This is a genomic window from Xanthomonas hortorum pv. cynarae (assembly GCF_002939985.1).
In the GTDB taxonomy this organism is placed as follows: domain Bacteria; phylum Pseudomonadota; class Gammaproteobacteria; order Xanthomonadales; family Xanthomonadaceae; genus Xanthomonas; species Xanthomonas hortorum_D.
The window spans coordinates 57,226-113,863 of record NZ_MDFM01000008.1 but is presented as its reverse complement, the minus strand read 5'-3'; the positions used below and the strand labels follow the sequence as shown (position 1 = coordinate 113,863).

General features: G+C 65.0%; 52 protein-coding genes (1 of these 52 cut by a window edge). 12 read left to right on the top strand and 40 right to left on the bottom strand.

Annotated elements, in window-relative coordinates; genetic code table 11:
• Positions 1 to 37: 37 nt before the first annotated feature.
• Together XcyCFBP4188_RS07685 and oleD are read right to left on the bottom strand one after the other, a co-directional pair.
• Entirely contained in the window at positions 38 to 196 is a 159-nt protein-coding gene (locus tag XcyCFBP4188_RS07685) for a DUF1328 domain-containing protein (RefSeq protein ID WP_003468167.1), read from the bottom strand.
• A gap of 64 nt (positions 197 to 260) precedes the next feature.
• Positions 261 to 1,271, bottom strand: a complete 1,011-nt coding sequence (gene oleD, locus XcyCFBP4188_RS07680) for a 2-alkyl-3-oxoalkanoate reductase (RefSeq protein WP_006449829.1) — start codon at positions 1,269 to 1,271, stop codon at positions 261 to 263.
• 459 nt (positions 1,272 to 1,730) lie between these two features.
• Here oleD and XcyCFBP4188_RS07675 point away from each other — a divergent pair, with 459 nt between their 5' ends.
• Complete coding sequence (locus tag XcyCFBP4188_RS07675; protein ID WP_174705833.1) at positions 1,731 to 2,711, top strand: serine hydrolase domain-containing protein; 981 nt, start codon at positions 1,731 to 1,733, stop codon at positions 2,709 to 2,711.
• Between the two features lie 730 nt (positions 2,712 to 3,441).
• Here the strand turns inward: XcyCFBP4188_RS07675 and XcyCFBP4188_RS07670 are convergent.
• Entirely contained in the window at positions 3,442 to 4,989 is a 1,548-nt protein-coding gene (locus XcyCFBP4188_RS07670) for a winged helix-turn-helix transcriptional regulator (RefSeq protein WP_006451107.1), read from the bottom strand.
• 8 nt (positions 4,990 to 4,997) lie between these two features.
• Positions 4,998 to 6,653, bottom strand: a complete 1,656-nt coding sequence (oleC, locus tag XcyCFBP4188_RS07665; protein ID WP_104591884.1) for an olefin beta-lactone synthetase — start codon at positions 6,651 to 6,653, stop codon at positions 4,998 to 5,000.
• 326 nt (positions 6,654 to 6,979) lie between these two features.
• Here oleC and XcyCFBP4188_RS07660 point away from each other — a divergent pair, with 326 nt between their 5' ends.
• Positions 6,980 to 7,363 (top strand): YkgJ family cysteine cluster protein, encoded by a 384-nt coding sequence (locus tag XcyCFBP4188_RS07660; protein ID WP_006451109.1) that lies wholly within the window; start codon positions 6,980 to 6,982, stop codon positions 7,361 to 7,363.
• A 144-nt stretch (positions 7,364 to 7,507) separates the two neighbouring features.
• Here the strand turns inward: XcyCFBP4188_RS07660 and XcyCFBP4188_RS07655 are convergent, their stop codons facing one another.
• From XcyCFBP4188_RS07655 to XcyCFBP4188_RS07640, 4 genes are all read right to left on the bottom strand, one after another.
• Positions 7,508 to 8,410 carry an alpha/beta fold hydrolase gene (locus XcyCFBP4188_RS07655; RefSeq protein ID WP_006451110.1) on the bottom strand — a complete coding sequence of 301 codons (903 nt, stop codon included), beginning with the start codon at positions 8,408 to 8,410 and terminating at the stop codon, positions 7,508 to 7,510.
• Positions 8,411 to 8,549: 139 nt separating this feature from the next.
• Complete coding sequence (gene fic, locus XcyCFBP4188_RS07650) at positions 8,550 to 9,689, bottom strand: protein adenylyltransferase Fic (protein ID WP_162096835.1); 1,140 nt, start codon at positions 9,687 to 9,689, stop codon at positions 8,550 to 8,552.
• 87 nt (positions 9,690 to 9,776) lie between these two features.
• Positions 9,777 to 10,793, bottom strand: coding sequence for a 3-oxoacyl-ACP synthase III (locus XcyCFBP4188_RS07645; RefSeq protein ID WP_006451112.1), 1,017 nt, complete (start codon positions 10,791 to 10,793; stop codon positions 9,777 to 9,779).
• A 101-nt stretch (positions 10,794 to 10,894) separates the two neighbouring features.
• Complete coding sequence (locus XcyCFBP4188_RS07640) at positions 10,895 to 11,215, bottom strand: DUF4156 domain-containing protein (protein WP_104591883.1); 321 nt, start codon at positions 11,213 to 11,215, stop codon at positions 10,895 to 10,897.
• Between the two features lie 397 nt (positions 11,216 to 11,612).
• Between XcyCFBP4188_RS07640 and XcyCFBP4188_RS07635 the strand changes: the two genes are divergently transcribed.
• Complete coding sequence (locus XcyCFBP4188_RS07635) at positions 11,613 to 12,074, top strand: XAC0231 family protein (protein ID WP_006451114.1); 462 nt, start codon at positions 11,613 to 11,615, stop codon at positions 12,072 to 12,074.
• A 26-nt stretch (positions 12,075 to 12,100) separates the two neighbouring features.
• Entirely contained in the window at positions 12,101 to 12,577 is a 477-nt protein-coding gene (locus XcyCFBP4188_RS07630; protein WP_006451115.1) for a tRNA (cytidine(34)-2'-O)-methyltransferase, read from the top strand.
• Positions 12,578 to 12,732: 155 nt separating this feature from the next.
• Here the strand turns inward: XcyCFBP4188_RS07630 and XcyCFBP4188_RS07625 are convergent, their stop codons facing one another.
• The 6 genes from XcyCFBP4188_RS07625 to poxB form a co-directional block, all read right to left on the bottom strand.
• Entirely contained in the window at positions 12,733 to 13,956 is a 1,224-nt protein-coding gene (locus tag XcyCFBP4188_RS07625) for an MFS transporter (protein WP_006451116.1), read from the bottom strand.
• Positions 13,957 to 14,060: 104 nt separating this feature from the next.
• On the bottom strand, positions 14,061 to 14,675 hold the full coding sequence (locus tag XcyCFBP4188_RS07620; protein WP_006451117.1) for a hypothetical protein: 615 nt from the start codon (positions 14,673 to 14,675) through the stop codon (positions 14,061 to 14,063).
• A 131-nt stretch (positions 14,676 to 14,806) separates the two neighbouring features.
• On the bottom strand, positions 14,807 to 15,607 hold the full coding sequence (locus XcyCFBP4188_RS07615; protein WP_104591882.1) for a hypothetical protein: 801 nt from the start codon (positions 15,605 to 15,607) through the stop codon (positions 14,807 to 14,809).
• A 361-nt stretch (positions 15,608 to 15,968) separates the two neighbouring features.
• Entirely contained in the window at positions 15,969 to 17,309 is a 1,341-nt protein-coding gene (locus XcyCFBP4188_RS07610; RefSeq protein WP_104591881.1) for a sigma-54-dependent transcriptional regulator, read from the bottom strand.
• A complete protein-coding gene (locus tag XcyCFBP4188_RS07605; protein ID WP_104591880.1) occupies positions 17,294 to 18,736 on the bottom strand; it encodes a sensor histidine kinase in 1,443 nt (480 codons plus the stop codon). Before XcyCFBP4188_RS07605 ends, XcyCFBP4188_RS07610 begins: the two co-directional genes overlap by 16 nt.
• A gap of 47 nt (positions 18,737 to 18,783) precedes the next feature.
• Positions 18,784 to 20,493, bottom strand: a complete 1,710-nt coding sequence (poxB, locus tag XcyCFBP4188_RS07600) for a ubiquinone-dependent pyruvate dehydrogenase (RefSeq protein ID WP_172839281.1) — start codon at positions 20,491 to 20,493, stop codon at positions 18,784 to 18,786.
• 364 nt (positions 20,494 to 20,857) lie between these two features.
• Between poxB and XcyCFBP4188_RS07595 the strand changes: the two genes are divergently transcribed.
• On the top strand, positions 20,858 to 21,454 hold the full coding sequence (locus XcyCFBP4188_RS07595) for an OmpO family porin (protein ID WP_006451122.1): 597 nt from the start codon (positions 20,858 to 20,860) through the stop codon (positions 21,452 to 21,454).
• A gap of 304 nt (positions 21,455 to 21,758) precedes the next feature.
• Here XcyCFBP4188_RS07595 and XcyCFBP4188_RS07590 read toward each other — a convergent pair whose 3' ends face one another.
• The 6 genes from XcyCFBP4188_RS07590 to XcyCFBP4188_RS07565 form a co-directional block, all read right to left on the bottom strand.
• The gene (locus tag XcyCFBP4188_RS07590) at positions 21,759 to 22,784 is read right to left on the bottom strand and encodes an NAD(P)H-dependent glycerol-3-phosphate dehydrogenase (protein WP_006451123.1); all 1,026 of its coding nucleotides are present in this window, start codon (positions 22,782 to 22,784) and stop codon (positions 21,759 to 21,761) included.
• A 15-nt stretch (positions 22,785 to 22,799) separates the two neighbouring features.
• On the bottom strand, positions 22,800 to 23,315 hold the full coding sequence (gene secB / locus XcyCFBP4188_RS07585) for a protein-export chaperone SecB (protein ID WP_006451124.1): 516 nt from the start codon (positions 23,313 to 23,315) through the stop codon (positions 22,800 to 22,802).
• Between the two features lie 111 nt (positions 23,316 to 23,426).
• Positions 23,427 to 23,864, bottom strand: a complete 438-nt coding sequence (locus tag XcyCFBP4188_RS07580) for a rhodanese-like domain-containing protein (RefSeq protein WP_104591879.1) — start codon at positions 23,862 to 23,864, stop codon at positions 23,427 to 23,429.
• A 76-nt stretch (positions 23,865 to 23,940) separates the two neighbouring features.
• Positions 23,941 to 24,363 (bottom strand): hypothetical protein, encoded by a 423-nt coding sequence (locus XcyCFBP4188_RS07575; RefSeq protein WP_043909298.1) that lies wholly within the window; start codon positions 24,361 to 24,363, stop codon positions 23,941 to 23,943.
• Between the two features lie 27 nt (positions 24,364 to 24,390).
• Positions 24,391 to 24,861: a YiiD C-terminal domain-containing protein gene (locus XcyCFBP4188_RS07570; protein WP_043889635.1), complete on the bottom strand. Its 471-nt coding sequence runs from the start codon at positions 24,859 to 24,861 to the stop codon at positions 24,391 to 24,393.
• A gap of 139 nt (positions 24,862 to 25,000) precedes the next feature.
• Complete coding sequence (locus tag XcyCFBP4188_RS07565) at positions 25,001 to 25,810, bottom strand: glycosyltransferase family 25 protein (RefSeq protein ID WP_104591878.1); 810 nt, start codon at positions 25,808 to 25,810, stop codon at positions 25,001 to 25,003.
• Between the two features lie 220 nt (positions 25,811 to 26,030).
• On the opposite strand from XcyCFBP4188_RS07565, the gene XcyCFBP4188_RS07555 reads away from it, so the two are divergent.
• The 3 genes from XcyCFBP4188_RS07555 to XcyCFBP4188_RS07545 all read left to right on the top strand — a co-directional run bounded on the left by XcyCFBP4188_RS07555 (position 26,031) and on the right by XcyCFBP4188_RS07545 (position 29,150).
• A complete protein-coding gene (locus tag XcyCFBP4188_RS07555; protein ID WP_006449199.1) occupies positions 26,031 to 26,807 on the top strand; it encodes a uroporphyrinogen-III synthase in 777 nt (258 codons plus the stop codon).
• A 103-nt stretch (positions 26,808 to 26,910) separates the two neighbouring features.
• Positions 26,911 to 27,888 carry a uroporphyrinogen-III C-methyltransferase gene (locus XcyCFBP4188_RS07550; RefSeq protein ID WP_043907573.1) on the top strand — a complete coding sequence of 326 codons (978 nt, stop codon included), beginning with the start codon at positions 26,911 to 26,913 and terminating at the stop codon, positions 27,886 to 27,888.
• Positions 27,885 to 29,150 carry a heme biosynthesis protein HemY gene (locus XcyCFBP4188_RS07545; protein ID WP_006449201.1) on the top strand — a complete coding sequence of 422 codons (1,266 nt, stop codon included), beginning with the start codon at positions 27,885 to 27,887 and terminating at the stop codon, positions 29,148 to 29,150. The genes XcyCFBP4188_RS07550 and XcyCFBP4188_RS07545 overlap by 4 nt, the downstream gene beginning before the upstream one ends.
• Positions 29,151 to 29,339: 189 nt before the next feature.
• Here XcyCFBP4188_RS07545 and XcyCFBP4188_RS07540 read toward each other — a convergent pair whose 3' ends face one another.
• Both XcyCFBP4188_RS07540 and XcyCFBP4188_RS07535 read right to left on the bottom strand, forming a co-directional pair.
• Positions 29,340 to 29,882, bottom strand: coding sequence for a hypothetical protein (locus tag XcyCFBP4188_RS07540; protein ID WP_006449202.1), 543 nt, complete (start codon positions 29,880 to 29,882; stop codon positions 29,340 to 29,342).
• Positions 29,883 to 29,995: 113 nt separating this feature from the next.
• A complete protein-coding gene (locus XcyCFBP4188_RS07535; protein WP_043888825.1) occupies positions 29,996 to 31,291 on the bottom strand; it encodes an acetyl-CoA C-acetyltransferase in 1,296 nt (431 codons plus the stop codon).
• Between the two features lie 88 nt (positions 31,292 to 31,379).
• Here XcyCFBP4188_RS07535 and XcyCFBP4188_RS07530 point away from each other — a divergent pair, with 88 nt between their 5' ends.
• The gene (locus tag XcyCFBP4188_RS07530; protein ID WP_043907576.1) at positions 31,380 to 32,264 is read left to right on the top strand and encodes a hypothetical protein; all 885 of its coding nucleotides are present in this window, start codon (positions 31,380 to 31,382) and stop codon (positions 32,262 to 32,264) included.
• A gap of 218 nt (positions 32,265 to 32,482) precedes the next feature.
• On the opposite strand, the gene XcyCFBP4188_RS07525 is transcribed toward XcyCFBP4188_RS07530, so the two are convergent.
• The 7 genes from XcyCFBP4188_RS07525 to glnA all read right to left on the bottom strand — a co-directional run bounded on the left by XcyCFBP4188_RS07525 (position 32,483) and on the right by glnA (position 40,440).
• Entirely contained in the window at positions 32,483 to 33,130 is a 648-nt protein-coding gene (locus tag XcyCFBP4188_RS07525) for a superoxide dismutase family protein (protein WP_006449205.1), read from the bottom strand.
• A gap of 49 nt (positions 33,131 to 33,179) precedes the next feature.
• Positions 33,180 to 33,782 (bottom strand): superoxide dismutase family protein, encoded by a 603-nt coding sequence (locus tag XcyCFBP4188_RS07520; RefSeq protein WP_043907577.1) that lies wholly within the window; start codon positions 33,780 to 33,782, stop codon positions 33,180 to 33,182.
• A gap of 413 nt (positions 33,783 to 34,195) precedes the next feature.
• Positions 34,196 to 35,626, bottom strand: coding sequence for a nitrogen regulation protein NR(I) (gene ntrC / locus XcyCFBP4188_RS07515; RefSeq protein ID WP_006449207.1), 1,431 nt, complete (start codon positions 35,624 to 35,626; stop codon positions 34,196 to 34,198).
• A complete protein-coding gene (locus XcyCFBP4188_RS07510) occupies positions 35,619 to 36,674 on the bottom strand; it encodes a two-component system sensor histidine kinase NtrB (protein ID WP_104591875.1) in 1,056 nt (351 codons plus the stop codon). The genes ntrC and XcyCFBP4188_RS07510 overlap by 8 nt, the downstream gene beginning before the upstream one ends.
• Positions 36,675 to 36,938: 264 nt before the next feature.
• Entirely contained in the window at positions 36,939 to 38,381 is a 1,443-nt protein-coding gene (locus XcyCFBP4188_RS07505) for an ammonium transporter (protein ID WP_006449209.1), read from the bottom strand.
• Positions 38,382 to 38,403: 22 nt separating this feature from the next.
• Positions 38,404 to 38,742, bottom strand: coding sequence for a P-II family nitrogen regulator (locus tag XcyCFBP4188_RS07500; RefSeq protein ID WP_002808480.1), 339 nt, complete (start codon positions 38,740 to 38,742; stop codon positions 38,404 to 38,406).
• A 288-nt stretch (positions 38,743 to 39,030) separates the two neighbouring features.
• Positions 39,031 to 40,440: a type I glutamate--ammonia ligase gene (gene glnA / locus XcyCFBP4188_RS07495; RefSeq protein ID WP_104591874.1), complete on the bottom strand. Its 1,410-nt coding sequence runs from the start codon at positions 40,438 to 40,440 to the stop codon at positions 39,031 to 39,033.
• A 220-nt stretch (positions 40,441 to 40,660) separates the two neighbouring features.
• Here glnA and XcyCFBP4188_RS07490 point away from each other — a divergent pair, with 220 nt between their 5' ends.
• Together XcyCFBP4188_RS07490 and XcyCFBP4188_RS07485 are read left to right on the top strand one after the other, a co-directional pair.
• Entirely contained in the window at positions 40,661 to 41,455 is a 795-nt protein-coding gene (locus tag XcyCFBP4188_RS07490) for an undecaprenyl-diphosphate phosphatase (RefSeq protein ID WP_006449211.1), read from the top strand.
• 137 nt (positions 41,456 to 41,592) lie between these two features.
• On the top strand, positions 41,593 to 42,402 hold the full coding sequence (locus XcyCFBP4188_RS07485) for an META domain-containing protein (protein WP_104591873.1): 810 nt from the start codon (positions 41,593 to 41,595) through the stop codon (positions 42,400 to 42,402).
• Between the two features lie 229 nt (positions 42,403 to 42,631).
• Here the strand turns inward: XcyCFBP4188_RS07485 and XcyCFBP4188_RS07480 are convergent, their stop codons facing one another.
• From XcyCFBP4188_RS07480 to XcyCFBP4188_RS07425, 11 genes are all read right to left on the bottom strand, one after another.
• Entirely contained in the window at positions 42,632 to 43,243 is a 612-nt protein-coding gene (locus XcyCFBP4188_RS07480; RefSeq protein WP_006449213.1) for a YbhB/YbcL family Raf kinase inhibitor-like protein, read from the bottom strand.
• Positions 43,244 to 43,417: 174 nt separating this feature from the next.
• Positions 43,418 to 45,493: a tetratricopeptide repeat protein gene (locus XcyCFBP4188_RS07475; protein WP_104591872.1), complete on the bottom strand. Its 2,076-nt coding sequence runs from the start codon at positions 45,491 to 45,493 to the stop codon at positions 43,418 to 43,420.
• Positions 45,494 to 46,107: 614 nt separating this feature from the next.
• Complete coding sequence (locus tag XcyCFBP4188_RS07470) at positions 46,108 to 47,094, bottom strand: YheT family hydrolase (protein WP_006449215.1); 987 nt, start codon at positions 47,092 to 47,094, stop codon at positions 46,108 to 46,110.
• Between the two features lie 62 nt (positions 47,095 to 47,156).
• On the bottom strand, positions 47,157 to 48,056 hold the full coding sequence (locus XcyCFBP4188_RS07465) for a lysophospholipid acyltransferase family protein (protein ID WP_172839254.1): 900 nt from the start codon (positions 48,054 to 48,056) through the stop codon (positions 47,157 to 47,159).
• Between the two features lie 21 nt (positions 48,057 to 48,077).
• The gene (locus XcyCFBP4188_RS07460) at positions 48,078 to 48,506 is read right to left on the bottom strand and encodes a hotdog fold thioesterase (RefSeq protein WP_006449217.1); all 429 of its coding nucleotides are present in this window, start codon (positions 48,504 to 48,506) and stop codon (positions 48,078 to 48,080) included.
• A 241-nt stretch (positions 48,507 to 48,747) separates the two neighbouring features.
• Positions 48,748 to 50,793 carry a phospholipase D family protein gene (locus XcyCFBP4188_RS07455; RefSeq protein ID WP_104591871.1) on the bottom strand — a complete coding sequence of 682 codons (2,046 nt, stop codon included), beginning with the start codon at positions 50,791 to 50,793 and terminating at the stop codon, positions 48,748 to 48,750.
• Positions 50,790 to 51,362 carry a YceI family protein gene (locus XcyCFBP4188_RS07450; protein ID WP_104591870.1) on the bottom strand — a complete coding sequence of 191 codons (573 nt, stop codon included), beginning with the start codon at positions 51,360 to 51,362 and terminating at the stop codon, positions 50,790 to 50,792. The genes XcyCFBP4188_RS07455 and XcyCFBP4188_RS07450 overlap by 4 nt, the downstream gene beginning before the upstream one ends.
• Positions 51,363 to 51,365: 3 nt before the next feature.
• On the bottom strand, positions 51,366 to 51,842 hold the full coding sequence (locus XcyCFBP4188_RS07445) for a SixA phosphatase family protein (RefSeq protein WP_006449220.1): 477 nt from the start codon (positions 51,840 to 51,842) through the stop codon (positions 51,366 to 51,368).
• A gap of 14 nt (positions 51,843 to 51,856) precedes the next feature.
• Positions 51,857 to 52,489: a ParA family protein gene (locus tag XcyCFBP4188_RS07440; protein ID WP_006449221.1), complete on the bottom strand. Its 633-nt coding sequence runs from the start codon at positions 52,487 to 52,489 to the stop codon at positions 51,857 to 51,859.
• A gap of 331 nt (positions 52,490 to 52,820) precedes the next feature.
• Positions 52,821 to 53,738: an AEC family transporter gene (locus XcyCFBP4188_RS07435; protein ID WP_006449222.1), complete on the bottom strand. Its 918-nt coding sequence runs from the start codon at positions 53,736 to 53,738 to the stop codon at positions 52,821 to 52,823.
• A gap of 618 nt (positions 53,739 to 54,356) precedes the next feature.
• Positions 54,357 to 54,995, bottom strand: coding sequence for a tetratricopeptide repeat protein (locus XcyCFBP4188_RS07425; protein WP_006453198.1), 639 nt, complete (start codon positions 54,993 to 54,995; stop codon positions 54,357 to 54,359).
• A 163-nt stretch (positions 54,996 to 55,158) separates the two neighbouring features.
• Between XcyCFBP4188_RS07425 and XcyCFBP4188_RS07420 the strand changes: the two genes are divergently transcribed.
• Positions 55,159 to 56,638, top strand: the 5' portion of a protein-coding gene (locus XcyCFBP4188_RS07420; RefSeq protein ID WP_104591869.1) for an indolepyruvate ferredoxin oxidoreductase family protein. 2,228 nt of this gene lie beyond the right edge of the window; 1,480 of the gene's 3,708 nt are visible here — the first part of the coding sequence; its start codon is at positions 55,159 to 55,161; its stop codon lies off the right edge, out of view.

The following is a 56,638-nucleotide window of genomic DNA, read 5'->3' as shown; positions in this document are numbered from 1 at the left end:
GGCAGCGCCGCTGCCGTGACGTATCGCAGCTAAGTGGTTAAACCTTGCCGCGACGGAACATCGAGATCACTGCCAGGATCAGGAACACCACAAACAGGATCCAGGCGATGTTGGTCGCCGCACCGGCGATACCACTGAAGCCCAGCACAGCGGCGATGATGGCGATGACGAAGAAAATGATGGCGTAATGCAGCATGGCAAGGATTCCAGAAGTTGTCGTGCCGAATCGGCGCAGACGTATCCTGAAGATATGGCGGTCTTTACCGGGTGATGGCGATGTCGTTGGAAGATGAGGATCGCAGCCGCTGCAGCCCTTCTTCGATGCTGATGCTAGGTATATAACCGAAGTCGCGACGCGCCGGTTCCATGCTGTACCAATGCGGCGTGCACAGCTGTTCCACCAGAAAACGCGTCAGCGGCACTTCGCCTGGCAGACGCAATAGTGGCCACAGGGTCTCGCACACCGCACCGATTCTGTAGGCGGTCTTGAACGACAGCGAACGCGTCACTGCCGGTGCATCCACCGCGGCCAGCAAGCGATTGAGCAACTCGCGCATCGGCAACGGCTCGCCATTGGAAATGAAGTACGCCTTGCCTGCGCAAGCAGCCCCGTGTGCGAGGTGCTCGAACGCATCGAAGTGCGCTTGTGCGGCGTTGTCGATGTAGGTGCTGTCCACCAGGTTGCTGCCGTCGCCGACCATGCGCAGCCGCCCGGCGCGCGCACGTGCTGCCAGGCGCGGCAGCAGATGATTGTCGCCCGGCCCCCAGATCAGACGCGGACGCAACGCCACCGTCGCCAGCTGCGCATCGTTGGCCGCCAGCACCGCACGCTCGGCGATCGCCTTGGTGGCCGCATACGCTGCACGCAGGTCTTCGCCATATGGCACTTCGTCGGCGCCCAGACCTTCCACCGGATTGGTGGCGCGATGGGTGACGCTGGGTGTGGAGGTGTAGATCAGGCGCGGCACGCCATTGGCACGACACGCGTCGATCACGTTCTGCGTACCGACCACATTGGCCTGGTGATAGCTGTCGTAGCTGCCCCACGCACCGGCCTTGGCAGCGTTGTGGAAGACCGCATCGATACCGGCGAAGGCGTGTCGCACCGCTTGCGGGTCGGCTAGGTCGCCACGGATCTGGCCCACGCCCAAGGTCTGCAGAATCGGGTAATCGCCGCGCTGGAAACTCACCACCTCATGCCCGCGCGCGCGCAGGCCGCGGCACAACGCCTGGCCGAGAAAGCCACCACCACCGGTCACCAGCACCTTCATTGCGCCACATCCATTGTTCCTGCAGGGCGCACACAATAGCCGGACCGGACTGTGATCGCGACGCCGCGCGCGCGGCAGGCCGCCTGCGGCTTACGCAAGCCATTGATCGCAAAGAGCTTCATAAATCTTCATTGAGACATCAGGCAGTTCATTCGCGCTGCTGGCGTCATGGCCGGACCCTGGATCGCTGGAGTCACCATGACCCGCCTGTCGCTGCTGTTGTCCGCCCTGCTCGTCATCTTCCCGCTGCATGCCGCACCGCCTATTGCTTCTCCAAGAGCCGCTTCTCCAAGAGCCGCCTCTGCAAAAGCCGCCACTCCAGGCATTGCTACACCAGGTCCATCGGCTGCCGCGTCACCGGCTGTGCCTGCAGCGACCACCACGCCACCCGCGCTGGATGACGGCTGGCCAGTCGCCAGCACTGCCGCTGGCGGCTGGAACCTGCCCGTGCTTGCACAGATGGAACAGGCACTGGCGGGCGATCTGGCGCCATCCACCACCAGCGTGCTGATCGTGCGCGATGGCGTGCTGGTCTACGAACACTACCTGGGCGATGCCGATCGCCAGACCTTGCACGACACCCGCTCGTTGACCAAGAGCGTCACCGGGCTGCTGGTCGGTGCGGCGATCGCGCGCAAGTTGATCCCCAACGCGCAAGCCAAGGTCTACGACTACTTCGGCGATCGCCAATGGCAGCATCCGGATCCACGCAAGCGCGACATCACCCTCGAAGACCTGCTCACGATGAGCTCCCAACTGGAATGCAACGACGACAACGCCTTCTCCACCGGCAACGAAGAGCGCATGTACGTGAGTGCGGACTGGACGCAATTCGCCCTGGATCTGCCGATCCGTGGCTACGCACCATGGATGCAGCGGCCCGCACAAAGCCCGCACGGCCGCGCGTTTTCGTATTGCACCGCAGGCTCCTTCCTGCTCGGTGCGGTGCTGGAGAAAGCCAGCGGACAGCGGCTGCAGGCGTTCTCCGCACAGGTGCTCGAAAAGCCGCTCGGGATCGAGCAGGCGCAGTGGAATGTGTCGTCCGAAGGGGTGGGCATGGGCGGTGGCGGCACCCGTTACCGCAGCCGCGACCTGGCCAAATTCGGCCAGTTGCTGCTTGCACAGGGGCGTTGGCAAGGCCGCCAGGTGATTGCCGCCAACTGGATAGGCGCGATGACCAGCGTGCATGCGCAGGCACGCGACGATGCCGATTATGGCTACCAACTCTGGCACTTCCTGTTTCCGGTGCACGGCGTGCAACGCGACACCTGGGCGATGTCCGGCAATGGCGGCAACTACGTCTTCGTCGTACCCGCAGAACGGTTGGTGGTAGTGCTCACGCGCAGCGCCTACAACACCCGGCAGATGCACCACCAATCACATCGGTTGCTGACCGACTATGTGCTCAAGGCGCTGCCTGAGGGCAACCAAGCGCGCTAACGAAACCTCTCCAAAACTGCATCGATAGCGCCAACCCGCTGGCTGCACTCGCCTTCGTTGACGAGTGGAGTGATGTCAGAAATGGCAATGACATTGCAGATCGAAAGGAGCCGATCAGACCGCACCGCATCTGAAGGCCGCGCTGCATGCAATGCTCGCAACACTGCTTGTAACCACGCACACCGCCCATCTCGACGGGTCCTTGCCCGGCCACCGTCGCGGGACCTTACGCGGCATGGATGCCGCGTAAGAGCTTACAAGGACGTACTTGCAGCGTGTCCCGCGATGGTGGCCGGGCAAGGGCCCTGCAACCAAGCCGCAGATCATGCGCTCTACACCCGACGCATCCGCACCGCTCGATCAGCTTTCAAGGCAACCGAGAGCTTGAGCTTCGGCGCAGTTGGATGCTCCCAGGCCAAGCGGGTCGAGGGCGCGATGCCCTCACCGCTTGCGGGACACGCCGTGAACCCATCCCTGGAGGCTCGGTGGCGGCATCCATGCCGCCACACGGTCCCGCAAGCGGTGAGGACATCGCACCTGTCTACGTGGTCGTGTGCTGATGAAAACTACAAACCCGGCCGCGCCCGGCTAGCAGTGTGTGTAGTAATTTTCCGAAGTGGCTTACCGCACGACTACGTAATGAGCAGCGAGCGCAGTTGCTCTCTGCGGCATGCAGCGCATGTACTGCGATTTGAGCGTGAAGCGCATCCAAACGAATCGATGCAGTGTCTTAGCCCCGCTCGGACACGGCATCTGCCGGCAACAGATTGCGGCGACGCAGTTGCGCACGCTGGGCAGCAAGATCGGCATCGATACGTGTCAGCAACGCTACAAACTCCGGCAGGGCGCGCAGCGGCTGCAGCAGCAGCGACTGACGCAGATAGCCGGCGTTGCGGTAGCCGGCGACTTCGGCATGCTGCAGGGCGCGCATCGCCGCGTCCGGCGCATCCGCACACAGCAGCAGCATTGCCGCATCGACTGCATCGAACGGGTCGCCGCCACGCTCCACGCTGACCAACAAATCCTGCGCGCGCGCATGCAGCGTCGCGGCTGCCGGTGGTGGCTGCGCCTGCAGTGTCCAGGCTACGGTCTGCGCGAAGCTGCCCTGCGGTCTAAGCTGCACCGCCCGCAGCGCCGCTGCACGCGCAAGCGTCTTGTCACCACGCAGCCACGCAATCTCGGCCTGTAGCAACGACAGCCCTGCGTACTCGGTACCGCGGCTCTGCGCCTCGTTCAACGCCGTCTGCGCCTCGGCCGCGCGGCCATGTTCGAACAGGAACGTAGGCCAGGCCAGATTGGAGAAAGGATCGTCCGGGTACAGCTGAAAATTCTTTCGGTAGCGCGCCTCGGCTGCACTCGCATAGCCGAGCAGACTCAGATTGCTGGCGATCTGGATCGGCAAAAATCGCACGCGCGTCGGGTCGCGCATCGCCAGGTTGGCCGACAGCGCCTGCACCAATTTTCCCTGGCGCTCGTACAGATACGCAGCCGAGCCGCGCACCGCATCGGCACTGGGATCCAGCTGCAGTGCCTGTTCGTAGGCTGCCAAGGCATCGCCATTGCGGCCCTGACAATCCAGCGCATAACCACGCGCGGCGTACGCTGCCGCAAGGCCCGGTTGCACGGCCACAACAGCATCGGCCAGTCGCAAGGCTTGCAGCGCAAACGCTGCATCACTGTCGTATTGGCACACGCGCGCACTGTAGGCGCGGCTGAGGCCGAGTTGCGCCTGTCGATCGTCCGGTGCTTCCTGCAGGCGTTGGCGATACAAGCCGATAGCGCGTTCGTTGTCGTCGCGCTGGCCGATGCCGGCGTAGTAATCGGCACGCTGCAACAATGCGGCTTGCGCTGGTGGCGCATCACGCGTTTGCAGCCACCAGGTCGCGCCAACGCAGAGCAGCAGCGCACCTGCCGCAACGATCCAGGCACCACGGCGCGGCACCGCACCCGCAGGCGGTGCTTCGTCCAACTGCACCGGCACGCACAGCTGATAGCCCTGCCCGCGCACCGAGCGCAGGTAACGCGGTTGCCGCGAGTCGTCGCCCAAGGCTTGCCGCAACAGGCGCACACGCTGGGTGACGGTTTCTTCGTTGACCAGCGCCGGTGCCCACACGTTCTGGATCAACTCGTCGAAATCGACTACCCGCTGCCCCTGCTGCAGCAAATAGTGCAGCAGGCGGAAACTCAGCCCGCCAACCTCGAGCGCGACACCGCCGCGCTCCACGCGCTGACGCGCCACATCGATGCGCAGGTCATCCAGACGATAACGCGCGCGCATCGTTGGGCTCAGTGCGACTGCTGCGCCGCCCAGACCGCCAGCTTTTCGCGACCGATCTTGGCGTTGTGGCGGATGTCCACCGGAAACCCGGAATGGCGCAGAAACCGCGCGATTCCTGCGGTGTGCGGGTGCGCAGCGCCCAACGCACGCAATGCGGTTTCCACTTGCGCAAACGCCGATGCCGAAACACCCGGCTGCAATTCCACGCACAGCACCGGTTGCTGCTGTCCGGCTGCGCCCACACCAACCAACGCGGTGCGCCGCACCTGCGGATGCACGTTGAACACCGGCTCCACCTGCTCGGTGTAGAGCGGCCCCGTTGCAGTTTCCACGCGATGGGTCTTGCGGCCGCAGAACCACAAGCGCCCTTCCGCATCGAAATACCCCACATCGCCCATGCGATGCACGATGCGCTCGCTGCCATCACTGCTGCGCTCACGGATCTTGGCGATCCGCGTGGCCGCGTCGCGGTTGAAGTAGGTATCGGTGGTGGTGGGACCGGCAACGGTGATCTCGCCGACCTCGCCCACCGCCAGCACGCGCGCGCCGCTCCACTCGGGAATGGCCGCATCGTCGATGGCGATGATGCGCACTTCATTGGGCGCGACCACCTGGCCCACGCAGGTGCCGGCACCGGCCTCGGTGGCTGCGCGGGTGGCATCCAGGGTGCGGCCTTCGATCGCTGCCACCGGCAAACATTCGGTGGCGCCGTACGGCGTCCAGAATTGCGCATCTGCCGGCAGCAGCGCGCGGATCTTGGCCACCACATCCGGCGGCACCGGCGCACCGGCCGAGGTGGCCAGGCGCACGTTGGGCAGTGGCTGGCCATAGTCCGCCAGCACACGCATCAATGCCGGCGAGCCGAACAACTGCGTCACACCGAAGCGGTTGATCGCATCGTGCAACTTGCGCGGATCGGCGGTGGCCGGGCGGGTCGGATCCATATCCGGAATCACCGAGGTCAGCCCCAATGCCGGATCGAACAAGGCAAACGGCGGGAACGTCGGCAGATCCACACCAACGGGCTGCATGTCGAAGGCGTTGCGCAGCAACTCGATCTGCCCGACGAAATGCCGGTGTCGATACACCACGCCCTTCGGCACGCCGGTGGAGCCGCTGGTGAACAGAATGGCGGCCACATCGTCCGGCGCAGTGTCGGCCAATTGACTGCCGGCGTTGGCGCCATCGCGCTCCACACGCGCCAGCGTCACCCCGCCCCAGCCGTAGCGGCCACCGACGGTGACGATCTGCTTGGCAGAGCGCGCCCAACGCAACAGACGACGCGCCAGCTGCGCCAGCGGAATCCCGATAAACGCCTGCGGCTGCGCTTCGTCCAGGCATTGCTTGAGCGCGCGCTTGTCGATACCCGGATCCACCAGCACCGGCACCGCACCGGCCTTGAACAACGCAAACATCAACAGGAAGAACTCCGGCGACGGCCGCACCATCACCACCGCGCGCGCGCCACGTCCGATGCCATGCAATGCCAATCCGGCGGCGATCGCATCGCTGCGCGCGTCCAGCTCGGCATAGCTCAAGGTCACATCGTAGGCAGCAAATCCGTTGGCGGCGCGACGGCCTGGGCAGCGGATGGCGATCTGCTCGGGGCGCTCGCGCGCGAGTTCCGGCAGGGTGGCGGCGATATTGCAGAGAAGAGTTGTCATTGGCGCATTATCACCCATGCGCAGACGGTGCCGCCCCGCTTGCGTCATTTCAAAACGTCACACGCCCGATGGAGCGCGCCGGCATCGCCTATCCCGAGTTGCCCTGATGACGCGCCATGCGGCCTTAGCGATGCAGCGATGCGGTGCAGGGTTCGCACTAAATTTCCTGCCCAATGTGCGACTCGCCCCCATCGTGTACATCCGCTTGCCCAACTTGCGCAGATGAACCGCTAACAGGCGCGCGTCCGTACCACTTGTATCGTGGCGTGGTTCGGTCAGAATGCCGCGCTCTCCACGTTGTTTCGCCGCGCAAGGCCCGGCATGCCATGGCACATCCCTGCCTCACCTGCGGCGCTTGCTGCGCCTACTTCCGCGTCAGTTTCCACTGGAGCGAAGCCGACCCCGCATTGGGCGGCAGGGTGCCGATCGAGCTGACCGAGTCATTGCGCACGCACGAGCGCGTCATGCGCGGCACCTCGCAATCGCACCCGCGCTGCATCGCACTGGACGCGGACATCGGTCGCTACAGCCGCTGCAGCATCCACGACCGCCGCCCCTCCTCCTGCGCCGCCGTGCCAGCCTCGCTGGAGTTTGGTGAGCGCAGCGCGCAATGCGACAAGTCGCGATTGGCGCACGGCCTGCATGCGCTCACCGAAACCGATTGGCTGGGTGTGGACGACGCACAGCGCAATCCGCTGCCGCCGCTGTAACAGCTGATCGCTGCGATTAAGTGCGGCGTCCACTCGCAGCGACCCACAGAACGACTGCGTGGCCGATTCTCTCCACTTGTCCATCCGCTTTTTTCGCGCAGCTTGCACCGCGCCTGCTGCGCCTACATGAGTAACCAGCGGCGCTTACAGTGGATTGCGCTCTAAAAACGCACGGATCGCCGGCACCAGCACTTCGTGCTTGTCTTCCAGCACGTAGTGATTGGCATCGTCGAACGCGGTGACTTCGGCATTCGGCAATGCCTTACGGAAGCCCGCCAGGAAGTGCTTGTCGAAGCAGATATCGCGCAGCCCCCACGCGATGAACGCCGGGCGGTCGGCAAACGAGGGCAATGCCTGCGCCGAGCGTTCCAGCAGCGACCACGCCTGGTCGGCGGACGACAGCGGAATGTCCTGCATGAAGCGAATGGTGGAGATGCGGTTGCGCCAGTTGTTGTACGGCGCTACATACGCGCGACGCACGGCGGCCGGCATCCGCCGCGATACGCCAAACCACGAAGCACCGGAGGAAAACGCATTGAACGTGCGGATAAACCACTCGCCCGGCCGCCAATGCCGGCCCATCGCAATCTGCCACGGCATCGGCTTTTCCGGCGGCAACGGGAATGCAGCGGTGTTGGTGATCACCAGCCGCCTGACCTGCGCGTGATGCGACAACGCCCAGCCGAATCCGATCATGCCGCCCCAATCGTGCACCGCCAGCGTGATCGGCCCGCTGATCCCCAGATGCCGCAGCAGCGTGTCCAGATCGTCCACGCGCGACTGCAGCGTATACGCGTAACGCGGCTGCGCGTCAGGCGCATCGTCCGGCTTGTCGGATAGCCCCATGCCGATATGGTCCGGCACGATGCAACGGTACCGATCCGACAGGCCGCTCACCAGGTTCCGCCACAGATAACTCCACGACGGATTGCCGTGCAGCATCACGACCACTTCGCCATCGCGCGGACCTTCGTCCAGATACGACATCGCAATGCCGGGACGCACCTCAAGGCGCTTGGGAGTGAAAGGATAGCCGGGGTAGGTCATGGCAAAGGTATCCAATTCGTTTCAAGAGAAGCTGCGTGATGCAGATGTTGACGTGGCACGTACAGACGAGGAGCACCACGGTGATCGCCGCATTGCGACATCTCCAACGCGTGGCAGATGTAGGAGTACACAGTCAGCGTCATTCCGCTTCCCGCAAATGCATCCGATAAGTCGGCAGTTGATGCCCATCACTGGATAGCAGGTGCAGAAACGCCGGATGCAGGAACAATTTTTCTTTACCCAGGCGCTGCTCTTGCAGCATGCCGATATCCACCAGTTCCTTGAGATGGCGTGCGGCGGTCTGCCGGGTGACGCCCATCACGTCCACCACATTCTGGATGCGGCAGTACGGCTGATTGAAGATCACTTCAACGAGTTCGCGGCTGTAGGCCTTGGGAGCGTGTTCTCGCACGTGGTCACGCGCCTGCGTTTCCAATTCGCGGATTGCCTGGATCTTTGCCGTCGTCCATGCAGCGGTCTCGGCAACAGCTGCGAGCATGTACTGAATCCATTCGGCCCAGCGACCATGCCGTGTGACATCCAGCAGCAAGCGGTAGTAGTCGCTGCGATGGCGGATGATGTAGCGCGACAGGTACAGCACGGGAACATCGAGCAACCCTTGCTCGATCAGTATCAGCAGATTCAAGACACGCCCGGTGCGCCCATTGCCATCGGTGAACGGGTGGATCGCTTCGAACTGGTAGTGCGCCACCGCCATCCGGATCAGCGGATCGATGTCGGTGTGCTCGTAAATAAAGCGCTCCCAGTTCGCCAGCTTGTCGCGCAGCAATGCCTCGCCAACCGGCGGGGTATAGATGATCTGATGGATCTGCTCATTGGCCAGCGCAGTCCCGGGCACGCGACGGATCTGCATCTGCACGGCCTTGATGCGGCTGCACACCACCACGGCGGTGTCGGTACATAGCGGTCGTCGCCGCAGCGACTGGAACCCTTCGTAGAGCGCGCTGCGGTAACGCAGGGCTTCTTTGGTTGCCGGGTTCTGGGCGCGTTCCTGGTCGTCTGCATAACGGAACAAGTCGTCCGTTGTGGTGACGATATTTTCGATCTCCGAACTGGCCTGTGCTTCCAGGATCGGGATCGTGTTGATGAGCACTGCCGGATTGGGCAACAGCGCGGTGGCCTGCTTCAGCTCGGCCAACGCGGTGCGTGCAACGATGCAGTCCTTGAGCAGGCTACGCGTTTCGATGTCTCCCGCCGGAGGAAGCGGCGGGAGCGCGTTGTACGGCTGCTCGGGGTTGAACACCAGCGTGTCGTCCATGCCTACACCGGTCATGTTGCAAGAGCGAACATGATGCAATGACGTGTACTAAAAATCCATTTTTTTTAACACGTCGCTAGATGCAGCTCACCAAACCACTTCCGCCATCGAGCAATTCAGCCCCGACCCGATGCCCATCAGCGCGATCCGGTCGCCCTTCTTCAGGCGGCCCAGCTCCTTGAGCTTGCTGAGCACGATCGGCACCGAGGCCGGGCCGATATTGCCGTGCTCGCCGAAGATGGTCATGACCTTGGCCGGGTCGATGCCGAACGACTTCACGAACGAGGCGGTATGCGGGCGGCTGACCTGGTGGATGACGAACTGGTCCAGCTCGTCCACCGCCCAGCCCATCGCCTGTTTGGCGGCCAGGAAGGTCTTCTGCGCCAGCTTGATGCCTTCGATCAGCAGCAGCCGGGTGTCGGTGACCATGCGGTCCAGGTTGCCCCGGCACAGCTTGTTCCACTCGGTGGCCGAGCGGGTCACGCCGCCCTTGTAGCGCGGCGCGTCGGGCACCAGCTCGGTGCGCGCCATCACCATGGCCGCAGCACCGCAGCCCAGGGTCAATGCGGCGAGTTCGTTGCGGAACTCTTCCTCGGTGACATCCGGCGAGCTCATGCGCTCCAGCGTCTTTTCATAGACCAGGTTGGCGGTCTCGCCGTCCACGACCAGCGCGTAGTCGATCTCGCCACGCTCCAGCATGCGGGCGGCGATGTCCATGCCGTTGATGAAGGCAAGGCAGGCGTTGGCCACGTCGAAGGTCACGCAGTGGTCGCCCACCCCAAGGTTGCCGGACACGATGGAGGCCGTGGACGGCTCCAGGTAGTCGCGGCTCACCGAGGTATTGACCAGCAGGCCGATCTTCTCGATGCCGATGCCGGCGTCGATCAGGGCCTTGCGTGCGGCCAGCGTGGCCGCGTCCGATGCCTGGACATCCTGGTCCCACAGGCGCCGTGCATGGATACCGGCAACGTCGCCCAACACGTCGGTCTTGATCCCGAGACGGTCGTAGGTCGGTTGCAGGCGCTCGTTGATTTCCTTGGAAGTCAGCGTGTGCGGCGCATCAATATGCGCAAGTCCCGCGATGGAGACATTCTGGAAGAGCATCGAAATAGCGCCATGGCGTCAGGCGAGGGGGCGTCAGTCTAGCTGCTGGCCGCTTTTACCGCATCTTTACAATTGAACCGGCCTCGCTCTAGCCCAACGGTTCAGCGCGGCGGGCAGCGGAACGCGTTGAAACGCTGGCTGCCATCGGCCGGCTGGCCCTGCGCCTGGACCGTATTGGCATTGGCACCCGGCGCCTCGTTGCGTGCCAGCGTCTCCAGCTCTTCCTGCACCCGCAACGGGTTGCGGTTATAGAAGCCGACCTTGCTCTTGACCGACACCACGACCTCGCCCTGCTGCTGACAGCCAGCTGGCACAGGGCCTGCGGGCAGGACCTGGACGCCCTTGCCGCTTTGTTTGATCGGCACCCAGGTGCAGGCCGCGGTGGTAGCGGCAACCAGAACAGACAGCATGAGCACGCGCATAAGTCTTAGACACCTGTGGGTAAAGCAGGATTGTGCCGCAGTTGTCTGCCGGCAATCAGCGCGTGCCGTGTGCCCGCCATCGAGTCATTCAGCGCGCCGAATATCACCTCCATCGCCCTGACGACCTCTCCGCTGCGCTGTCCGCAGGCGCCGCGCGCGTTCGGGTGTCCGGCCGCGGACACTGCCGCGAACAAAAAATCCCTTTTAAATCAATGCACTGATGCTGGCACGCCACTTGCTCTAGTTCATCGGCAAGCAGCCAGCCACATCACACATCCACCCAAATCTGACTTCCAGCTGAATAAATAAAAAAACACCAAGAAAGTTCTTGCGCATACCGATATGGTGTTCTACCTTACTACCACACCACTGATCACCCACACCAAGAGACATCGCCATGAAGACCCAGACCCTGCGCATCGCCCTCGCCGCCGCCCTGCTCGCCGGCACCGCCCTGGCCGGCTTTGCCCAGGCCGCCAGCCTGACCACGCTGGACACCGTGCAGGTTCGCCCGGCCGCCGACCAGATCGCCCAGCAGACACTGGAGCGCAGCAGCGACATCCGCACCCTGAGCGCCGTGCAGGTGCGTCCGTCGGCCGAGCAACTGGCCGCACTCGCTGCCGAACAGGCCGGCCCACGCATAGTCACCCTGGCGACCGTCCAGGTCCGCCCCTCGGCCGAACAGCGCGCCGACCTGGTGGTTCGCAGCACCGCCGCCAGTGCACAGACCGCTTCGGGCCAGGCCGCTGCCGCCATCGGCGCGCTGATGGGTCAGGTCATCGTCAACCTGCCGGTGCCGCAGCTGCAGCCGGCGCCGGTCGAGCTGGAAGCGCTGGTCAACGCCACCCTCGGCCTTTAAGCACGCGCGCAGCTACACTTGCGCGCATGTCAGCACCCGTCCTCGATGTCATCCTGTTTCAACCGGAAATTCCGCCCAACACGGGCAATGTGATTCGCTTGTGCGCCAACACCGGCGCGCGCCTGCACCTGATCGAGCCGCTCGGCTTCGACCTCAGCGACAAGCAGCTCAGACGCGCCGGCCTGGACTATCACGAGTACGCAACCCTGCAGGTGCATGCCGACCTGACCACCGCACTGGCCGCAATTGCGCCCAAGCGCGTGTTTGCACTGAGTACGCGTAGCAGCGTGCGTTACGACACACCGCAGTTCGCAGATGGCGATGCCTTTTTGTTTGGCCCGGAAACCCGCGGCCTGCCGGCCGATGTACTGGAATCCATCCCGCCACAGCACCGGCTGCGTGTGCCGATGCGACCGGACAACCGCAGCCTCAATCTGTCCAACACCGTCGCGGTCATGGTGTTCGAAGCCTGGCGGCAGTGGGACTTCAGCGGCGGTCGGTAAGTCGCAATGGTCGATACGACTGCACAACCGACGGGCGGCTGATCGCTGCCGGAAAGCGGCGTATCGCGCGCGCCGGTGATGGTTCTGCGCGCAATCCGCACCACTCGATCGTTGATTGCGATGTTGTGCCTGGGCGCCGCGCTCATGCCACCGCTTCACTGCACCGCTTGCACATCGATCGCTGCCCGCAACATGCCGCGACAGCCTGCCCACAGCGCCACCGCCAACAACGCGATCGCGCCCAGCGCCAGAAACGCGATGCGATAGCCGAAGGCGTGCGCCAGCCAGCCACCGAATGCCGGGCTCAGCGCCGCGCCCACACCTTGCACCGTCATCACCGCACCCTGACCGACATTGACGCGCCCGGTGCCCTGCAGCAAACGCGCCACCAGCGCCGGCACCACCACGGCCTGCAGGCCGGCACCGAGTCCATCGAGCATCTGCACCGGAAACACGCCCCAGCCCTGGATCAGCGATGCGGCGACCAGCGCGCGCAATGGCAACGCCATGAACGCCACCAGCAACACCCACCAATGTCCGTGCACGCGGATCCAGCGCATCGCCAACAACGCCACCACCACCATCGTGGCCTGCGCCACCACAATCGTGGTGGCCGTCAGCGCACTCGGGTCGCCCGCATGCGCGGCCACGATCGCCATGCCGTAGAGCGGCAACATCGCCGCATTGCCCAGATGGAACAGCCCCAGGGTGACGGCCAGCAACGCCAGCGGTCGGCAGGTCAACAAGACGCGCCAACCACTGAGAGTGTCCGTGCCGTCGGTGTTGCCCAGACCGCGCGCTGCGCGATGGTCGATGGCCGCCGACGGAATCAGCCACACCGCCACGATCGCCAGCACGCCGAAAGCTGCGGTGAGCACAAAGATCGCCGCAAACCCGTACCGCCATCCCAGCCAGCCGGCCAATAGTGCGGCCAGCATGTTGCCGGCATGGTTGGCGACCTGATTGCGCGCCAGTTGATGATCGAACCCACGCGCATGCACCAGCCCCAAGGTGATGCCGGTGAGCGCCGGGCCGATGCCGGCTGCCGCCAACGCCGAGACGATCTGTGCGGCGACCACACCGGAGGAGCTCGGCCGCAGCCAGATCAGTGCAGTGGCCAACAGAATCGCCAGACAGCCGACCACCACCACGGCGCGCTTGCGCCGGGTGGTATCGACCAGTGCACCGGCCGGCGTGGTGGCAAGCATGCCGGCAATACCGCCCACACTCATTACTGTACCGATCGCCGCCACCGACCAGCCCTTGGATTGCAAAAACACGCTGAGAAACGGCCCCAGCCCGTCCTGCACATCGGCCACGCTGAAATGCAGCGCTTCCAGCGCGCGGCTGCCACGTGGACGCGCTGTGCTCATGCGCATCGGCGTTCTCCGTTACACGATGGAAAGCGACTGCGCACGCTGGCGTGCATGGCCGACCCGATTGCGATCGCATCGCGCCAACGCGGCAGCCGCATCGCGGGCACCTAGTGCTTGGGCTTTGGTTTATGTGCACCCGGGCCATGCGGATGCTCGATCTGCTTCAGCGACGCGGCCTTGGCGCCCAACGCATGCGCGTGGATCAGCACGCCGTGCGGCGTCGCCTGGGTCTCGCCTTCTGCCACCAGCGCCTTGCCGACGATCAGCTGCTTGGAAAAGTCGGCGCCAGCATGCGGTGGAAACCGCACCGTGACCCCGTCATCCAGCAACACGCCATGCACTTGCCCATGCGGGCCGTGCAGCAACCGCGCAATGGTGCCGCTGTGCTGGGTACGTTGCGGCTTGGGTGGCTTGCCGGCAGGCGGTTTGGGCTTGGGTTTGACGTGCGGCCCATGCGGGCCTTCATCGAGAATGCGCTTGCCGCCTTCCGGATCGATCGCCAGTGCCACCAGCATGTCCACATCGCGCGGCTTGAGGCCACGCACGGTCAACGCGCTGCCGGGCTTGAGCGCCTTGAGCAAGGCGGCAGACAGATGCGGCGGCGTGTGCACTTCGGTGCCATCGGTCAGCAGCAGGCCATCGATATCGGCCTTGGGATTGAGCAGAAAGCGCGCCAGCGTGCCGCGGGTTTCGGGAAGGAAATCAGGATCGACCCAATGCATGAAAAACTCCAACGAAAGTAGGACCGGCCAACGCCGGCAAGCCGCGCCCGTCGCCACGCATGACACGTGGCAGGAAAGGCGCATAGAGAGGAACGGTGTGAGCGCCGCCGCGTGTGCGACGGCGCGGTGGATCAACGCGGCGCCGGAGCCGGCGGTGGCGGTGCGGCCGGCGGGACAGGCGGCGCCGGTGGTGCGGGCGGCACCGGACCATCCGGGCGCGGAGGACTGAACAAGGCGCGCTGCGAGGCACGATCGCGACCCAACTGCGTGGCTTCGATGGCGCGGCCGGTGGCCGCGGCAACACCGAAGCCGCTTACGCTCAGCGGCGCACCGGTGCGCAACAAATCGCCGAACTGCAGCGCCAGATGCGGCGGCATCCGCACCAGCGTGCCATCGCTCAGCAATGCGCCATTGGTCTCGCCACCGGGGCCATAGACCAACCGCTCGATGCGTCCCTCGGCCTGCAACGGCGTCAATGCGGCGGGCGCCGGAGGCGCGGGCGGCATGGCGGCGGTCGTCGGCGGTCGGTCGACCACCTCGCGCCCACCACGCGTGGAACGGATGCTGCTGGCACGTAGCACCGGCAGGCTGCCCAGGCGATAACCCTGCACGGTGACCGCATCGCCACGGCGCACGGCTGCCTGCAGTTCGCCGGACAAATGCGGCGCAAACGCCACCTGGGTGCCATCGCGCAACCACAGGCCGTCGACCTCGCCGTTGGGATTGAGCATGAAGCGCTCGACGGTGCCGGTCACACTCACCGGGGTAGCGGCTACCGGTGCAGGTGGTGCGGGCGGCATCGGCGCCGCCGGTGGTGGCGTGCCGACCGGCGGACGCGGGGCAACCGGTGCGGCCGGCGCTGCAGGAACCTGCGCGGCGGCAGTCGCCACGCTGCAGGCCAGTGCGAAAGCGAGTGCGGTCTGACGAATCATGTGATGTCTCCAGGGCGGCAGGAGCGCCGCTTGCCCTGAAGACAAAGCAGCAATCGTGCCAACGTCGGATGCGTTGTTTTTCAAGGGTTTTGTACATGCAGCTTTACGAATGAGCGTCTGCGTTTCATACACCACTGTCCGCTTTGCAGACACCTTGCAGCCTCGTTATGCATGACTGTGCGAAAGCAAGCACTCTTCCGGCGCAAGGTCTGCTGTGGACACCAGTGGCCAAGCACTGCGTGTGGAAACGGCGGCATGCAATCACCCACATGTGCGCGTGTTGCTGTGCGCGTACTGCATCGCAGCCAAAACATCGACTCCGCCAGCCTGCAAACATCGCATTCGGTTTTTATCGCTGCGACTACTGCAACCCATACTCATCGAGCTTGCGATACAGCAGCTGACGATGAATGCCGAGCCGGCGCGCGGCTTCGGCGCGGTTACCGCCACTGTGCGCCAATGCGTCGTGGATCATCTGCTTTTCCAGACGCGCTACTGCCTCGGGCAAGGTGCCTTCCAGCGGCGCCGTCGTCATGGGTTGCTCGGCACTGTGACCAAGCGCCTCGTCCAGATCCTCGGCGGTGATGCTGTGGCCACGCACCAGCAGCTGACTGCGTTGCATCACATTCCGTAGCTCACGCACGTTGCCGGGCCACGGATAGACCAGCAGCCGTGCTTGCGCGTCCGGCGATAACGCACGCGCTGCGCCTTCGCCGTTGCGCAGAAAATACTGCGCAAGCAGCACGATGTCCTGCCCGCGTTCGCGCAGCGGCGGCAGCTCGATCGGCACCACATTCAGGCGATAACGCAGGTCGCTGCGAAACTGCCCAGCCGCCACCCACGCGGCCAGATCGCGATGCGTGGCCGCCAGCACGCGCACATCCACCTTCTGCGCGCCGCGGCCACCCAGGGGCGTCACTTCACCTTCCTGCAGAAAGCGCAGCAACTTGGCCTGCATCGGCAGCGGCATGTCGCCGATCTCGTCCAGAAACAGCGTGCCGCCATCGGCCTCGCGAATCAGGCCGATGCGGTCGCCGGTCGCCCCGGAAAACGCGCCCTTGCGATGGCCGAACAACTCGCTCTCCATCAGCTCCAACGGAATCGCGGCGCAATTGACCGCCACGAACGCCGCATTCGCGCGTGCGCTGGCACGGTGCAAGGCACGCGCAGCCAGCTCCTTGCCGGTGCCGGTCTCGCCTGTGATCAACACCGGCAAATCGGAGGCTGCCGCCAGCCCGATGCGTTTGTGCACGTTACGCATCGCCGGGCTGTGGCCGACCAGTGCATCGTCGTCTTCAGGCAGCTCGGTCGCCGCGGTATCGGCGCCGGTGTCGGCGCGACTTGCCAATGCACGCTCCACCACCTCGATGATATCGGCACGCCCAACCGGTTTGACCAGGTGATCGAACGCACCCAGCGTCATCGCTTCGATGGTGTTGCCGCTGGACGCGTACGCGGTGAGCATCACCAACGGCACCTGACGCGCACGGGCATCGTCCGCACGTGCGCGCAGCACCTGGATCCCGTCCATCCCGGACATGCGGAAGTCCACGAACGCCAGCTCGATACCGCCCTCGTTCAAGCGCGCCAATCCATCGGCGCCGTTATCGACCGCGATCACCGTATGGCCGAGCGAGCGCAGCGTTGCCTGCAAGGTGGCAAGAAACGCCGCGTCGTCATCGATGATCAGGATGCGCGCCATGGCAGCTCCACAATGAAATGGGTCATGCCGTCGGCATGTACGTAACGCACCTGCCCGCCATGCGCGCGTGCGATCTCGCGCACCAGGGCAAGGCCGAGGCCATTGCCATCGCTGCGACCGCTGACGAACGGCTCGAACAACTGCGCTGCAATGGTCTTGGCAATCGCCGCGCCGCGATTGCAGACCTGTAGCTGCAACAAATCATCGCTGGCGCTGGCCTCCAATGTCACCGTGCTGCCTGCGTCGGCGTGCTGCAACGCGTTGCGCAGCAGATTGTGCACGGCGCGTCCGAGCTGCTGCGGGTCGAGCGTCCATTGCAACGGCATAGCAGGCACGCGCAACTGTGGCGCCAGCGTGCCTGGCGGTAGCAAGGCTGGATCCAGCAAGGTCGCCAACCAGTCCTGCACCACCACCGTTTCCAACTGCAGACGGATCGGCTGCACCATGCCGAGCAGGCTTTCGACCACCCCATCCAGGCGGCGGATCTGCCCCAGCATCAGCTCGCCGTGCGCCGCATCTTCCGGCGTCGCTTCGCGCCTGGCGATCTCGTTCTCCACCGCCAGGCGCATCGTGGCGATGGGGTTGCGAATTTCGTGCGCCACCGTGGCGGTCAGGCGTCCGAGTGCGGCCAGACGTTCGTGCCGGGATAGCTCGTCGGCCAGCCGCCGTGTCTGCGCCAGCGCTTGCGCATTACGCTGTGCGTAGTCGCTCACCGCAGCGCCCAACCGATCCAGCTCGGGTGCGCCGGTGACCGGAATCTGCGGCAGCTCGGTATCGGCGGCGAGCGCCTGCTGGATCCGCTGCAGGCGCTGACTCCAACGCCGTACCACCACGCCTAACGCAATCGCCGACACCGCCACCATGGCGAAGATCAGCAGCATGCCGATCACCAACGGCCGCCAGGCATCGGAGGTGCTCGCCGGCACTCGCGACATGGTCCATGCGGCGGTGCCCGAGGCCAGCGGACACGCGCTGATCAACACCACTTCGCGGCTGCCATCGCGACGAAATTCCACCGCCTTGTTGCCCATTGCACTTTGCCGTGCGGTACTGACAATCGTGGTCCACTCAGCGGCGGGGATATCGGTCTTGTGATCGCTGCCGTCGTAGGTGGGATAGGCGTACGCAATAAATCCCTTGTCGAGATTCCACACCCCGCCTTCCACACCGGGCGCGTCGGCCAGCACCAACTGCACCACCACCGCCGCCAGCCCGGCCCCGTTGTCGCCACTGCGTGCGGCCTCGCTTGCGCCGGCGTAGCGCTGCACGATGCGCGTGCACTGCGCGGTCAATTGCTGGCGCGCCTCATCCAGCCGCACGCCTTCTGTCTGTCGGTACAGGCCATACAACATCGTGGCCACGCCCACGCAGGCGGCCAGGATCACCACCCAGATCAACAGCAATTGGCGCAACAACGAACGAGGCATGCAAAAGAGTCCGATGAAGACGTGCAGTGGTGAACGCGGCGATGGCGTTAACGCATATTGGTCTTGACCAGATCGATGACTTCATCACCGCGCCCGCTCATCACCGCCTTGAGCAGATACAGGCCCATCCCCTTGGCCTGTTCCAGCTTGATCGCCGGCGGCACTGCCAGTTCCTGCGTGGCGATGCGCACATCCACCAACGCCGGGCCGGAATGCGCAAAGGCCTGCCGCAATGCACGTTCCAGCTGCGACGACTCATCGACACGGATGCCCAAAATGCCCATCGCATTGCTCATCGCAGCGAAGTCCGGATTGCGCAACTCGGTGCCGGTATCCAGATAACCCGCGGCCTTCATCTCCATCGCCACAAATCCCAGCGAGGCATTGTTAAACACCACGATCTTCACCGGCAGACGCAGCTGCGCCAGCGAGATGAAGTCGCCCATCAACATCGCAAAGCCGCCATCGCCAGACAGCGAAATCACCTGACGACCCGGAAACGCCGCTTGCGCACCCAGCGCCTGCGGCATCGCATTGGCCATCGAACCGTGATTGAACGAGCCGAGTAAACGGCGTTGTCCGTTCATGCGCAGATAGCGCGCGGCCCACACCGTCGGCGTGCCGACATCGCAGGTAAACACTGCGTCCTGGTCGGCGATCTGGCTGATCATTCGCGCCACGAATTGCGGATGCAGCGGCTCGCCCGGGTCTGCCGGCACCGCCAGATCGTCCAGCCCCTCGCGTGCCTTGCGGTAATGCGCAAGCGATTTCTCCAGGAAGTCGCGCTTCTCGCGCCGCTGCAAGTGCGGCAGCAAGGCGGCAATGGTTTCGCCAACATCCGCTGCGATACCCAGTTGCAAGGGCGTGCGCCGTCCCAATGCGCTCGGGTCGCGATCCACCTGCACGGTGGTCGCGTCCTTCGGGTAGAACTGCCGATACGGGAAATCCGTACCCAGCATGATCAAGGTGTCGCAGTTGAGCATCGCGTGGTAGCCGGAACTAAAACCGATCAAACCGGTCATGCCGACATCGAACGGGTTTTCCCACTCCACATATTCTTTCCCGCGCAACGCGTGCACGATCGGCGCGCCCAGGGTGTCGGCCAACGCCACCACCGCATCGTGTGCACCCGCGCAGCCGCTGCCGCACAACAGCGTGATCGCCTCGCTTCGCTGCAACAGCTCGGCCAACTGCGCCACGTCTTCGGCGGCTGGCAACACGCGCGGCTGGCGCAGTTGCGGCCAGGCACTGGACACGTGCTTGTCCATTTCCAGCAACGCGATATCGCCGGGGATCACCACCACCGCCACACCCTGCTGCAGGATGGCGGTGCGCATCGCCCGATGCAGCACTTCCGGCAGCTGCGCCGGGTTGGTCACCAACTCCACGAAGTGACTGCACTCGCGGAACAACTCCTGCGGATGGGTCTCCTGAAAATAACTCAGCCCGATCTCGGACGAGGGAATATGCGCGGCGATCGCCAGCACCGGCTGACGGCTGCGATGGCAATCAAACAGCCCGTTGATCAAGTGCAGATTGCCCGGCCCGCAGCTGCCCGCACACACGGCCAGCTGGCCGGTCACCGCCGCCTCGGCGCCAGCGGCGAATGCGGCGACTTCTTCGTGGCGCACATGCATCCACTCGATCGTCTGCATCTCACGCAAGGCATCGGTCAAGCCGTTGAGGCTGTCGCCGGTCACACCCCAGATCCGCTCCACCCCCGCGCTCTGCAGCGTCTCGGCCAGAAACCGCGCCAACGTCTTTTTCTTCGCCACGATACAGCTCCAGAGATGTTCAACAAGCCTGCATGGTCCCAGCCGCAGCGTCAGTACAATGTCCTCGCCTCAATGCAAATGGCAAAAATCGCTGCAAAACAGGTGCTTCTACACGCGCATCTCACATTGGCGCGAGGTAACTCACACCCCATCACGCTTTGCGTGTGCGCTACACGCATTGCAGCTTGATGACAAAAACCGGAACTGAACCAGGCGCGATGATTCATGCACCAGTCAGTTCGAAATTCATGTCGCGTTCCATCGAATAACGGAGAATTTACATCTCGGCAGCGAACGGCATCCGCCTCAGCGCCGGCCCAAATCAATAAGTACAGGTATCTCGATCATGAAGACTTCTTTGCTGGCCCTCGGCCTTCTCGCAGCTCTGCCGTTTGCGGCCTCCGCTGCTGAAAACATCTCCTACAACTTCGTCGAAGGCGACTATGTGCGCACTCCGACCGAAGGTCGCGACGCCGATGGTTGGGGCGTGAAGGGCTCCTACGCCATCACCCCGAACATCCACGTGTTCGGCGATTACAGCAAGCAGAACGCTGACGACAACAACAATGTGTTCGAAAGCTCCAACACCGACTTCCAGCAATGGGGCGTGGGCGTGGGCTACAACTACGAAGTGGCCACCAGCACCGACCTGCTGGCGCGCGTTGCCTATCGCACGCTGGACCTGGACACCCCGAACATCAACTTCGATGGTTTCAGCGTCGAAGCTGGCCTGCGTAACTCGTTCGGCGAGCATTTCGAAGTCTACGCTCTGGCTGGCTACGAAGATTTCTCCAAGAAGCGTGGCATCGATCTGGACGACACCTTCTACGGCCGCCTTGGCGCCCAGGTGAAGTTGAACCAGAACTGGGGCATCAACGGCGACATCCGTATGGATGGCGACGGCAACAAGGAATGGTCGGTCGGCCCGCGTTTCAGCTGGTAAGCCGCACGTTTAACGCAACGCGACTCTCTCTCCCGCGTTGCATTGGAAGCCCGGTCCCACGACCGGGCTTCTTTCTTTTGCGCGATTGGATGATTGCAATGCAGCGCACTCGATCGCTAGATGCCGTGTGTAAGGGCTGTTGCGCTGGAACGTAGTGCGCAGCACGTTTACGTGGTTGCGACGCGACAAGCTTTCGCCTTGATGCACGCAACGACAAGTGCGCAACCACTAAAAAGCCCGGCATTGCCGGGCTTTTTAGTGTCTTCACTCCACCACGCGACGCGCGAGGCGCGTTACCAACCAATCAGGTAAACAACGCCTGCGGATACTCGGGCTTGCGCTCGCGCGCCAACAGTTCCTTCAATGCGGCTTCCGGTGTGATCTCGCCATGCAACACGGCACGCACCGCGTTGGAGATCGGCAATTCGATGCCGTGATGCTCTGCCTGGCGCATGACTTCATCGGCGGTTTGCAGCGACTCGACCACCTGGCCGATCTCGCGGATCGCATCGTTCAAGCTCTGCCCGCGCCCCAACGCCAATCCAAGCCGCCGGTTGCGCGACAGATCGCCGGTGCAGGTCAGCACCAGATCGCCCAATCCGGCCAGGCCCATCAAGGTCTCCGGACGCGCACCGATCACCGCCGCCAGGCGCAGCATCTCGTTCAAGCCACGCGTGATCAGACCGGCGCGTGCATTGAGACCGAGCTGCATGCCATCGGCCACACCGGTGGCCACGGCCAGCACGTTCTTCATCGCGCCACCGAGTTCGGCGCCCACCATGTCATCGCCGGTATAGGCGCGGAAGGTGGGGCCATGCATGGCGTCGGCCACCACTTGCGCGAACGCGGCATCGTCGCCGTGCACGGTGATGGCGGTCGGCAAGCCAAGCGTGACTTCCTTGGCGAAGGACGGCCCGGTCACCACGGCCAGCGCAACGCTGGGGCCGAGGATGGCGCGCGCCACTTCATGCAGGAACCGCCCGGAACCGGGCTCGAATCCCTTGGTCGCCCACGCAACGCCGGCACCGGCCGGACGCAACGGTGCAATCAACTGGATCGTTTCGGTGAACGCATGCGAGGGCACCACGACCAGGATCCAGCTTGCATCGGCAACGGCCAGCTGCAGGTCGGTGGTCGCGCGCAGGCTGTCGGGCAATGGAATGCCCGGCAGATACCGCACGTTTTCGTGATTGCGGTCGATGGCGTCCACCATCGCCGCATCGCGCCCCCAGAGCACGGTCGGGTGACCGTGTCTGGCGAGCAGCGCGGCCAGGGCCGTGCCCCAGGAGCCGGCGCCGAGGACGGCGATCTTGTGCTTCGAATCGCTCATCGGCGCACGCAACGCTTAGGCGTTGCCAGCCGGCTCGGAATCGGCCAGCGAGGTGCCTTCGCCCTGCGAGCGCTGGCGCAGGGTTTCTGCGTACAGGGCTTCGAAGTTGATCGGCTGCAGGTAGAACGGCGGGAAGCCGCCGGCCTGGATCAGGTCGCTGACCAGGGTGCGCACGTACGGGAACAGGATGTTCGGGCACTGGGTGCCGAGCAGCACGTCGATCGCCTGCGGCTCCAGACCGACCAGGCCGAACACGCCGGCCTGCTGCACTTCGGCCACGTAGGCGGTCTTGCCACCGGCGGTGCAGGTCAGGGTCACGGCCAGCACGACTTCGAAGGCGTTGTCGTTGAGGCGCTGCACCTTCTGATTGAGGTTCAGCTGCAGCTCGGGCTGGTTGGCGTCGTTGAAGACGGCCGGTGCGTTCGGCGATTCGAAAGAAACGTCCTTGACGTAAATCTTCTCGATGGTGAAAGCGGGGCCAGCAGCGGCGTCGGCCGGCGCAACGGCGCCGTTGATGATTTCGTCGGACATTCCTAACTCCAAAAAACGGTTCGGTGGATGCAGCGTTGAATGATGCAGGCGTGAAAGCGCGAGTCTCTCACGCAAGCAATGGGGACTTGCCTGCCGCCGTACAAGGTGAGATCAGGTGCGACCCTTGACCAGCGGCAGCTCGGCGATCTGCCAGGCAGCCACGCCGCCATCGAGCCAGTACACCTTCTCGAAGCCGGCCTTCTTGAGCGTCTTGGCCGCGCCTGCCGAGGCGTTGCCGTTACGGCAGACCACCACCACGGGGGAGGCCTTGGCGTTGGCAAGCAATTTGCCGGCCGGGTCGAACTTGGCCAGCGCCACATTGCGGCTGCCGGCGATATGACCTTTTTCGAAATCGGCGGTGGGCGACAGGTCGATCACCAGCGCGTTCTCGCTGTTGATCAAACGGGTCAGCTCGGCCGGCGCGAGTGCGCGATACCCACGGAACAGGCGCGCGACCTCGGTGACGATCAGGGCGATGGTCAGGCCCACCAGGGCCAGCGACAACATGGGGTTGCGGCCGACAAAGGCCTGCAGCTCTTCGAAATTCACGGGGTCAGGGTCGTTCAAGCGGGCGGGAATTGTCGCACAGCTGGCGCACGCGACGGCCAGGGCGCAGCAGTGCGGGCTACTGGCCCTGCCACAGATCGGGCAGGCCGCTGGCCAGCCACCAGCGTTTGCGCTCGGCGTCCCAGCGCCACAGCTCGATGCTGCGCACCAGCCGCTCGGCCTGGGTGTTGCGGTTGATCACGCGCAACTCGACCTCGCGGCGCAGGTCGCCGGCGGCATCTTCGCCCACCCGCACCTCGCGGTAGCCGGAGATCTGCACCTGTTCGTAGCGCGAGCGCTCCAGATCGCTGAGCGGATGCGCCAAGGCATACGTGGGTTCGACAAAGCCCTGCGCGGCGTCGAAGTCGCTCCAGCGCACCGCAGCCGTGTAGGCGGCCTGGGTGGTCTCCAGTGCGCGCGCCTGGGCACGGCTGCCGGCACACACCACATCGCTCACCATCGCCAGCCCGAGCAACAGCATTGCCCCCATCACTGCACGCATGCGCATCCCCCGAGTCCAGCCCGCATCCTACCGTTTTGGAAACGCCACGAAGCGCCCGCTCAGCGTCGCCGCCGCCGCGCCCGACCCCAGCGCAATCTGCGCACGCATGCCGATACGCGCCTTGCCGCGTTGGCGGAAGGTGGCCAAAAACGCGTCCCAACTGCCCATCTCGGATGGCTCGGCATTGGCGACCAGGTCTTCGTACACCGGCGCGACATAGCGCAGCTGGCTGTCGGCCACATACACATCGGCGCTGTGCCCGGCCAATTGCAGTTGCAGGGTCAGCCAGCCCCAACTGGCCAGCGTCATCAGCGAGGCCAGGCTGCCGCCGAACGCGTTGGCCTTGTCGTTGACATTGGCCTGCAGCGGCGCACGCAAGCGCAGCGCGCCGTCATGCAAGCCATCGACGGCGATGCCCATCGACAGCACCGGCGGCATGGCAATGAATTGCTGCTGCAGCGACTGCAGGGCGGATGCGAGCGTGCACGAAGGAGTCATCGGCGAAGGCTGAAAGACGGCGAAGGGCGGCATCATGCCGCAATGTGCTGCGAGCGTCTTGTGCACTGAAATACATGCGGTACCGCATGGTAAAATACGTTCAGCGCCGTCCCGTTGCAGGCCTTCTCTATCGCGCCGCTCAGGGCGCGAACACCACCTTGCGATAGCCCTGCGCCATACGCAACAACGCGGTCGCTTTCGCCTTCCAATGCGCACTGCGCTGCTTTTGCGCCTGCGTCAGCGGCGCATCGATGGTGCTGGTGAACACGATCTGCTCCGGGGCGTTGTGGAAGAACTTGTCCTGGATGCAGGCCGCCGGCGAGAGCTGATAGGTGGACAACTGCTGTGCGACCGGCGATTCGTTCCAGCCGAACAGAAAAATATCGGCCATGGTGTGCCAGCGCGCGTCGGCGGCCAGCAACAAGCGTGCCGCATCGCGGCTGATGATCAGCGCGCCGGCGCACACCGGCCAGCAGTGCTGATAGGTGGATGGACGCACCAGGCGCAGCTGACGCCCGCCGATGTCGGCGACCTTGCTATCGAGCTTGATGCGGTTGTAGGACGGTTCCAGCCGCACGATGCTGTTGCCCGCCGGTAGCCACTCGGTGCTGCACAACAGCGCCGGCAGCGCGTCGGACAGATGCATGTCGTCTTCGAAGATGGCGGTGTAGGCGTCATCGGAGTCCGCCGCGATGCGCCACGCGGCCTGATGGCTCAGAAAGCAGCCGATGTTGGAAGCGGTCCACTTGCGCGGGCCGGTGCTGAAGCCATCCCCGGAACCTTCCAGCGGGCGTTCGCGCACGAAATCGGCGATCTGCTCGGGCGTCAGCGTGGCGCCGTCGAAGGCGGGAATGCGCTCGAACGGCATGCCCAGCGCCTGGAACCGCGCCGACATGGCCTGCAAACGGTCGCTACTGCGCTGCATGTTGATGAGGTAGGACTTGATCACGGTACTACTCCGGCGTGGCTGTCGAGGCGGATCGTGGCCGGATCCACAAGATTTACAAGAGGTTACGAAATGAGACGCACATCTCATTCATGAGCGCCGGCAATGTCGCCTGCAAACGCTGCTGCGATTGACGGCATTCCGGTCCGATGAGATCGCCACCGGCGACATCGGCGCGGTGCCATCTTGCCCTGACGCCGCAACGTTCTCGCATAATCGTGAGATGACCCGGCCCACCTCCTCGACCGACGCCTGGACCCTGATCTCGCTGCGACCCAGCGGTGAGCACGCGCCACTGCGGCGGGCCGCCGCCCGGCATGGCGGACGGCTGCTCGCGCTGTCGCCGTGGCGGCTGCAGACCAACGACACCCCACAGGCACGGGCTGCACTAGAGCAAGCGCTGCAGGCACCGATCGCGGTATTCACCAGCCCGGCAGCGGTGCACGCCGCGCAGCGTCTTTCACCGCTGCGGCGGCCAGCGCAGGCGCAATGGGTAAGCGTAGGAGAAGGCACCGCGCGCGCATTGCAGGCCTATGGGATCGATGCAGTGGTGCGCCCTGCGCGCATGGATAGCGAAGGACTGCTGGCTCTGCCGCTGTTCGAGCCGCCATTGCAGACAGTCGCACTGATCACTGCGCCAGGCGGGCGCGGCATGCTGGCACCGGCATTGGAGCAGCGTGGCGCCCATGTCCTGCGCGCCGATGTCTATCAACGCGTCGCGCTGCGATTGCGCGCATCGGCGGTGCACGCCCTGGCCAGTGCACTGCCACGCAGCGTGCTGGCATTGAGCAGCGCCGAAGCGCTATCGCTGGTGTTAGAGCAACTGCCCGCAGCGTTGGTCGATGCCTGGCAACTCCATCCGGTGGTGGCCTCCAGCGAGCGCATGCGCGCATCCGCACATGCCGCCGGCTTCACCCATGTGGTGCGCGCCGCAGGTCCATTGCCCGAGCAATTGGCAGCCGCCGCTGCAGCGATCGTGACACCATCGCGACCTTGCTGAACTCCGAATCCATCCAGCGCTTGCGGGCGTCTGCTGCGGCACGCCATGCTGTAGCAGATGACTGCGGCGCATGCGCCAGTCGTGACCGCCCGAGGATCTCCCAATGACTGAAATGCCCGCTTCCACGCGACGCTTCCCCGTGGCCTGGCTGCTGCTTGCGGTTGCCGTGGCGGCAGTGGGCGTGGCGCTGTTTCTGGGCTGGCGCGCGTGGCAGACCTATCAAAGCGGGCAGCTGCAGGCGGCCCAGGCGCAGCAGCAACGCTGGGATGGCACCCAGCAGATGCTGGAAACCTTGCGCCGCGATCAGCGCCTGGCCAACGAGCGCCTGCAGGATGCCGCAGCGACCAATCGTGTGTTACGCGATGAAATGCTCGGGCTGAGCCAGCGCAGCGCGTTGCTCGAAGAAACCGTACAGAAACTGGCCGATCCCAATCGACATGGCGCGCAGGCGCTGCGTCTGGATGAAGTGGAACTGCTGCTGCGGCTCGGCCAGCAACGCCTGAGTATTGCCGGCGACGCCGACGGCGCACGCCGTGCCTATGCGCTGGCCAATGCCGCACTCAACGGCGTGGACGATCCGGGCTACCTCAATCTGCGCCAGGCGCTGGTGCAGGAACGCGACGCACTGGACCGCCTCGGCGCTGGCCCGCAAGCGCAAGCCGGTCAATTGCTGGACACACTCGCCGCCGATCTGCAGCGCCTGCCGGAACACACCGCGCAAGAGAACGAAGCCGCGCAGCCGTGGTGGCAGAAAGTGCTTGCGCCGCTGGTGGACATTCGCCCCAGCCGTGGCGATGCACTGCTCGTCGGCGGCGACCGCAACGCCGCGCGCGATGCCTTGCAGATCGAAGTCAGCCTGGCCCGCGCTGCCGCCGAGCGCGGCGATGCCGCCGGCTTCGTCCAATCGCTGCGGCGCGTGGACACCTGGACCACCCGGCTGTGGCCGGATTCCCCACAACGTCGCCAGGCCCGCACGCGCCTGCGCACCTTGCAACAAGCGCCACTGCGTCCGCGCCTGCCGGAACTGGGCACCACCCTGCTGCAACTGCAGGCCATGCGTGAAGGGAGATCCACCCAATGAAAGTGTTGCGTACCGTCTTGATCCTGTTGGTTGCCGTGGCGCTGGGCGTGCTCGGTGCGCAATGGTTGTCGCATCAAAACAGTTACGACCTGGGCAATGTGGTGGTCAGCGTCGGCGGCAACGACTACCGCGCGGCGATGCCGCAGGCGCTGCTGATCCTGGTCATCGCGCTGCTGGTGCTGTGGCTGGTGTGGACGCTGATCAGCCTGCCGTTCCGGGTCTGGGGCAAGTACCGCCGCAAGAAGGGCCGCGCCCGCCTGATCGAAGGCCTGCGCGCGGCCGATCACGGTCAGTGGCAGCGTGCCGAGCGCCTGCTGGTCACTGCCAGCGAGGACGACGACGTCAGCGGTATCGCACTGGCAACTGCAGTCCGTGTGGCCGATGCGCGCGGCGATGACGCCTCGGCCACTGCGCTGGCCCAGCAACTGGCCGAGCGCGACCCCACCGCACATGCGCTGCTGCAAGGCGAACGGCATCTGGCGCGGCAACGCCCGGTCGAGGCGATCAATGCGCTCGATAGTGCCAACGCGCAACCGCTGCCGGCACGCGGGCTGTTGCTGCGCACGCAGGCCCTGGCGCAGATCGGCCGTGCCGACGAAGCCTACGGTCAACTCGGCGCATTGCGTCAGCAGGCGGTGCTGGCACCCGATGCCTACAACGCGCTGGAGGCGACGCTGGCCGAACAGACGCTGTTGCAGGCCGGCGATGCCAATGCCCTGGCCGAACGCTGGGAAGCGCTGCCCAAGCCGCTGCGCACCTATCCGGCAGTGGTCGGCGCCTATGCACAGCGCGCGGCGATTCTGCATTGGGACGATGCGGCCGTACACAGCCTGGAACAGGCGCTGGATACGCAATGGGACGAATCGCTGGTGCGTCTGTACGGTGTGCTGCCGCTGGAAAAATACGACTCGCGCCGTGCCAGTGCGCAACGTTGGCTCACCCAGTATCCGGATAGCCCGGGCCTGTTGTTGACGATGGCGCGCCTGGCGCGTCATCAACAACAGTGGTCGCAGGCCGAAGAATTCCTGCATCGCGCGGTGGCCAATGGCGCCGGTAGCGAGGCCTGGGAAGAACTCGGGCATGGCTTTGCCGCAGCCGGCGATCTGCTGTCGGCGCAGCACTGCTATGCCAATGCCCTGCGCGCTGCACGCGGCGAACCGGTGCATGAGGGTTTGCCGCAGCAATCGCTGCGTGGACCGATCGTCTCGGCGTACGCAACACCGCCGGCCGATCCGCTCGCGCCGGATGATCGGGTGCTGTAATCGATCACGTCTGATCGATGCTGCGGCATGTGGATTAACTGAAAAGCCCCGGCATGTCCGGGGCTTTTTTGTTTTGTGGATCTGAGCGGGAGTGCTGCCACCAAAATTCACCGGCCTGCGATGACATCTGCAGCGACGGCGACGCAAGAACGCTACAAAAATATCTGCAGATAGGTGCCGCACCGCAGATCATCGATTGCGGGATGCCCAACGCGGCGCTGGCAGCTCGCGCAAGAACGCATCGCAGGCACCCAGGAAACGCGCCTGCTCATGGTCAACCGATTGCGGCGATAACACCCGCGAGCCAAGTCTGCCGATCAACAGCATAAGCGCCATCACAGCAGCGCCGGTCAGCCAGCCGATCGCGCCGTCCAGCGCAAGACCGCCTAGCAGCAACGGCAAGACCGATGCCCTCGTGATGACGACATAGCGTACGCGGCGCCGCTCGTGCTGGGCGCACAAGCTCAGCACATGCGCGCTGCGCTTGCGCAACACGATGGCCAGGATCAGATACGGCAATATGCCCATCAACAGCGCCAGATAGATCACCGGGTGATGCCAATGAAAGATATAGCGACGCGGCAAGTCGTCGACCGGCGCATTGCACTTGACGCAACGCGGCGGCAGATCGGCGCCCGGCGTGCACACCAGCACATCGCCTTCGCGCCAGACCTCGCCTTGCGCTGGTGTCAGGTAAAGGGTGGGTGGTTCACGAACATCATCGTTCGACATCCATGCGTCCTTGCAGGTTGGGGATTGGGGATTGGGGATGTCGGGATTCGCAAAAAGAACGTCGCCTTAGCGAATCCCCAATCCCGAATGCCTAATCCCGCTGCGCAGCAGCATCAGCGCTCGACAATGGCGACCACGCCCATGCCGCCGGCCGTACAGATCGAAATCAACGCACGGCCGCCGCCACGTTCTTCCAGCTGCTTGGCAGCAGTTGCCACTACGCGCGCGCCGGTGGCGGCAAACGGGTGGCCAGTGGCCAGCGACGAACCCAGCGGGTTGATCTTGTCCGGGTCGATGCGGCCCAGCGGCGCATCCAACCCCAGGCGATTGCGGCAGTAATCCTCGCTTTCCCAGGCGCGCAGCGTGCACAACACTTGGGCGGCGAACGCCTCGTGGATCTCGTAGATGTCGAAGTCCTGCAGGGTCAGGCCCTGGCGCGCCAGCATCTGCGGCACCGCAATGGTCGGCGCCATCAGCAGGCCTTCGCCATGCACGAAATCCACCGCCGCCACCTGTGCATCGCGCAGATAGGCCATCGGGGTGTGGCCGTGCGCCAGCGCCCAGGCTTCGCTGGACAACAGCACCGCGGCAGCACCATCGGTGAGCGGGGTGGAATTGGCTGCGGTCAGCGTGCCGCGACCGGAAGTCTTGTCGAAGGCCGGGCGCAGCGTGGCGAGTTTTTCCAGCGAGGTGTCGGCACGCAAAATATTGTCGCGCGAGACACCGCGGAACGGGGCGATCAACGAATCGAAGAAGCCGCGCTCATACGCTGCCGCCAGCTTGTGATGCGAGGCCACCGCCCACGCGTCCTGCGAATCGCGCGCGATGTTCCATTCCTTGGCCATGTCCTCGCAGTGGTCGCCCATGCTCTTGCCGGTGCGCGGCTCGGCCACGCCGGGGAACTCGGGCTTGAGCTCGCCAAACTTGAAGCCACGCAGCAGCGCCTTGAGCTTGTCGCCGGTGGCTTTGGCCCGGTTGGCGGCCAGCAGCCGCGCGCGCAGCTTCTTGCCGTAGACGATCGGCACTTCGGACGTCGTGTCCGAACCGCCGCCGATGCCCGAATCGATCTGGCCCAGCGCAATCTTGTTGGCGATGGTGATCACAGAATCCAGGCTGGTGCCGCAGGCGCGCTGCAGGGTGATGCCCGGCGTCAGCGGCGACAGGCCGGACGACAGCGCCGCCTCTCGGGCCAGATTCCAGTCCGAGGAGTGCTTGATCACCGCCCCCATCGCCACTTCGCCCAGTTGCTGCCCATGCAGCCCGAAGCGCTCGACCAGCGCGCCCAGCGTGCGTACCGACATGCCCAGGTTGCCCACATCCGCGTACGCGGTGTTCTGACGACAGAACGGGATACGAACGCCGCCCAAGATGGCGACGGGACGGGCTGCTGGCATCGGTTGACCTGGCATGGAGGACTCGGGGACATGGCCTGCACAGGGCCGGCAGGCATAATGGCCGCAGTGTAGCTTCGACCCCGTGATGGGCCAACCGCGAATCATGAGCAAGACCGAACACGGCGTGACCGCCATGGGTGTGATGGCGCTGGAATTGACGGGCGGCAGCGCCCCCGAGCGCGGCGCCTTGGCGCCCGAGCAGGCCGGCATGCTGGCCGAACGTATCGGCCGCGACCTGGCGCAGTGGATCCCGGAGATCCGCGCGCTGGAGCTGAGCGTGGCGATGGCGCATTTCGACCCCGCCGAAGTGCTGCGGCCGGGCTGGCCGCTGCATCGCCGCCTGGAAGAGCTGCAAGCGCGCGCACCCGGACGCGATCAGGGCCCGCGCGTGCTGGCCTTCGGTGCCGATGCGCAGGGTGAGATTCCGTTGCCGTTCCAGGCCGATGTACAACTCACCGGCGGCGGCCTGCGCGTGCTGCCGTTCCTGCTGTCCGGCGATCCGGAAATCGTCGCCACCGTGGCCGATGCGATGGAAGAAGTGCTGCTGGCCCAGGGCATGGCGCAGGCCGACACCGCCTTGCTGGCGCAGGAAAGCTTCGGCGCACGCATCGAACACGCGCGCTATCTCACCGCGAACGATCTGGCGGCGATGATTTCGATGCAGTACGACAATCAAGGGTTGGCGCCGCTATGGCCGCTGATCGAAGCCGCCCTGCTCGCCCCGCAGACCGAAGAGTGGCTGCAACAGCCGCCCGAACCGGTGCTGCGTTATGTCGACGGCGAAGTGCGCATCGCGCTGTTCGACCCGGCCGGCTGGTGCGATTACTACACCCACGATCGCGAAAACTGCGAGCGTCTGCGCGGGGTGTACGAGCAATACCTCTCACGCCAGCGGCAGATGGCCGCCGTGCTGGAAGCGCATGGGCTGCCAGTGCTGTATGTGCATGTGGAGCCGGGGCAGGATCCGCGTCAGGCGTTGGCTGCGTAAGCAACGCACCGGTTACTTTGGACGTTGAACTGTTGGCGCGTACTGGAAAACCGGCGTCTTCGGTGACAAACATGGCACGCGCCTACGCGGCTTACATCCATGTGCTGAACTGGTCCGTGCACTGAAACCAGCACCAATGCTTGGCAGGTGTGTACCAAACAAATAACGCCGCAGTGATCGATCACTGCGGCGTCTGTTTGTCTGCCCGTTTCTTTGACTTACTTGGTCGCAGCCGGCGCGTTGTCGGTGGTGATCACACCGCAGGCCAGACGGCCGCCGGCGTTGCCGGTGGGTTGGGTTTTGTAGTCGTCCGCGTCGGCATGCACGATCACGGCGTGGCCGGCGATATCGAACTGGTCGGCCTTGCCGAGATTGACGTTGCTCGAGACCGGGCCATCGATGCTGGCATTGCCCTGCGCGTCGGCGGTGATGTTGGGCATGTCGCCACCGTGATGCGGGTCGGCACTGACGGTGCCGTGATCGGATTGGGCCGGGTTGAAATGCCCGCCGGCACTGCTGCCGTCCGGTGCGCTGCAATCGCCCTTTTCGTGGATGTGGAAGCCGTGCTCGCTGTTGGGCTTGAGGCCGCTCAGCTGGCCGGTGACGCGCAGCGCGCCGTCGACGGTCTTGAAGCTCACCGTGCCCTTCACCTCATTGCCCTTGGTCGGCTTGAGCTCGGCGGTTGCGGTGGTAGTGGCCGCCGCTTCGGTGACCATGGAAGCGGCATGCTCGCCACCATGCGCCGCTTCGGCTGGCGTGCCGGCCTGCGGTGCGGGTGCGGGATCGGCCGGTGCCGGTTCGTCGCGCTTGCACGCGGTCAGCACCAGCGCGGTGGCCAGGAACAACGTCGCGGGAAGAATGCGCATGAAAAAACTCCTGTAGAGAGGCCGCAGTTGCGGCCATGGATGCCCCAACTCAGGGCTGCGAAGGGGGTGTGCGCCATTGGGTGACGCGAATGACGCCGCAGGCCAGACGTGCGCCGGCATTGCCACTAAGCTGGCTGCGATAGTCGTCTGGATCGGCATGCACGATCAGCGCCTTGCCGATCACATCGGTGGGCGCGGCATCGCCCAGGGTGATGCCGGCAATGATCATGTCCAGGTGCGCAACGCCTTCGGCATCGGCGCGCAGATTGTCCATATCGCCCGCGTGGTGGGGATTGCTACCGGCACGCCCGTGCGGTGCGCCGGTCGGATTGAAATGCGCACCCGCGCTGCTGGCATCGGCGGCGCTGCAATCGCCGCGCTCATGCACATGGAAGCCGGCAACACCGCCCGGGCGCAGGCCACCGACGGTGCCGGTGATGCGGATTCCCTGTAACGCAGGTACCAGCACCACCCGACCGCTGACCAGACTGCCCGAGGCCGAGGCCAGCGCCGCTTCGGCCTGTTGCACCGGACGGGTGGGCACGACACGCGCCACTGGCGGTGGCGGTGCCTTCGGCGGGGGTGGCGTGCTGCTGCAGGCGGCCAGCGCCAGAGCGGTGAGGGCGACGATCGTGGACGACCGGTAACGCATCGAGCTGTTCTCCTGATCAGGCTGGAAACCTATGCGGGCACATGTTCACGTGTCATGAAATGCGCTTGCCGGCTGATCGGGAGTTTACGGGGTTGGTGTGGAGTGTCTGGTGTTTTGAGGTGCGGGTCGACGGATGCGCGGTAGCACCGATGTGCGATTGCGATAAGCCTGGATCGCGCGTTGTTTCCTTCTCCCGCCGGGAGAAGGTGGCGCGTAGCGCCGGATGAGGGTACGGGCGAAGCGCTAGTGACGTTTGGGTGCGTGAGGCTTCGCCCCGCACCCTCACCCCTCTCCCGGCGGGAGAGGGGCTCAACTCCGCATACGGTCTGATGCACCATTGCGGTAAGCCTGTATCGCCTACGCGCCGTTCCTTCTTCCAGCGGAGCGGGCTTTAGCCGGGGCCAGGCGATACATCAGCGGCGTTTGCGGCCTGGGCCGAGTTTGCGGGTGACGGTGTTGCGGCCTAAGCCCAAGCGTGCGGCGGCCTCGGCGCGGCGGCCCTGGGTGAGTTGCAGGGCGGCTTCGAGCAGGGTCTTGTCGAGGCGTTCGCGGGCTTCGGCGTGCAGTCCCTGGGCGCCTTCGCTCAGGCGCTGCGCGGCCCAGCTGGAGAGCATCTCGTCCCATTGCCCGTCGCTGCGGCCGGCGCGTTGGCGACGGCCGCCACGCGCCAATGCGGCTTCCACATCGACCACGTCGATGATGTCGGCGGTGGCCAAGGCGGCCAGGCGCCAGCACACGTTTTCCAGTTCGCGCACGTTGCCGGGCCAGTCGTAGTGGCGCAGGCCTTCCAAGGCGGCCGACGACAGCCGTTTGGGCAGCATGTCGAGCTTGCGCCCGGCCATGGCCAGGAAGTTTTCGGCCAGTTGCGCGATGTCGCCGCGGCGTTCGCGCAGCGGCGGTAATTGCAGACGCACCACGTCCAGGCGATGCAGCAAGTCGGCACGGAAGCGGCCTTGTTCGACCAGCGCTTCCAGGTCCTGGTGGGTGGCGGCGATCACGCGCACGTCGACACGGATGAGTTCGCGCCCACCGACACGGAAGAATTCGTTCTCTGCCAGCACGCGCAGCAAACGGGTCTGCAGCGGCAGCGGCATGTCGCCGATTTCGTCCAGAAACAACGTTCCGCCATCGGCCTGTTCGAAACGGCCGATATGCCGTTTGGTGGCACCGGTGAAAGCGCCGGTTTCGTGGCCGAACAATTCGCTTTCCAGCAATTCTGCAGGAATGGCGGCAGTGTTGAGGGCAACGAAGGATTTGCGCGCACGCGGCGATTCGTTGTGCAGCGCGCGTGCGACCAGTTCCTTGCCGGTGCCGGTTTCGCCGTTGATCAGCACCGACAGCGGTGCCTGCGCGAGCCGGCCGATGGCGCGGAACAACGCCTGCATCGCCGGGGTGTCGCCGATCAGTGCGGCCGAGCCTTGCGCCACCGGCACGCCGACCAGTGCGTCGACGCCGGCATCGGCATCCGGCAGCGCGCGTGCGGCCAGGGCCACCGCGTCGTCCAGGTCGAACGGCTTGGAGAGGAACTCGTGCGCACCGCCGCGAAACGCGCCGGCAGTGCTGGCCACATCGGTGTAGGCCGACATCACGATCACCGGCAATTGCGGGTGCTTGGACTTGAGTTTGTCGAGCAGGGTCAGGCCGTCTTCGCCGGGCATGCGCACATCGGTGAACAGCAAATCGGGCGTGGGCCGCATGGCCAGTGCCTGCAGCGCAGCGGCGGCACTCTCGAAGCCATCCACGGCGTAGCCGGCATCGCGCAAAGCGGTGGACAGCACGAAGCGGACCGAACGGTCGTCGTCGACCACCCAGATATGGTGGGATGCGGCGGCGGCCTCAGCCATGCAGATGCTCCTTGTCGTGATCGCCGGCCAGCTCGGGCAGCAGCAGGGTGAAAACGGTATGGCCGGCGCGCGAGCGGTAGGTCAGGGTGCCGTGGTGTTCGCGCGAGACTTGCTGGGCCAACGCCAGGCCTAGACCACTGCCTTCGGCGCGCCCGCTGACCAGCGGCAGGAACAGATGCTCGGCCAGTTCTTCGGGCACACCGCCGCCGTCGTCGATGATCTCCAGCCGCAGCGACATCGCATGCACGCGGTCGCGGATGCGCTGGCCATGTTCGACGCGGGTGCGCAAGGTGACGCGGGTGGCGCCGGCCTGGAACGCATTGCGCACCAGATTCCACACCGCCTGGGTGAGGCGATCGCCATCGCCAAGGATGTCGGGAATGCTGGGGTCGTAATCGCGTTGCACCTGCACCGACCAGCCCCCCTCGGCTTCGGCCAGGCGCAGCACGCGCTCCAGCACGACATGGATATTGAGGCGGTCGTGCGGGCGTGCCGGCGTGGGCGAGAGCAGGCGTTCGAGCAAGGTGTTGAGGCGTTCGATCTCGGTGCCGATCAATTCGATCAGCTCACGCTCGTCCTCGTCGCGCCCAGCCGAACGGCGCGCCAGCAGCTGTGCGGCGCCCTTCAACCCGGCCAGCGGATTACGCAGCTCATGCGCCAGACCCTTGAGCGCAGCGCTCAGGGCGTTAGGCAGTGCATGGGTGGGATCCAGCGCGGGGAATTCGTCGACCGGGTGGGTTTCCAGCAGCCAGCCGCCGTCGTCCAGCCGCGACAGCCAGCCTTCGGCAAAGCGCGGTGCGTCGTTGGGCAGGCCCAGGGCCAGCCGATGCAGACGCAGCACATCGCGCTCGTCGTTGAGCAGGAAGCGGGCGAGCGCATCGCCCTGTACTTCCAGCGCGGCCAGCGGTTGATCGACCAGGCGCCGTGCGCTGACGCCAAGCCAGCGCGCGAAGGCTGGATTGACGCCCAGCACACGGCCCTCGCGGTCGGCCCAGGCCACCGGGGTGCCCAGGCTGTCCAGCGATGGCATCGAGGAAGGAATCACCATTGCACCAATTTAGTGCAAGCAGCATCGACGTGCGCGGATGTCGCGCCAGACGAAGCGTGCAGAGAAGAATTCGGGGCCGACGAGCGGTGGCTTGCACCGAGCCAGCGCACATCCGCGCCGACAGGGACAGGCGTGGGGCTGGTCATGCAGACACCTCGGCAGTTGACCCGCGCCGACCAGCGCCGCGGGGAAAAACGGACCCGGCGGGCAGTCCCGGCCGGGTCGTTGTGCCACCCGCAGCGGCATGGCTGCGGGTGTTCATGCTCAAGACTCGTATGCAGCTTCGCCGTGCGAGGTGATGTCCAACCCCTCACGCTCGGCTTCTTCGGTGACGCGCAGGCCGAACACCAGCTTTGCGACCAGGAAACCCACCACCGAGACCACGCCGATCCACACCAGGGTGATGCCCACGCCCAATGCCTGGATGCCGACCTGATGCACGATGTCGTAGTCACCGCCCTTCTGGCCGCCCAGCGAGGCCGCCGAGAACACGCCGGTCAGGATCGCGCCGATGATGCCGCCCAGGCCATGCACGCCGAACACGTCCAGGCTGTCGTCTGCGCCGAGCAGGCGCTTGAGACCGGTAACGCCCCACACGCACAGCACGCCTGCGGCAAGACCAATCACGATCGCGCCGAACGGCCCCACCGTGCCGCAGGCCGGGGTGATGCCGACCAGGCCGGCGACCATGCCCGAAGCCACACCCAGGGCGGACGACTTGCCTTTGATGATCTTCTCGGTCAACGACCAGCCCAGCACCGCCGCGGCAGTGGCCAGCAAGGTGTTGAGGAAGGCCAGCGCCGCACCGGCATTGGCTTCCAGGTTGGAGCCGGCATTGAAGCCGAACCAGCCCACCCACAGCAGCGACGCACCGACGAAGGTCAGGGTCACGTTGTGCGGCTTGATCGCTTCACGCCCCAACCCGGCACGCTTGCCGACGAAGTAGGCGCCCACCAGGCCGGCGATACCGGCGTTGATGTGCACCACCGTGCCACCGGCAAAATCCAGCGCGCCCAGCCCGAACAGATAACCACCGGTGGCCCAGACCATGTGCGCCAGCGGCAGATAGCCGAAGGTGAACCAGATCACCGAGAACAGCAGCACTGCGGCGAACTTGGCGCGTTCGGCAAAGGCACCGACGATCAGCGCGCCGGTGATGCCGGCAAAGGTCGCCTGGAACGCCACGAACACGTATTCCGGCAGGCTGACACCCTTGGTGAAGGTGGCCGACAGGGTTTCGATGGTCACGCCCTTGAGCAGCGCCTTGTCCAGATTGCCGATCCACGGACCTTCGCCGGAGAACGCCAGGCTATAGCCGTAGAGCACCCACAGGATGGTCAGCAGCGAAAACACCACAGCGACCTGGATCAGCACCGACAGCACGTTCTTGGCGCGCACCATGCCGCCATAGAACAGCGCCAGACCCGGCACCACCATCAGCAATACCAACAACGTGGAGGTCAGCATCCAGGCGACATCGCCTTTCTCGACCACGGGTGCAGCCTCGGCGGCCGCCACGGGAGCGGCTTCCGGCTGCGCGGACGGCAGCGGTTCGGTGGTGACCGGCTCGGTCGGCAACGGGGTGACCTGCGGGGTGGATTGCGCATGCGCGCTACCCATGCCGCCCACCACCAGCGCACTGAACAGCATCAGCATGCAGACACTGTAGAACCGGGCTTTCCACCCGGCGAAAAGACCTGTCTTCATAAGGACTCCTGGGGTGGGGGATTCAGAGCGCATCGGCGCCGATCTCGCCGGTACGGATGCGTACGACTTGCTCGATCGCGGTCACGAAGATCTTGCCGTCGCCGATCTTGCCGGTACCGGCGGCGTTCTGGATCGCCTCGACCACCGCGTCCAGCCGGTCGTCGGTCACCACCGTCTCGATCTTGATCTTGGGCAGGAAGTCGACGACGTACTCGGCGCCGCGGTACAGCTCGGTGTGGCCTTTCTGGCGTCCGAAACCCTTGACCTCGGTCACGGTGATGCCCGACACGCCCGCTGCGGACAAGGCCTCACGGACCTCGTCGAGCTTGAACGGCCGGATGATGGCGGTGATCAATTTCATGCGCATACCCCGAATGGTGGAAAAAACCGGCCGGCATTGCGCCGCCCGGCGGTGTCATTCCCCTGGATGCCAACCCCGGCATCCGCTCGTTCGCGAGCACGCAGACCCCAGCGGATGTCAGTGCATCCGCCTCGTGGGAGAGGTCAGGCCCGCGCGTCGCGATCCAGTGCTCTCTCAATACCCTTATCAAGACCCCTGCAAGTCCACGGCATGGACCATGGACTTATCGAACATGGGCGGCGATGGCGGAGGTGGGAGGGGGGGCCTCCGCCATCACCGCGGTGGAACTCAGTTGCCGTAGTACAGCTGGTACTCCAACGGGTGGGTCGCAGCACGGAACTTGGTGACTTCCTGCATCTTCAGCGCGATGTAGCCGTCGATGAAGTCGTCGCTCATGACGCCGCCGGCCTTGAGGAACTCGCGGTCCTTGTCCAGCGCTTCCAGCGCCTGGTCCAGGCTGGAGCAGACCTGCGGGATCAGCTTCTCTTCTTCCGGCGGCAGGTCGTACAGATCCTTGTCGCTGGGCGCGCCCGGGTCGATCTGGTTCTTGATGCCGTCCAGGCCGGCCATCATCAGCGCGGTGAAGGTCAGGTAGCCGGACTGCAACGGATCGGGGAAGCGCATCTCGATGCGGCGCGCCTTCGGGTTGGTGACCCACGGAATGCGGCACGAGGCCGAACGGTTGCGGGCCGAGTAGGCCAGCATCACCGGCGCTTCGTAACCCGGGACCAGACGCTTGTAGCTGTTGGTGCCGGAGTTGGAGAAGGCGTTGATCGCACGGGCGTGCTTGAAGATGCCGCCGATGTACCACAGCGCCATCTGCGACAGGCCGCCGTAGCCGTCGCCGGAGAACAGGTTGACGCCGCCCTTGGTCAACGACTGGTGCACGTGCATGCCCGAGCCGTTGTCGCCCACGATGGGCTTGGGCATGAAGGTCGCGCTCTTGCCGTTGCGGTAGGCGACGTTCTTGATGATGTACTTCATCGTCAGCAGTTCGTCGGCCTTTTGCACCAGCGAGCTGAACTTGGTGCCGATCTCGCACTGGCCGGCGGTGGCCACTTCGTGGTGGTGCACTTCGGTCTCGATGCCGACCTGTTCCAGCGTCTTGATCATTTCCGCGCGCAGGTCGTGCAGAGTGTCGGTCGGCGGAACCGGGAAGTAGCCGCCCTTCACGCCGGGACGGTAACCGCTGTTGCCGCCGTCGTACTTGGCGCCGGTGTTCCAGGCTGCCTCTTCCGAACCGACCTGGAAGAAGGTGTGACCCATGTCGTTGGCGAAGCGCACCGAATCGAAGATGAAGAATTCCGGCTCCGGGCCGAAGAACGCCTGGTCGGCAGTGCCGGAGGACTTCAGATAGGCCTCGGCGCGCTTGGCGATGCCGCGCGGGTCGCGCTCATAGCTCTGCATGGTGGCCGGATCGAGGATGTCGCAGGTCAGCACGATGGTCGGATCGGCGAAGAACGGATCCAGATACGCGGTGCCAGCGTCCGGGAGCAGGACCATGTCCGACTCGTTGATGCCCTTCCAACCCGCGATGGAGCTGCCATCGAACATCTTGCCTTCTTCGAACAACGCCGGCTCGATGATATTGGCCGGAAAGGTGATGTGCTGCTGTACACCACGCATATCGACGAAGCGCAGGTCGACGAACTCGACCTTGTTGTCCTTGATCAGCTTTTCAACATTTTCCACGGACATCGGAAGAAACCTCAGGGGAAGTTAAGTGGCTCGTGGGCGGTACTACAGCAGGGACCGTGCCAAGCGTCATATTTTCACAAGTCGTTGATTTTGCTTGCATCGCTAGAGGCCGCTCAGGCTTCAATAGCACCTTGGTGGTGCTAATTGATCGCAATGCGCACCGATATGGTGCATGCCGCAATGCACTATCCTGACGCCTCCCCCATCCCTCCCCAGTCCGATGTCCGATCTGATCTCCGCCCTGCTGTTGGGCATTCTCGAAGGCTTGACCGAATTCCTGCCGATCTCCAGCACCGGCCACCTGCTGATCGCCGAACAATGGCTCGGACGCCGTTCTGACTTCTTCAATATCGTCATCCAGGCCGGCGCGATCCTGGCGATCTGCCTGGCGCTGCGGCAGAAGCTGTGGACCCTGGCCACCGGCCTGGGCGAACGCGACAATCGCGACTACGTGCTCAAGATCGGCGTGGCCTTCCTGGTCACGGCAGTAGTTGGGCTGATCGTGCGCAAGGCCGGCTGGCAGCTGCCGGAAACCGTGCATCCGGTGGCCTGGGCGCTGCTGATCGGCGGGCTGTGGATGCTGGTGGCCGAGCACTTTGCCGGCAAATTGCCCGAGCGCGACGTGGTGACCTGGAAGGTGGCCATCGCAGTCGGCCTGGCGCAGGTGGTGGCCGGCGTATTTCCCGGCACCTCGCGCTCGGCCTCGGCGATCTTCCTGGCCATGCTGCTGGGCCTGAGCAAGCGCTCGGCGGCGGCGGATTTCGTGTTCATGGTTGGTATTCCGACCATGTTCGCGGCCAGTGGCTATGCGCTGCTGGAGATGTACAAGGAAGGCGGCTTCGGCAGCGAGAACTGGGCCGATGTGGCGGTGGCCTTCGTGGCGGCGACCATCACCGGTTTTGTGGTGGTGAAGTGGCTGCTGGGCTACATCAAGAAGCATCGCTTCACGGTGTTTGCGGTCTACCGCATCGTGCTTGGCGCAGCCCTGCTGTTGTGGCTGCCGGCTGCAGCCTGACGCCTCAACTGTCGCCGCGCGGCATGCATGTTCAAGCGAGCGCGACATGCGTGGCACGCGCCCAGGCAGTGACGCCCGTCATTGCCCTGGCCGCGCGGTGGCGGTATCACTGAGGCATTGATCACCGGGAGCCACCCATGCGTGCCGTGTTCTTCGCCCCTGCACTGCTGGCGGCGGGCGTGACGGCCTGCGGGTCGGGCGCTTCGCCGGACGCACCCGGCTCCTCCCCCAGTGCTGCCGCGCAAGCCGATGCGGTAGCCGCACCGGCCGCCGACAATGCCCCGCTGCGGGCCGCCCTGCGCGCACAGCACTGGCAGTTGCAGCAGGCCAGCGATGCGCACGGCACCGCGTTGCGCAGCCTGTTTGTCGAGGGCACTGCGCCACTGCAACTGGATTTCAGCGATGAACGCATCCAGGTCAGCCAGACCTGCAATGCCCTGGGCGCCAACTACAGCGTGGCCGAGGCGCAGTTGCAGATCGGCCGGGTGGTGTCGAGCAAGCGCCTATGTGCCGAATCATGGCGGATGGCGCAGGAACGCGCCGCCAGCGAGCTGCTGTCCGGCCGTTTCGCGGTGGCGTTGAACAGCGCGCAGACCGCGCCGCGGCTGACCCTGACCCGCAGCGATGGCACTCGCCTGGTTTTCGGTGGCATCGCCACCGCAGACACGCGCTATGGCGGCCCCGGCCAGACGGTGTTGATCGAAGTGGCCGCCGAGACCGTGCCGTGCGCCTCCGACCCGTCGCGCCAATGCCTGCAGCTGCGCGAACAGGATGCAACCGGACAGCCCGTCACCCAGCGCTGGCAAACCTTCGAGGGCAAGATCGAAGGCTTCGAGCACGAAACCGGCATCCGCACCTTGCTGCGGGTGACGCGTTATCCCGCTGCTGCGGGCGCGGACGGCGCACCGGTGTATGTGCTCGATCAGATGATCGAAGCCAGCGGTTAGCGATCCGGTGTTTGCTTGCGGGGTTATCCCGTGGCCACCGATGCGAGCAACATGCCCAGATGCGACGACATAGCGCGCTGTCGTCAGGTCGGAGTAGGAAAGCGCGCAGGAATGCAGTGATCGATCGATTGATACATGCCGCTACCGAGTAGCCGGGCAACGTAACCCAGCACTCGGCCCGGCAGCGACGGCGCCCGCATGGCGGCGACACAGGCGTTGTTCGGCGCTCTTAGCGCAGCGACGGATTCAATGTGTAGGTGCCATGCAACGCCGCCTCGGCCAACACATGGCCCTGGATCGCCGACAGCAGATCGGCCGCGGTGAAGGTCTCCGGCAGGCTGAGCGTTGCCACATCCAGCGCGAACACGCGGAAGAAATAACGGTGCATGCGCAGGTCGTTGAACGGCGGGTACGGGCCGTCGTAGCCCAGGTAGTTGCCGGCCATGTCGGCATTGCCGGCAAACCATTCGGTGTACGAATTCAGACCCTGACGCGCACCGGCCGGGCCGGCCGGTCGCGACTTGCCCTTGGGCACGAAGCCGTCGCTGCAACTGGCTGCGGCGATCTCGTGCACTTCAGCGGGGATGTCGGCCATGGCCCAATGCACAAAATCGGTGCGTGGCTGGTCGACCGGAATCTGCACATCGTCGCGGCCCACGGTTTCCGGCACGGTCGGTACATCCGGGTCCAGACACAGCAGCGCGAACGAACGCGTGCCTTCGGGCACCTCGCTCCAGGCCAGATGCGGGTTGCGGTTGGGCGCAAAGCCCTCCGGCGTGCCGGCCGCAAACTCCACCGCGATGGGCTTGCCGTTTTCGATGCTGTTGCTGGTCAGGCGCATGCAGGGTCTCCGTGAGGGATGATGCTGATCAGGGTGCCTGGGTCTGCGCAGCAGTGGAAGCCATCGCAATGGAACCCTCTGATGCGCTCGGTTGGGTGTATCGCTGCCGGTTCATCACGCCAGCGAACAATGCCGCGCCCACCCGACAGTGAGCGCAGCCATTTCGGTCGCCGCTCAGTCTTGCGGATAACCGAAGCGCACTGCGATCAACGTGAGCAGATCGAATTGCGCGCCCAGCACGCTGCGATAGTTGCGCCAGCGGCCCGATGCCAGGCGTGCGGGTCCGCGCGGCTCGATCAGCGGGAAGCTCAGCCCGAAGGCCTGTTCCAGCGCGGTGGAAATACCCTGCGGGTCGCTCTCGATGCCGTCCAGGCGGATGATCCGGTGCGGATAAAGATCGCGCTCGTGCAGCACGGCGAGCTGCTCCAGCGCCGCCAGCAACCAGTCGGTGGCCTGCTGCGGCGATTGCACGGCCAACGGCGCAGGCGCACCGGCCGACAACCAGTCCAGCAGCATGTCGCGCGGGTCGCGCAATGCGATTGCCAGCCGGCCTTCGGGCAGGTGCGGGCGCAGTGCAGTGAGCAAGATGTTGTCCCACCACAGCAGCCAGTCGATGACGTTGCCGTCGTCGATACCGCGCCGCGGCAGCTGCGCCTTCCAGCCTTCCACCAGCGCCAGCGGCGCCAGTTCGCCGGAGGCCAGCTGTTCGACGCTGCGATAGCTCTGCAGCGCGTCGGACGGCGGGGTGGTGCCGTAACGGTCGTCGCGCACCAGCGGGGTGGCCGCGCCCATCACTGCGATCAGGCGTTCGACATGCGAGCCGGGCACGCCCCAGACGAACAGCGGGCGCGCGGTGACGGTGTCGGGAATGGTGCCCAGCGCCGGCCACTGCATCGGCTGCTTCGCGGCCTGCGGCGGCAACGGCAGACGGTGCTGGGCCTGCTCGCGCTGGAACTGCATCCAGGTGGCCAGCGCCGCATCGGGCTGGCCGGCGCGGTCCTGCACATTGCCCAGCCACGGCCGCAGCACGGTCTGCTGGTTCTCCGGCAAGGAGTCGATCAAGGATTGGACACAGGCGATCGCTGCCGGCGGGTCGCGCTCCAGCAGGGCTTCGACGATGCGCTGCTCGCCGCTGATGCGGCCCGGCTCGACCGCCACAATCTGCCGCGCCACCATTTCGGCTTCTTCGGCATGGCCTTGCATGTCGTGCACGCGCATCAGCGCTTCCAGTGCGGGCAGATGCTCGGGCATGCCCAGCAGCCAGCGCTCGATCACCGCCTGCGCCTGCGGCCCGCCGACCGGCTCCACCGCCAGCCGCGCCAGCCATAGATCATGCGCACTGACCGAGGTGGCCAACGCCGCGTCCAGAGTGTCGCGTGCGTCGTCGACCGCACCCAATCGCTCCCAGGCGGTCAGTAGCGCGTGCAGCGTGCGCCGGTCGGCCGGCCAGTGCGCAAGCGCCAGGCGCAAGTGCGCCACGGCCTGGTCGGGGCGACCGGCCTGCAATTCCATTTCGCCCGCGAGCCGGCGCATGGCCGGGATGTCGCCACCGGGCTGGGCGAACACACCCTGCATCGCGGCCAGCGCATCGTCCAGGCGACCCTGGCGCTGGGCGAGCTGGGCGATGAAGGCGCGCAGCGCGGTGCCCGGCGGATTGAGCTCGACCACGCGCTCGAAGGCGCGCTCGGCGAACGCAAAGTGTTCTTTCTGCAGATACGCAAAGCCCAGCGCGAACAGCACACGCGGATCGTCCGGCAACTGCTCGGCGGCGCGGGTGAGCAGCGACAGCGCGTGGTCGCTCTGACCGCGGCGCAGCTCCACCACGCCATCGACGGCCAGCAGTTGCGGATGCTCCGGCGCCAGCCGCGCTGCGGTGCGGCTCAGCCGCTGCGCATCGTCAAGATCGCCACGCGCCACCGCCAGATGCGCCTGCATCACGTAGGCGTTGAACTGGTTCGGGTCAAGTGCGGTGGTGCGCGACAACGCGGCATCGGCCGCAGACAGATCGCGCGTGGCCAATAGCAAGCCGGCGCGCAGCAGATGCAGGTCGGCATCTTCCGGCGTCAGCGTCAGCGCGGTTTCGATACTGGCCAGCGCCAGCGCCGGCTGACCCTGCTGCTGCTGCAAGGCCAGGCCGAGCCAGCGATGCGTGGCGGCATTATCCGGCGCGCTGATGACCCACTCGCGGGCCAGCGCCACCGCATCGTCGGCCGCATTGCGGCGCAGGGCTTGGAGAATGGCGTCTTGCATGGCGGCGGCGTGTCCAGGACAAACGCCTATTGTAACGATGCGCGGTGGGACGGCTTAGGGTCTTATGCACATCGAAAAGATATGCGACACAGGGCAAGCACGCTGGGCACGCACATCAAGCTTCGGAAACAATGAAATCTTGCCCTGAAAAACGCGTGCTAGCTTGGATTTTCTTATCAAACGCGTAAAGCTCGGAAGGTTAAGAATGGTCGCTGGACATCTATTCATTGGGGAAAATGCATTCAACGTACAGGTTGAAGAATCAGTTGCTCGACCAATCAACGTACCAATGCCTATGGGGGCTCAAAGCTGGCAACCCCCGGGCAGAAGTAGGACCTTAGTTAAAGGCCCAACGCTACCTGCGCTCATAGGCACCGGGCTGCTGAAACTTCGCATAAATCAACAATGTTTTTACTTCGAGCCATTGCGTCTTGTTGCCAACGGATGGTGGGAAGGGATACTGAGCTCTTACGCGGACTAGCAATTCGTTCAAGTCGCTTTTGGCGCGGCGACTTAAAAGGCGCATCAGTTGCCTATTTTGTCTGACTGGGTAATTGGTGTGCCTGGAGCGATGCGCCGCGCATCACTTGGCACGGCAACGCAGAGAGCAAGCTCTAGAGCGCAGCGGTCAGCCGCTCGGCGACCCAGCGTTCGGCAAACCCATCGCCGCGGGCATTTTCCAGAAAGCCGCAGTGACCGCCCCAGCGCGCGATTTCCAGCTGTGCGTGCGCGGGCAGATGCCAGCCGGCGAAATCGGCGAACGGAATCACCGGGTCGTCTTCGGCCATCAGGATGTGGACCGGCACCTGCAAGCCGGCCAGGCGTTCGCCGGCAATCGAATAACTGTCGAAATACGCCTGCAGCGAGCCGTGCCCGGTGTGCTGCTCGGCCAACCAGGCCATCAGGCCGCGCATGTCCAGCGCCAGGGTGGCATCGTCGTAGCCGTGCTGATCGGGGAACAGCTTGCGTTTGCGCAGCAGCGATTCGCGCCAGCGCCGGCGGAAATACCAATCGTAGAACTGCGGGCCTTTTTCCATCTGCAGCATGGTGGCGGCCGGATCCAGCAGCGGGCACACCGCTGCGACCCGCGCCACCGGCAGACCGGCCGCCGGCGCGCGCAAGGCGAGCCGCAGTGCGAAATTGCCGCCCAGCGAGTAACCGGCCACCAGTAACTGCGGCGCGGGAAAACGCCGCCACAGATCGCCTGCAGCGTTGACCACTTCATCGATGCGATCGGAGTGAAACAGATCCACATTGAGGTGATGGGTGCCGCCGTGGTCGCGGAAATTCAGCCGGAACACCTGATAGCCCAGGCCCAGCAGGCGCGCAGCGGTGAGCCGCATGTAATTGGAATCGGCGCTGCCTTCCCAGCCGTGCAGCAGCAGCACGGTGGCGCGCACCGGTGCATCGCCGGGCGGGATGCTCATCCAGCCCTGCAGGCGTACGCCGTCGCCGCCGTCGAGAATATGTTCGCTGGTCACCGCGCCGCTGGCGGCCAGCAACTGGCGGCTGCGGATCCGGCGCAACGCGCTGCTGCCCAGCAGTGATTGCACATGCGGATTGCGCAACCAGCGGGGCGGCGAGTAGTCGGAGACGTTCATGCGCTCATCGGGCCAGGCACTGTCACGTCGGCCGCAGGAGTGATGAGCATACGCATCGCGGGCTAGGACTCCATGGCCGCAATGATGCGTTGACGCGAGGTGTCGGCCAGGCGGCGACGTCCGTCGATATCCAGCGCGCGGATCGGCTCGAGAAAATGCACTTCGGCCAGCCGCGCCGGCTCGCCGAGCAGACGCACGATATTGTCGAAGAAACTCTCGCGCTCGCCGAACGCCACCACCGCCTGCGCATTGCCGCGCTCGCCGTAACGCAACGCCACCGGTTGCACCGGCACGCCGGCCTCGACCGCGGCCTGGAAGATGCGCGCATGGAACGGGCCGACCTCGGTGCCGCCGCGGGTGCGCCCTTCCGGAAACACGCCCACCGGCTTGCCGCTTTGCAGCCGCGCCAGCATTTCCTGCAGCACGCCGCCCAGCGATTCGGTATTGCCGCGCTGATGGAAGATGGTCTGGCCCTTGGCCGCCAGCCAGCCCACCAGCGGCCAGCCGGCGATCTCGCGCTTGGCCACAAAGCCCATCACGCGTTGGCTGTGCAGCATCGAGATGTCGATCCAGCTGACGTGATTGGCGACGAACAACGCAGCGCCCGGCAGCGGAGTGCCGAAGTGACGCAAACGAAATCCGAAGATGCGCATCAGATTGCCCTGCCACCAGCGGATCATCCACTCGTCCAGGGTGTCGTCGTGGCCGGTACGGATGCGCGCCAGCGGCGGCGCCACCACGCACAGCATGGTGATCGGCAGACAGATGCTCAGGTGCACCAGCAGTAGCGGTACCCGATACAGGTACCGGAACCAACGCAGCACGCCGCCAGCATCGCGCGTGGCGTCCAGGGATGACTCGCTCATTGCAGGAACGGGACCGGTACCAGGGGAAGGAAGCGCGACTATTGTGACAGCAGCTTGGCACGCGCGCAGTGCCGGCAGCGGGTGGCGCTGTTCCACCCATGTGCTTGCACGGCGGGCTCAGCCATTGCTGCGCGGGACCACGGCCAAGGTGAGCCGCGAAACGCACACGCGCTTGCCGGCCGGGTTTTCGATGGTGATGTCCCACACCTGCGTGCTGCGCCCGATATGCACGGCGCGCGCGGTGCCAGTGACCACGTCCTGATACGCCGCACGCAGATGGTTGGCGTTGATCTCCAACCCCACGCACATCTGAGTGGTCATCTCCACGCACAGATTGCCGGCGCTACTGCCCAGGGTTTCGGCCAGCACCACCGACGCACCGCCGTGCAGCAAGCCGTACGGCTGCTTGGTGCGCGAATCCACCGGCATGGTGGCGCGCAACCAATCGTCGCCAGCGTCGGTGAACACGATGCCCAGATGTTCGATCAAGGTGTCGCGACTGGAGGCGTTGAGGGCAGCAAGATCGACGGGGTCGCGGAAGGTCATAGGCTGGGGATTGGGGATTGGGGATTGGGGATTGGGGATTGGGGATTGGAGATTGGAGATTGGAGATTTGGAATCGGGAATCGGGAATCGGGAATCGGGAATCGGGAATCGCAACAGCATCTGCGCCCGGAGGATCTGGTTCAACTGTCGCTGACTGCCCTGATTGATCCAGGCGCAGTTCCGTCTCCGCGCCAGAGACATATCGTCACGATAGCGGCCAGTGAGCGGCGCGCCTATGCGATCACAGAATCTGCACCAGGCCGGCACCGAAGGCGGTCAGCATCCGCACCAGCAACCACTTCGGGCCGACGTTGACCTCGGGGAAGTCGCCCACCGCCACATAGCACTGCCGGAACTGCGGATCCTGGCGCTTGAGTGGGAACGGGCAGCCGGGGCCAGGCTGGAATTCGTAATTGGTGGCATAGCGCCAGGGCCAGAAATCCAGCACCGGCAGCGATTCGGACACCTTGCCCACGCTGTAGTTCAGTCCGCTCAGCACCGGCGGCTTTTCGCGCGAGGCCACGGTCCAGGCATTTTCCGGGGCGATGTCGCGCTCGATGCTGGCAGCCAGCGCCTGCGCAAAGCGCGCATCGTCGATCACCACCGCCGCCTCGGTGTTGTAGTTTTCGCTGCGCGGGTCGAAGTTGTGCGTGCCAATCACACCGATACGCCGGTCCACCACCAACGACTTGGCATGCAGGCCCATGCGCGCGCCGGCGCGGGTGACCGGCAGCGGCTTGTTGACCGCACGCGTGCCGAGAAACGAAGGCCGCGTTTCGGTACGCAGCACACGCCGATCGACCTCGCTGCCGCCGGGCGCACGACCCGCGCCACCGCCGCTGCCGCGAAGGGCACTCCCTGGTGTTCCACTGCCACTGCCACTGCCACTGTTGCTATTGCTGCCACCGCTGCCACGCACCGCATTGCCGGCGGCACTGCCGCTGATCACGCGATTGACACGGCTGTCGCCCTCGGCCGGCTCGGCGGCCTCCGGGTTGAGCGGGTCGGGCACCAGATTGGCGTAATCCACCGGTGCATCCAGCGGAAACGGCTTGAATTCGTAAACGTTGAAGCCCAGCTCGCGCAGATTGCGGCGTTTGAACTTGTACGACAGCGCATACACGATCGGATTGTCGGTGGCCGCCAGGCTATTGCTCGAGACCACGATGCGCGGCGGCTGCGGGCGCTTGCGCAGTGCGCGGAAGATCTCCTGCGCTTCATCGGACAACACCAGATACGGCGTCTGCAGCAACACTTCCTGCTGCGCGCCGGCGATCAGGCCGTCCAGCTCGGGCGCGGTAGACACCGCCTTGGCGGCATGTTCCTTGCGGTGTTTCTGCGGCAGATCGGCCACGTACAACACCCGCTGCACCGGCATGGCCGGGGTCACGAACACATCGCGGATGAACTGTGGATCGCGCGCTTCACGGTCCACGCGTGCCACCCGATCCGGGCGGCGAAACTCGGCCGGCGGCATCGCCGGTGCGCCCTGCTCCAGCAACAGGCGGCCGACATCGTTCAGGCGCTCGGCCGGCACGCTGCGCTGTGCGCGCCAGAACGCATCGAAATTCACCGCCATCGCACGCACTTCCGGGCCGGCCAGAATCACGTCGCGGTCGCGGAAGTTGTATTCGCTGTCCCAGTCGAAATAGTCGTCCTGGTAGTTGCGGCCACCGACCACGCCGAGCACATCGTCCACCACCAGCAGCTTGTTGTGCATGCGCTGGTTGAAACGGCGAAAACAGCACACCACGCTGCCGGCGTAGTCGAAGTAATTGAGTTTGACCTTGCCGAAGGTGGGGTTGTAGATGCGCAGCTGCAGGTTTTCGTGGGTGCTGGACAGCGCGCCGAGGATCTGCAGATCGGCGATCGCCGACAGCTGGTCGATCAAAATGCGCACCTTGACCCCGCGTTGCGCCGCGTCCATCAGCGCATCCAGCACCATGCGTGCGCTGTCGTCCTTGTCGAAAATATAGGTCTGCAGATCGATGCTGCGGGTGGCGCTGCGGATCAGATTCAAGCGCGCAACCAACGAGGCTTCGCCATGATCGACAATGGTGGCGTAATGCCGGGGCGCGGCCGGGGTGGAGGCCGTGATCGCCTCGCCGCCCAGCGCGCGTAACGGCGAGGGCAGCGCGCAACGATTGGCCTGGTCACAGCTCACCACCGTGCTGCGCGCGGCGGCGGCCACGCCTGCGGCGCGGTTGCGTTCGATTTGCGACAGGCCGGCGCATCCGGTGCCGAGCAACAGCGTTGCCAGCACAAGCACCCTCAACAGGAAACTCACGGGCGCCGCGCCTCCTGCAACCGCCCACGCAGAACGAACGTCACCCTGTCACCCAGGGCCATCTGCCACGCATTCATTCCGTAACGTCCACGCAGCACCGTCCCACGACTGATCACGTCGCAATCATAGCCCGGCCGCGCGCATTCAGCTGGCGCCACATGCAGGGTCTCGATGTGGGTGATTCCGCGAATGGTCAGGTTGCCGGTGATGTCACCGCCCTTCTTCACCACCTCCTCGGTGTAGGGAAGCGACTCGAATTCCACCACCGGGTACTGGGCGACATCGAAGAAATCCTCGCCGCGCATCCACGCGGTGTAGCGGTCCTTGCCGGGGATTTCCACCTGGGTGGCGTCCAGCCGGAAGCGCACCTGTTGGCGTTTATCGGGCAACTCCACCAGTTCACCGCGAAAACGCGGAAAGAACCCCTCGATCTTCATGCCGAAGCGCGTTCTGATCTCGAACCCGAAGCGCGATTGCACCGGGTCGATGGAATGCACCTTCTGCTGCGCCATACAGGGCAGAGCGACCCAGAGCGCGAGCCAGGCGTACCAGCGCAGCGACGATGACACGGATCAAGGCCACCAGAAGGCGATCAGGCGGGCGATCCCCGGTTCGATGGCGGCCTCCAGCGGCAGCGCCAGCAGGGCGATCGCGGCGGTGGGCATGCCACGGTAGTCGCCGGTCTGGCCGCTGTGCATCAGCGCTGCCAACCGCTCCAGCCCGGGGTTGTGGCCCACCAGCAGCAAGCGCTCGGCGTCGCGGTGTTCGTCCACCAGGCTGGCCAGGGTGCCGGGCGTCGCTTCGTAGATGCGCTCGTCCAGGCGTTGTTCGATATAGCCGGTGAGCTCCAATACCGCTTCCAGCGTCTCGCGGGCGCGCCGGGCCGGCGAGCACAGCACGCGGTCGGGCACCAGGCGCTGCTCGCGCAGCCAGCGGCCGGCCGATTCCGCCTCGGCAATGCCGTGCGGGGACAGCGGGCGGTCCAGATCGGCCTGGCCGGTATCGGCCGGCTCGGCGTGGGCGTGTCGCAACAAGATCAATTCGCGCATGGAAACTATCCGGTTTAGGCCTTCTTGAGCCACTTGAACAGCGGCTCCCAGTCCTGTTGATGGTCGCGCACCTGCGCCGAGCGGTAATCGAACAAGCTGCGCCCCAGCCCGGCCATGACCACGTAGGCCTGGGTGTCGCGCAGCTGGGTCACCAGCGGATACGGCCAGGTGCCGATCATCTCGGCGGCCTGCTGCGAGGTCTGGGTCCACGGACGGGCGCGATTGAGCACCAGGCCCACCGGCAATTTGCGCTGGTGCACGCGCGGCACCTTGGCCAGCGTGTTGAGAAAGCCCACCACCGCTTCGATATCCAGTGCCGAGGACAGCACCGGCACCACGATGGCATCGACGTGGTCCAGAAATCCGCTCAGGTCGTCGGCCATTGCCCCGGCCGGGGCATCGATGATCAGCTGATCGGTGCCATCGGGCACTGCGGCCTGCCAGTTGCGACGGCGGGTGGCGTCGATCGGCAGCACCGCACTTTCCAGACTGGCGCGACGCTGCGCCCAGCGCGTGGACGAGCCCTGCGGATCGGCATCTGCCAGCACGGTGCGCTGGCCCTGCAAGGCCGCATGTGCGGCCAGATTGGTGGCGATCGTGGTCTTGCCTACGCCGCCTTTGGAGCCGGCCACCAGGACTGTCTTCATGCACGCCTCGCTTCCGGGAGCAAGCCGGCAGCGTACACCGCGGCACGGTGAGGAAGTAGTCGAAAGACGTTAAACCGCTCGACTGCCAGCCTGGCGATCTTCCAATAGCCGTGATCCATGCTCGGAAAATCCCTGTGCAGCGCGCGTGCGCAGCAGCTTCTGCGCGACCTGCGCGCCTGCGTCATGACCTCGCGCGCTGTGGTGTCGATTGGCGGCTCTGAATGCAGCGCATTGTCATCGCAGTGCAGCATTGGCTGCGAGGCTAACGCAGGTGCGCGTTGAACCTGCGATGCGGCATTACCGCAGTGGCAGCGCGAGTTCGCGCCTGGCATCACGCCACCAGACGTGCCAGCAACCAGGCCCAGGCAGGCAAGGTCAGCAGCGACAGCAGGATGCTGTAGCCGACCATCGCTGCGGCCAGGCGCGGTGCCAGCCGATGCGAGATGGCCAATGCGGCGGCGGTGATCATGGTGGGCATGGCCGATTCGAGGACGTTGGTCTGCAACATCGCCCCATGCAAGCCGAGCGCCCAGGACAATGGCAGCGCCAGGACCGGCATCAACGCAAGTTTGAAGACCAGCCCCACTGCCAGCGGTTTTAACTCGTCCGCAGGCAAACGCAACTGCAGCGAAAAGCCGACCGCCAGCATCACCAGCGGCAGCATCGCATCGGCCAGACTCTTCAATCCCGAACCGATCCAGGTCGGCGGCTGCTCCGGCATCAACGTCAGTGCGAACAGCAGCGCCCACAGCGGCGGAAACCGCAGCACCCGCAGCAGGATCATCCGCGCGGTAGGCGGGGTGTCGCCGCTGTAGCGCGCCAGCACATACAACCCAAACGTGGACAGCAGCACGAAAGTACCGAACTGGTCGTAGACCACCGCATACGGCAGCGCGTGATCGCCGATCAACGCGCGCACCATCGGAAAGCCGATGAAGCTGGAGTTGGTGAAGACCACGCACATCAGCAGCGCAGCGTATTCCTCACGTTTGAATCCAAACACACGGCTGCAGCCCCACAGCAGCGGCACGATGATCGCGGTCAACACCCACGGCGTGGCGATCACCCCACCCAGCGAAGCATCCAGATGCAGGCGCGGCACATAGGTCAGCACCGAGGCCGGCAGGCAGATATACAACACGATGCGATTGAGCACGTCGGCGCTGTTGTCCGGCAGCACCCGCAAGCGGGCGAACAGCAGACCCAGCCCCAACATCGCCAGAATCAACGCAAATGCATCCACCGCCATGGCGTGATCGTGTCCGTTGGAAAGCGATGCACAGGATCGCATAGCGCGCAGCACAGGCATCGGCGGAGGGCTGGCTTGGCATCGCGCTAACCCGAAGCAGCGAGACTTCCATTGTTTGCCTATCCGAAACCAGTGTGTCGAGTGCGCGGCGTTCTCGCCGCTCGCGGGACACGCCGTGAACCCGTCCCTGGGGGCTCGGTGGCGGCATCCATGCCGCCACACGGTCCCGCAAGCGNAACCATGGACACCGACACTCTCGACTGGTCCTTGCCCGCTCACCGTCGCGGGACCTTACGCGGCATGGATGCCGCGTAAGAGCCTACACGGACGTACTTGCGGCGTGTCCCGCGATGGTGAGCGGGCAAGGGCCCTGCAACCAAGCCACAGATCCGCCGCTCTGCAACTGATCTCTCCACCTTCGACTCATGTCACCGGGTCTACGTTTCAAATCCTGGCGGTTTCGCTCGGTCGCCCAAAAAACCGGTACGTCGAATATGCGGCGCCCTCGCCTCATCAAGGCGTTGGTCGGTGGCTGGATGAAAAAGCCTGCCTATCGCGCAGATTCGGCTAATGCAGGGCATCGCGCTGCGGCGGTTAACTGCAGCGCGATGCCAAGACTTACGGAAACGCCGGCGGGTTCGCCTGCCACGCAGCGAAGACCTCGGCCAGGCTGGCACGCTCTGCTTCGCGCCAGTCCGGCAGCAGGCTGGCGTAGTTGGCGGTGCTGCTCCAGCGTTCAGGCCAGGTGCGCACGGCGGCGGCATACCACTCGACCGCTTCCTGCTTACGCCCGGCACGCCACAGCGCCAGCGCAGCGGTCGTGGGCAGCCATTGCGGCGTGGCCGGACGGCCGTTGGCCAGGTTGGCCCACAGCTGCAAGGCCTTGTCGGCCTTGTCGGCACGCAACAGATCCCAGCCGTAGTTCCAGGTGATAGCGCGATATTGCTGGCTACCACTGGAAACCAGGCCCAACGCCCCCTGGTAGAGCTCGTCGCCTAACTGGGTGCGCCCACCGGCATAGGCCAGCGAGGCCAGTTGCGCGCGCGGTTCGGCGGCACGTGCGTCACGCTGCACCATCGCGGCCAGACGGTCGACCACCGCATCGCCCTGCCCCTGCACGGCGACCACGGCTTTCGTGGTGCCGCGGTCTTCGTCGAAATAGAACTCCTTGGGCTTGGGCAGGCTCTGCGCTTGCGCCAACGACCACACACTCCCGAGCAGGGCCAACGCAATGGCCCATGCGAACTTCGTTCTCACTGGTTTTTCCCCTTGCGACACACGACAAACCCCAACCCTGTCCCATCCTAACCTCAGTGTCGCTGCGATGCACACCTGGTGTCCCAGGCATGTGAATAGCGGCTGTTACAATTGTTAGGCCGTTTTGGAGCCCTGGGTTCCAGCCACCCTTTCCGGGCAAGCCATGACCAGTACTGCTGCACTCTCTTCCCCCGACTCTGCCAACACGCCGGAGCTCGGCCAGGTGGATGCGGATTACACGCTGGAGCACAAGTACACGCGCGCCGATGGCCGCATCTACTTGTCAGGCGTGCAGGCGCTGGTGCGGCTGCCGTTGATGCAACGCCTGCGCGATGACGCCGCCGGCCTTGCGACTGCCGGCTTCATCAGCGGCTATCGCGGCAGCCCGCTGGGCGGTTTCGATCTGGAGCTGTGGCGCGCGCGCAAGCATCTGGACGCGGCCAAGGTGACCTTCACCCCCGGCCTCAACGAGGACCTGGCCGCCACCATGGTCTGGGGCACCCAGCAGACCAATCTGTTCCCCGTTGCCAAGGTGCAGGGCGTGTACGGCATGTGGTACGGCAAAGGCCCGGGCGTAGACCGCAGCGGCGACGTGTTCAAGCACGGCAACGCCGCCGGAACTTCGCCATATGGCGGCGTGCTGGCGCTGGCCGCCGACGACCATGCCTGCCGCAGCTCGACGCTGCCGCACGGTTCGGAAGAAGAATTCGTCAGCGCGATGATGCCGATCCTCAACCCGGCCGGGGTGCAGGACATCCTGGACATGGGCCTGCTCGGCTGGGCGATGAGCCGCTATACCGGGCGCTGGATCGGCTTCAAGACCATTGCCGAGACGGTGGAGTCTTCCGCGTCAGTGGATGTGGATCCGTTCGCACGCACGATCGTGCTGCCAGAGGACTTCGCGTTGCCGCCAGGGGGTTTAAGCATCCGCTGGCCGGACCCGCCGGTGGATCAGGAAATGCGTCTGCACCGCTACGCGATCGCCGCCGCGCAGGCATTTGCGCGCGCCAACCGGATCGACAAGGTGGTGCTGGATTCGCCACATGCACGGCTGGGCATCGTCACTACCGGCAAGAGCTATCTCGATGTGCTGCAGGCGCTGGAATACCTGGGTCTGGATGCGCAGGCGTGCGCGCAGATCGGCATCCGCGTGTACAAGGTCGGCATGACCTGGCCGCTGGAGCCGGTGGGCATCAGCGCGTTTGCGCAAGGGCTCGAAGACATCCTGGTGGTGGAGGAGAAGAAAGCCTTCATCGAGCGCCAGATGAAGGAACTGTTCTACAACTGGCCGGCCAGCGCCGGTGCGCGGCCGAGCATCGTCGGCAAATACGACGAGCACGGCGCGTGGATCCTGCCCTCCACCGGCGAGCTGACCCCGGCCACGATTGCCGCGGTGATCGGCAAGCGTATCCAGCGCTTTGCGCTGCCATCCAGCGCGATGACCGACTCGATCGAACAGCGGCTGCGCTGGATGGACAGCAAGGAAGCCGAAATGGCCTTGCCGCGCGCGCTGTTTCCGCGCGTGCCGCATTACTGCTCCGGCTGCCCGCACAACACCTCCACGGCGGTGCCGGAAGGCTCGCGTGCGCTGGGCGGCATCGGTTGCCATTACATGGTGACCTGGATGAACCGCTCTACCGACA

Coding starts and splice junctions, on each gene's coding strand:
- XcyCFBP4188_RS07685 (WP_003468167.1), bottom strand. CDS start 196: ATGCTGCATTACGCCATCATTTTCTTCGTCATCGCCATCATCGCCGCT.
- oleD (WP_006449829.1), bottom strand. CDS start 1,271: ATGAAGGTGCTGGTGACCGGTGGTGGTGGCTTTCTCGGCCAGGCGTTG.
- XcyCFBP4188_RS07675 (WP_174705833.1), top strand. CDS start 1,731: ATGGAACAGGCACTGGCGGGCGATCTGGCGCCATCCACCACCAGCGTG.
- XcyCFBP4188_RS07670 (WP_006451107.1), bottom strand. CDS start 4,989: ATGCGCGCGCGTTATCGTCTGGATGACCTGCGCATCGATGTGGCGCGT.
- oleC (WP_104591884.1), bottom strand. CDS start 6,653: ATGACAACTCTTCTCTGCAATATCGCCGCCACCCTGCCGGAACTCGCG.
- XcyCFBP4188_RS07660 (WP_006451109.1), top strand. CDS start 6,980: ATGGCACATCCCTGCCTCACCTGCGGCGCTTGCTGCGCCTACTTCCGC.
- XcyCFBP4188_RS07655 (WP_006451110.1), bottom strand. CDS start 8,410: ATGACCTACCCCGGCTATCCTTTCACTCCCAAGCGCCTTGAGGTGCGT.
- fic (WP_162096835.1), bottom strand. CDS start 9,689: ATGGACGACACGCTGGTGTTCAACCCCGAGCAGCCGTACAACGCGCTC.
- XcyCFBP4188_RS07645 (WP_006451112.1), bottom strand. CDS start 10,793: ATGCTCTTCCAGAATGTCTCCATCGCGGGACTTGCGCATATTGATGCG.
- XcyCFBP4188_RS07640 (WP_104591883.1), bottom strand. CDS start 11,215: ATGCGCGTGCTCATGCTGTCTGTTCTGGTTGCCGCTACCACCGCGGCC.
- XcyCFBP4188_RS07635 (WP_006451114.1), top strand. CDS start 11,613: ATGAAGACCCAGACCCTGCGCATCGCCCTCGCCGCCGCCCTGCTCGCC.
- XcyCFBP4188_RS07630 (WP_006451115.1), top strand. CDS start 12,101: ATGTCAGCACCCGTCCTCGATGTCATCCTGTTTCAACCGGAAATTCCG.
- XcyCFBP4188_RS07625 (WP_006451116.1), bottom strand. CDS start 13,956: ATGCGCATGAGCACAGCGCGTCCACGTGGCAGCCGCGCGCTGGAAGCG.
- XcyCFBP4188_RS07620 (WP_006451117.1), bottom strand. CDS start 14,675: ATGCATTGGGTCGATCCTGATTTCCTTCCCGAAACCCGCGGCACGCTG.
- XcyCFBP4188_RS07615 (WP_104591882.1), bottom strand. CDS start 15,607: ATGATTCGTCAGACCGCACTCGCTTTCGCACTGGCCTGCAGCGTGGCG.
- XcyCFBP4188_RS07610 (WP_104591881.1), bottom strand. CDS start 17,309: ATGGCGCGCATCCTGATCATCGATGACGACGCGGCGTTTCTTGCCACC.
- XcyCFBP4188_RS07605 (WP_104591880.1), bottom strand. CDS start 18,736: ATGCCTCGTTCGTTGTTGCGCCAATTGCTGTTGATCTGGGTGGTGATC.
- XcyCFBP4188_RS07595 (WP_006451122.1), top strand. CDS start 20,858: ATGAAGACTTCTTTGCTGGCCCTCGGCCTTCTCGCAGCTCTGCCGTTT.
- XcyCFBP4188_RS07590 (WP_006451123.1), bottom strand. CDS start 22,784: ATGAGCGATTCGAAGCACAAGATCGCCGTCCTCGGCGCCGGCTCCTGG.
- secB (WP_006451124.1), bottom strand. CDS start 23,315: ATGTCCGACGAAATCATCAACGGCGCCGTTGCGCCGGCCGACGCCGCT.
- XcyCFBP4188_RS07575 (WP_043909298.1), bottom strand. CDS start 24,363: ATGCGTGCAGTGATGGGGGCAATGCTGTTGCTCGGGCTGGCGATGGTG.
- XcyCFBP4188_RS07570 (WP_043889635.1), bottom strand. CDS start 24,861: ATGACTCCTTCGTGCACGCTCGCATCCGCCCTGCAGTCGCTGCAGCAG.
- XcyCFBP4188_RS07555 (WP_006449199.1), top strand. CDS start 26,031: ATGACCCGGCCCACCTCCTCGACCGACGCCTGGACCCTGATCTCGCTG.
- XcyCFBP4188_RS07550 (WP_043907573.1), top strand. CDS start 26,911: ATGACTGAAATGCCCGCTTCCACGCGACGCTTCCCCGTGGCCTGGCTG.
- XcyCFBP4188_RS07545 (WP_006449201.1), top strand. CDS start 27,885: ATGAAAGTGTTGCGTACCGTCTTGATCCTGTTGGTTGCCGTGGCGCTG.
- XcyCFBP4188_RS07540 (WP_006449202.1), bottom strand. CDS start 29,882: ATGTCGAACGATGATGTTCGTGAACCACCCACCCTTTACCTGACACCA.
- XcyCFBP4188_RS07535 (WP_043888825.1), bottom strand. CDS start 31,291: ATGCCAGGTCAACCGATGCCAGCAGCCCGTCCCGTCGCCATCTTGGGC.
- XcyCFBP4188_RS07530 (WP_043907576.1), top strand. CDS start 31,380: ATGAGCAAGACCGAACACGGCGTGACCGCCATGGGTGTGATGGCGCTG.
- XcyCFBP4188_RS07525 (WP_006449205.1), bottom strand. CDS start 33,130: ATGCGCATTCTTCCCGCGACGTTGTTCCTGGCCACCGCGCTGGTGCTG.
- XcyCFBP4188_RS07520 (WP_043907577.1), bottom strand. CDS start 33,782: ATGCGTTACCGGTCGTCCACGATCGTCGCCCTCACCGCTCTGGCGCTG.
- ntrC (WP_006449207.1), bottom strand. CDS start 35,626: ATGGCTGAGGCCGCCGCCGCATCCCACCATATCTGGGTGGTCGACGAC.
- XcyCFBP4188_RS07510 (WP_104591875.1), bottom strand. CDS start 36,674: ATGGTGATTCCTTCCTCGATGCCATCGCTGGACAGCCTGGGCACCCCG.
- XcyCFBP4188_RS07505 (WP_006449209.1), bottom strand. CDS start 38,381: ATGAAGACAGGTCTTTTCGCCGGGTGGAAAGCCCGGTTCTACAGTGTC.
- XcyCFBP4188_RS07500 (WP_002808480.1), bottom strand. CDS start 38,742: ATGAAATTGATCACCGCCATCATCCGGCCGTTCAAGCTCGACGAGGTC.
- glnA (WP_104591874.1), bottom strand. CDS start 40,440: ATGTCCGTGGAAAATGTTGAAAAGCTGATCAAGGACAACAAGGTCGAG.
- XcyCFBP4188_RS07490 (WP_006449211.1), top strand. CDS start 40,661: ATGTCCGATCTGATCTCCGCCCTGCTGTTGGGCATTCTCGAAGGCTTG.
- XcyCFBP4188_RS07485 (WP_104591873.1), top strand. CDS start 41,593: ATGCGTGCCGTGTTCTTCGCCCCTGCACTGCTGGCGGCGGGCGTGACG.
- XcyCFBP4188_RS07480 (WP_006449213.1), bottom strand. CDS start 43,243: ATGCGCCTGACCAGCAACAGCATCGAAAACGGCAAGCCCATCGCGGTG.
- XcyCFBP4188_RS07475 (WP_104591872.1), bottom strand. CDS start 45,493: ATGCAAGACGCCATTCTCCAAGCCCTGCGCCGCAATGCGGCCGACGAT.
- XcyCFBP4188_RS07470 (WP_006449215.1), bottom strand. CDS start 47,094: ATGAACGTCTCCGACTACTCGCCGCCCCGCTGGTTGCGCAATCCGCAT.
- XcyCFBP4188_RS07460 (WP_006449217.1), bottom strand. CDS start 48,506: ATGACCTTCCGCGACCCCGTCGATCTTGCTGCCCTCAACGCCTCCAGT.
- XcyCFBP4188_RS07445 (WP_006449220.1), bottom strand. CDS start 51,842: ATGCGCGAATTGATCTTGTTGCGACACGCCCACGCCGAGCCGGCCGAT.
- XcyCFBP4188_RS07440 (WP_006449221.1), bottom strand. CDS start 52,489: ATGAAGACAGTCCTGGTGGCCGGCTCCAAAGGCGGCGTAGGCAAGACC.
- XcyCFBP4188_RS07435 (WP_006449222.1), bottom strand. CDS start 53,738: ATGGCGGTGGATGCATTTGCGTTGATTCTGGCGATGTTGGGGCTGGGT.